The 45,255-nt window shown below is 75.7% G+C and carries 36 protein-coding genes; 20 read left to right on the plus strand and 16 right to left on the minus strand.

The genetic code is table 11. The annotated features are described in order from the left end of the window. Positions 1–118: 118 nt before the first annotated feature. On the minus strand, positions 119–853 hold the full coding sequence (locus tag AB0O40_RS25440; RefSeq protein ID WP_365046063.1) for an SDR family oxidoreductase: 735 nt from the start codon (positions 851–853) through the stop codon (positions 119–121). A 451-nt stretch (positions 854–1,304) separates the two neighbouring features. Between AB0O40_RS25440 and AB0O40_RS25445 the strand changes: the two genes are divergently transcribed. Further along, a complete protein-coding gene (locus AB0O40_RS25445; protein ID WP_365046066.1) occupies positions 1,305–1,919 on the plus strand; it encodes a TetR/AcrR family transcriptional regulator C-terminal ligand-binding domain-containing protein in 615 nt (204 codons plus the stop codon). 43 nt (positions 1,920–1,962) lie between these two features. On the opposite strand, the gene AB0O40_RS25450 is transcribed toward AB0O40_RS25445, so the two are convergent. The 5 genes from AB0O40_RS25450 to AB0O40_RS25470 all read right to left on the minus strand — a co-directional run bounded on the left by AB0O40_RS25450 (position 1,963) and on the right by AB0O40_RS25470 (position 6,712). Beyond that, positions 1,963–3,330, minus strand: a complete 1,368-nt coding sequence (locus AB0O40_RS25450; RefSeq protein WP_365046069.1) for a cytochrome P450 — start codon at positions 3,328–3,330, stop codon at positions 1,963–1,965. 68 nt (positions 3,331–3,398) lie between these two features. Then, the gene (locus tag AB0O40_RS25455; protein WP_365046072.1) at positions 3,399–3,908 is read right to left on the minus strand and encodes an NUDIX domain-containing protein; all 510 of its coding nucleotides are present in this window, start codon (positions 3,906–3,908) and stop codon (positions 3,399–3,401) included. 182 nt (positions 3,909–4,090) lie between these two features. Then, complete coding sequence (locus AB0O40_RS25460; protein WP_365046074.1) at positions 4,091–4,714, minus strand: DJ-1/PfpI family protein; 624 nt, start codon at positions 4,712–4,714, stop codon at positions 4,091–4,093. A gap of 1,052 nt (positions 4,715–5,766) precedes the next feature. Continuing rightward, complete coding sequence (locus tag AB0O40_RS25465) at positions 5,767–6,318, minus strand: hypothetical protein (protein WP_365046077.1); 552 nt, start codon at positions 6,316–6,318, stop codon at positions 5,767–5,769. Between the two features lie 103 nt (positions 6,319–6,421). Continuing rightward, positions 6,422–6,712: a hypothetical protein gene (locus AB0O40_RS25470; protein WP_365046079.1), complete on the minus strand. Its 291-nt coding sequence runs from the start codon at positions 6,710–6,712 to the stop codon at positions 6,422–6,424. A 209-nt stretch (positions 6,713–6,921) separates the two neighbouring features. Between AB0O40_RS25470 and AB0O40_RS25475 the strand changes: the two genes are divergently transcribed. The 3 genes from AB0O40_RS25475 to AB0O40_RS25485 are packed head-to-tail and all read left to right on the plus strand — an operon-like array spanning position 6,922 to position 11,974. Continuing rightward, positions 6,922–10,638: a CHAT domain-containing protein gene (locus tag AB0O40_RS25475; RefSeq protein ID WP_365046082.1), complete on the plus strand. Its 3,717-nt coding sequence runs from the start codon at positions 6,922–6,924 to the stop codon at positions 10,636–10,638. Continuing rightward, on the plus strand, positions 10,635–11,312 hold the full coding sequence (locus tag AB0O40_RS25480) for a hypothetical protein (RefSeq protein ID WP_365046085.1): 678 nt from the start codon (positions 10,635–10,637) through the stop codon (positions 11,310–11,312). Before AB0O40_RS25475 ends, AB0O40_RS25480 begins: the two co-directional genes overlap by 4 nt. Next, positions 11,312–11,974, plus strand: a complete 663-nt coding sequence (locus tag AB0O40_RS25485) for an RES family NAD+ phosphorylase (protein ID WP_365046087.1) — start codon at positions 11,312–11,314, stop codon at positions 11,972–11,974. The genes AB0O40_RS25480 and AB0O40_RS25485 overlap by 1 nt, the downstream gene beginning before the upstream one ends. A gap of 37 nt (positions 11,975–12,011) precedes the next feature. Here AB0O40_RS25485 and AB0O40_RS25490 read toward each other — a convergent pair whose 3' ends face one another. From AB0O40_RS25490 to AB0O40_RS25505, 4 genes are read right to left on the minus strand one after another with little or no spacing between them, the layout of a single operon-like run. Then, a complete protein-coding gene (locus tag AB0O40_RS25490) occupies positions 12,012–12,527 on the minus strand; it encodes an FHA domain-containing protein (protein ID WP_365046090.1) in 516 nt (171 codons plus the stop codon). Next, positions 12,524–14,542, minus strand: coding sequence for an AAA family ATPase (locus AB0O40_RS25495; RefSeq protein ID WP_365046092.1), 2,019 nt, complete (start codon positions 14,540–14,542; stop codon positions 12,524–12,526). Before AB0O40_RS25495 ends, AB0O40_RS25490 begins: the two co-directional genes overlap by 4 nt. Further along, positions 14,539–16,287 (minus strand): hypothetical protein, encoded by a 1,749-nt coding sequence (locus AB0O40_RS25500; protein ID WP_365046095.1) that lies wholly within the window; start codon positions 16,285–16,287, stop codon positions 14,539–14,541. The genes AB0O40_RS25495 and AB0O40_RS25500 overlap by 4 nt, the downstream gene beginning before the upstream one ends. Continuing rightward, a complete protein-coding gene (locus AB0O40_RS25505) occupies positions 16,284–18,674 on the minus strand; it encodes a protein kinase (RefSeq protein WP_365046097.1) in 2,391 nt (796 codons plus the stop codon). Before AB0O40_RS25505 ends, AB0O40_RS25500 begins: the two co-directional genes overlap by 4 nt. Before the next feature lie 197 nt (positions 18,675–18,871). Between AB0O40_RS25505 and AB0O40_RS25510 the strand changes: the two genes are divergently transcribed. After that, positions 18,872–20,098, plus strand: coding sequence for an Appr-1-p processing protein (locus tag AB0O40_RS25510; protein WP_365046100.1), 1,227 nt, complete (start codon positions 18,872–18,874; stop codon positions 20,096–20,098). On the opposite strand, the gene AB0O40_RS25515 is transcribed toward AB0O40_RS25510, so the two are convergent. Further along, complete coding sequence (locus AB0O40_RS25515; protein ID WP_365046103.1) at positions 20,073–20,762, minus strand: 4Fe-4S single cluster domain-containing protein; 690 nt, start codon at positions 20,760–20,762, stop codon at positions 20,073–20,075. The two genes, AB0O40_RS25510 and AB0O40_RS25515, sit on opposite strands and share 26 nt — an antisense overlap. A gap of 228 nt (positions 20,763–20,990) precedes the next feature. On the opposite strand from AB0O40_RS25515, the gene AB0O40_RS25520 reads away from it, so the two are divergent. From AB0O40_RS25520 to AB0O40_RS25530, 3 genes are read left to right on the plus strand one after another with little or no spacing between them, the layout of a single operon-like run. Then, entirely contained in the window at positions 20,991–21,791 is an 801-nt protein-coding gene (locus tag AB0O40_RS25520) for a hypothetical protein (RefSeq protein ID WP_365046106.1), read from the plus strand. Further along, positions 21,788–22,555 carry a hypothetical protein gene (locus AB0O40_RS25525; protein ID WP_365046109.1) on the plus strand — a complete coding sequence of 256 codons (768 nt, stop codon included), beginning with the start codon at positions 21,788–21,790 and terminating at the stop codon, positions 22,553–22,555. Before AB0O40_RS25520 ends, AB0O40_RS25525 begins: the two co-directional genes overlap by 4 nt. After that, complete coding sequence (locus AB0O40_RS25530; RefSeq protein ID WP_365046112.1) at positions 22,530–24,179, plus strand: hypothetical protein; 1,650 nt, start codon at positions 22,530–22,532, stop codon at positions 24,177–24,179. Before AB0O40_RS25525 ends, AB0O40_RS25530 begins: the two co-directional genes overlap by 26 nt. A 50-nt stretch (positions 24,180–24,229) precedes the next feature. On the opposite strand, the gene AB0O40_RS25535 is transcribed toward AB0O40_RS25530, so the two are convergent. Continuing rightward, positions 24,230–24,721 (minus strand): flavin reductase family protein, encoded by a 492-nt coding sequence (locus AB0O40_RS25535; RefSeq protein ID WP_365046115.1) that lies wholly within the window; start codon positions 24,719–24,721, stop codon positions 24,230–24,232. Between the two features lie 169 nt (positions 24,722–24,890). Here AB0O40_RS25535 and AB0O40_RS25540 point away from each other — a divergent pair, with 169 nt between their 5' ends. The 12 genes from AB0O40_RS25540 to AB0O40_RS25595 all read left to right on the plus strand — a co-directional run bounded on the left by AB0O40_RS25540 (position 24,891) and on the right by AB0O40_RS25595 (position 39,383). Beyond that, a complete protein-coding gene (locus AB0O40_RS25540) occupies positions 24,891–28,574 on the plus strand; it encodes a nitrate reductase subunit alpha (RefSeq protein ID WP_365046117.1) in 3,684 nt (1,227 codons plus the stop codon). Further along, the gene (gene narH / locus AB0O40_RS25545; protein ID WP_365046120.1) at positions 28,574–30,247 is read left to right on the plus strand and encodes a nitrate reductase subunit beta; all 1,674 of its coding nucleotides are present in this window, start codon (positions 28,574–28,576) and stop codon (positions 30,245–30,247) included. Before AB0O40_RS25540 ends, narH begins: the two co-directional genes overlap by 1 nt. A gap of 41 nt (positions 30,248–30,288) precedes the next feature. After that, positions 30,289–30,936: a nitrate reductase molybdenum cofactor assembly chaperone gene (gene narJ / locus AB0O40_RS25550; RefSeq protein WP_365046159.1), complete on the plus strand. Its 648-nt coding sequence runs from the start codon at positions 30,289–30,291 to the stop codon at positions 30,934–30,936. Next, positions 30,933–31,637 carry a respiratory nitrate reductase subunit gamma gene (gene narI, locus AB0O40_RS25555; RefSeq protein WP_365046123.1) on the plus strand — a complete coding sequence of 235 codons (705 nt, stop codon included), beginning with the start codon at positions 30,933–30,935 and terminating at the stop codon, positions 31,635–31,637. Before narJ ends, narI begins: the two co-directional genes overlap by 4 nt. 209 nt (positions 31,638–31,846) lie before the next feature. Then, complete coding sequence (locus tag AB0O40_RS25560) at positions 31,847–33,334, plus strand: MFS transporter (RefSeq protein WP_365046126.1); 1,488 nt, start codon at positions 31,847–31,849, stop codon at positions 33,332–33,334. Then, positions 33,331–33,930, plus strand: coding sequence for a TetR family transcriptional regulator (locus AB0O40_RS25565; protein WP_365046129.1), 600 nt, complete (start codon positions 33,331–33,333; stop codon positions 33,928–33,930). Before AB0O40_RS25560 ends, AB0O40_RS25565 begins: the two co-directional genes overlap by 4 nt. A gap of 123 nt (positions 33,931–34,053) precedes the next feature. Beyond that, a complete protein-coding gene (locus AB0O40_RS25570; RefSeq protein ID WP_365046131.1) occupies positions 34,054–34,758 on the plus strand; it encodes a VanZ family protein in 705 nt (234 codons plus the stop codon). A 9-nt stretch (positions 34,759–34,767) separates the two neighbouring features. After that, entirely contained in the window at positions 34,768–35,448 is a 681-nt protein-coding gene (locus tag AB0O40_RS25575; RefSeq protein ID WP_365046134.1) for a response regulator transcription factor, read from the plus strand. After that, on the plus strand, positions 35,445–36,554 hold the full coding sequence (locus AB0O40_RS25580; RefSeq protein WP_365046137.1) for a HAMP domain-containing sensor histidine kinase: 1,110 nt from the start codon (positions 35,445–35,447) through the stop codon (positions 36,552–36,554). The genes AB0O40_RS25575 and AB0O40_RS25580 overlap by 4 nt, the downstream gene beginning before the upstream one ends. 222 nt (positions 36,555–36,776) lie before the next feature. Next, positions 36,777–38,522 (plus strand): hypothetical protein, encoded by a 1,746-nt coding sequence (locus AB0O40_RS25585; RefSeq protein WP_365046139.1) that lies wholly within the window; start codon positions 36,777–36,779, stop codon positions 38,520–38,522. 53 nt (positions 38,523–38,575) lie between these two features. Then, positions 38,576–39,205 (plus strand): hypothetical protein, encoded by a 630-nt coding sequence (locus AB0O40_RS25590; RefSeq protein WP_365046142.1) that lies wholly within the window; start codon positions 38,576–38,578, stop codon positions 39,203–39,205. Position 39,206: 1 nt separating this feature from the next. Continuing rightward, positions 39,207–39,383 carry a hypothetical protein gene (locus AB0O40_RS25595; protein ID WP_365046145.1) on the plus strand — a complete coding sequence of 59 codons (177 nt, stop codon included), beginning with the start codon at positions 39,207–39,209 and terminating at the stop codon, positions 39,381–39,383. A 30-nt stretch (positions 39,384–39,413) separates the two neighbouring features. On the opposite strand, the gene AB0O40_RS25600 is transcribed toward AB0O40_RS25595, so the two are convergent. The 4 genes from AB0O40_RS25600 to AB0O40_RS25615 form a co-directional block, all read right to left on the minus strand. Beyond that, positions 39,414–41,108 (minus strand): ABC transporter family substrate-binding protein, encoded by a 1,695-nt coding sequence (locus tag AB0O40_RS25600; RefSeq protein WP_365046148.1) that lies wholly within the window; start codon positions 41,106–41,108, stop codon positions 39,414–39,416. A 74-nt stretch (positions 41,109–41,182) separates the two neighbouring features. Continuing rightward, on the minus strand, positions 41,183–43,279 hold the full coding sequence (locus AB0O40_RS25605) for an ABC transporter ATP-binding protein (RefSeq protein WP_365046150.1): 2,097 nt from the start codon (positions 43,277–43,279) through the stop codon (positions 41,183–41,185). After that, positions 43,276–44,127, minus strand: coding sequence for an ABC transporter permease (locus AB0O40_RS25610; protein ID WP_365046153.1), 852 nt, complete (start codon positions 44,125–44,127; stop codon positions 43,276–43,278). The genes AB0O40_RS25605 and AB0O40_RS25610 overlap by 4 nt, the downstream gene beginning before the upstream one ends. 1 nt (position 44,128) lies before the next feature. Beyond that, the gene (locus tag AB0O40_RS25615; RefSeq protein WP_365046156.1) at positions 44,129–45,112 is read right to left on the minus strand and encodes an ABC transporter permease; all 984 of its coding nucleotides are present in this window, start codon (positions 45,110–45,112) and stop codon (positions 44,129–44,131) included. Between the last annotated feature and the right edge of the window lie 143 nt (positions 45,113–45,255).

Raw genomic sequence — 45,255 nt, forward strand, 5'->3', positions numbered from 1 at the left:
CGGGGCGCCGTTGAAGATCGCGCCGGAGCGGACGATCAGGTAGACGCCGGCGGTGACCATGGTCGCGGCGTGGATCAGGGCCGAGACCGGGGTCGTCGGGCCCCGGCGCCGGAGTGCGTCAGACCATGCCGCCGTTGGCGAAGACCACCTGGCCGTTGACCCAGCGGCCGGGCCCGGCGAGGAAGGCCACCGCCTCCGCGATGTCCTCGGGGGTGCCCAGCCGTTCCAGCGGCGCCTGCCCGGCCAGGTGGTCGAGGACCGGCTGCGGCTTGCCGGCCAGGAAGGCGGGGGTGGCCGTCGGGCCCGGCGCCACGGCGTTCACCGTGACGTCCCGGCCCTTGAGCTCCCGGGCGAGGATCAGGGTCATCGCCTCGACGGCGCCCTTGCTCGCGGCGTACGCGGCGTTCCCGGCCGGCGCCAGCTTGGTCAGCGTGGTGGACAGGTTCACGATCGCCCCGCCGGCCCGCAGCCGGGTGGCGCCCAGCTGCGAGACCACGAACGTGCCCCGGACGTTGGTGCGCTGGAGCTCGTCGAAGGCGTTCAGGTCGAGCTCGGCGAGCGGGCCGTGCATGCCCACCCCGGCGATGTGCGCGACCACGTCGACCCCGCCGAAGGCCTTCTCGAGCGCGTCGAAGGCCCCCGCCATCGCCACCTCGTCGGCCACGTCGCCGGCGACGGCGATCGCCCGCCCGCCGCTCTCCTCGATCCCGGCCACGACCCCCTCGGCCTCGGACTTGTTGGTCACGTAGTGGACGCCGACGGACATCCCGTCTGCGGCGAGCCGCTGGGCGACGGCGCGGCCGATGCCCCCAGAAGCCCCGGTGACCAGTGCCACTCGCGTGGACACGGACATAGTGCTCTCCCCGTTAAATGAATGGTTCGTTCATTTGAGTATGGCGCGAACAGCACGGCCAAAAAGGGAGGCCGATCTCTCGATTCCCTTGCCTCCGACGGCAGTTGTGACGGAACCCGCGGTTCCCCGGTGACCGGCCCGCCCGCCGCCGGGCGACGGACGAGACGCCTCCGGTGTCCGGCCGCGATGCCCCGGACCCGGGCCCACCACGGGCGCCGCCGCCCGGACCGGCCCCGCGGCCCCGGCCGGCCCGGCCTCCCGACCGGCCCGGATCCGGCCGCCCCGGGACCGGCCCGCCGCCCCGGACCACTCAACAGATCGCCCGGGTGCACGTAGAGTTCACGTCGAGGAAGCCTCCATCGGATGTCATCGTCCGGTCCGGGACGCCACCTCCCGCCGCAGCAATCCCCCGGACCCCCGCACGCGGGGGCGAGGACGTAGAAGGGCATCGATGCCGGTGCTGTCCGAGCGCGAACCCCACCCGAGGGCCCGGCGCGGCCGCGGCCGGCGCCCGGCGGCCGAGGTGCGCGCCGACGTCCTGGCGGCCGCCAACGCCCTGCTGCTCAGCGAGGGCATGGGCGGGTTCACCATCGAGGGGGTCGCCGACGGGGCCGGGGTCAGCAAGACGACGATCTACAAGTGGTGGTCGTCCAAGGGCGCGCTCGCGCTGGACGGCTACCTCTCCGCCGCCCCCTGCACCCCGGCCTTCCCGGACAGCGGCGACATCGCGGCGGACCTGACCGCCCAGCTCGGCGCGTTCGTCCGGCAGGTCACCGGGACGGCCGTCGGCCGGGTGCTGGTCGAGCTGGTCGGCCAGGCGCAGACCGACCCCGCCCTGTGCGAGGCCTTCCTGGAGCGGTACACGGGACCCCGGCGGCGGCTGGCCGCGGAGGCGGTGCGGCGTGCCCAGGGCCGCGGTCAGCTCCGCCTCGACGCCGACCCCGAGGCGATCGTCGACCAGCTCTGGGGTGCCTGCTACTACCGCCTGCTGCTGCCGCACGGCCCCCTCACCGAGGACTTCGCGGCGGCCCTGGTCAAGGACCTGCTGCGGGGCGTACGGGCCTGAGGGCGCGGGACGTACTGACCCCCGGGCCACCGGGGCCGGGGCCCTACGCGGTGAGGACCGCCGGGGCCGGACCGTCCGGGCGTACCGTCAGCCCGTACACCGCACCGGCCGGCACGGACCGCAAGCGCGGGGCGGGCGCCGGCAGCAGCAGCTCCAGCAGCGCCGTGCACTCCCGGAGCGCGAACTGCGACCCCAGACAGGCCCGCGGACCGATCCCGAAGGGCAGGTAGGCGCCGGGATGGGCGGGGCGCCGGCCGGGAGGGGTGAAGCGGCCGGGGTCGAAGCGCTCCGGGTCCGGCCACAGCAGCGGGTCGCGGTGCGCGAGGTAGGGGCAGACCAGGATCTCGGTACCGGCCTCGACCGCGAACCCGGCGAGCAGGTCGTCCTCGGCCGCGACGCGCGGCAGCAGCCAGGCCGACGGGTAGAGCCGCAGCGTCTCGTGGACCAGCGCCGAGGCCGCCGCCCGCCGCTCCGCGGACCCGTCCGGCCCGGCCGCCAGGACCGCCTCCCGGGCTTGCGGGTACCGGTCCAGGAGCAGGTACAGCCAGGTGAGGGTGGTGGCGGCGGTCTCGTGCCCGGCGACCAGCAGGGTGACCAGCTCGTCGCGGATCAGCCGGTCGGTGTACTGGGGCCGGGTGGCGGCCGCGTCGAGCAGGACGTGCAGCAGGCCCGGTCCGTCGGGGCCGGCCGCCCCGCCGCGGGCGGCGGCGGTGGCCCGGGCGGCCACCGCGTCGATCAGCTCCAGCTCGTCGGCGACCGCGTCGGCGGCCGCGGTGCCGTCGGCGGGCAGCCCGGGCAGCGCGGCGACCACGGCGGGCACCGCGGCCAGGTCCCGGGCCGCGTCCTCGTCGAGCGGATGGCCGGTCAGGGAGCGCCAGATGGTGTCGAGGGCGAACCGCCGCATCTCCTCACCGAGGTCGAAGACCTCGCCGGTACGGGCGTACCGGGCCCAGCGGTCGGCGGCGGTGCGGGCGGCCGTGGCGATCCGCTGCTCATAGCGGCGCATGCCACGGCCGGTGAACTGCGCCTGCAACAGCCGGCGTTGGCCCTTCCAGGCCTGGCCGGTGGCGGCCAGCACGCCGTCGCCGATCAGCAGCCGGGCCCGGTGCGAGCGCTTGACGTACCGGTCGGCCCGCCGGGCGAGGACGTGCTGCACGGCCTCGGGGCCGGTGACCACCACGGCCGCCCGCTCCCCCATCCGCACCCCGGCCACCCCGCCCAGCCGCGCCTGCGCCTCGGTGAACAACTCGACCGGCGGCGCGCCCCGCTCCCGCCACGCCGCCACCCGCCCGGCCGCCAGCTCGGGCACCGCACGCCCCACCGGGGCCGGACTCGTCGACTCGCCGGAACGGGCGGGGGTGACCACGGTGTCGCGCTCCTGTACGTCGGCCCTGACCGGATACGGCATCACGCACTGTAGGGGACCCGGCGCGGGGGGCGACACCGCGCCGGGCGCGGACGGGCGGGTTCCGGCCGGGCTCAGTCGGGCGAACCCCCTCCGGGCGGGGCGACCGGGACCCATCCGAGGTCGACGGGCTGCGCGGGGGCGCCGTGCGCCCGGACGCCGGCCAGCAGGGCAGGGAGCTGCGGGGGCCACAACGGCTCGCTGGCGACGGCCAGTTCGGCCGGGGACCACCAGCGCCAGCGCAGGATGGCGTCCGCGGCGTGGGCCGCCGTCAGGTCGCCGACCGGATCACGGCGCGGGCCGTCCGCGAGGTAGACGTGCTCGTGCTGCCGGACCGGCACCCCGGCCCGGGTGAAGTCGTGCTCCCAGAGGCAGAGCAAGGTCCCGTCGATCTCGACGTCGGCCCACCCGGTCTCCTCGCGCAACTCGCGCAGGGCCCCCTGGAGCGGGGTCTCCCCCGGCTCCAGTCCGCCACCGGGCAGCGCCCAGTGGACCCCCACCTCCTCGTTGTCGTATCTGAACATGAACACCGAGCCGGTGGGGTCCGACACCGCCACCCGCGCCGCCCGCCTGGGTATCCGCATGCCTCCAGCCTGCCATCCCCGGGCCGTCTCCCGGGCCGACTCCTGGGCTGCCTCCCGGGCCGTCTCCTGGGCCGCCTCACGGGCCGCCTCCTGGGCTGCCTCCCGGGCCGTCTCCTGGGCCGCCTCCCGGACCGACTCCCGGATCGTGCGCCGCGGGCCCGGCCTGATCCATAGGGCGGGCCCTACCGGGTCCAGACGGTGCCCCGGGCCTCGTACTCGAGCATGGCCTCGATGTCGGTGGCCGGGCCGGGGCCCAGTTCCCGGCGGACCAGCCAGAGGGCGAGTTCCAGGCCCGAGGTGATGCCGCCGGCGGTGACCAGGTCGCCGTCGTCGACGACCCGGGCGCCGGTGAGGAGGCCGCCCTGCCGTTCGAGGTCGGGGCGGGCCTTGTGGTGGGTGGTGCACGGGCGGCCGCGGGTGAGTCCGGCGGCGGACAGCAGCATGACGCCGGTGCACAGGGCGCCGATGGTCAGCCCGGGGCGGGCCGCGGCCGCGAGCGCGGCCGGCAGCACGCCGCGGCGGATCTCGGCCCGGACGCCCGGTTCCTCGGGGCGGGCGTACCCGCCGCCGGGCACCACGATCACCTCGGCCTCCTCCGGCGCCCAGCCGTGCCCGACCCGCACGGCGGTGCCGTAGGCGGCGCGGACGGTGCGGGGGCGGCCGGTGGTGACGTAACGGACGTCCACGGGGCGGTCGGTGAAGAAGCGGGCGGCCGCGAAGACCTCATAGGGGGCCGCGAAGTCCAACTCCTCGACCCCGTCGAACATCACCACCTGCACCCGCCACGGCTTCCCCCCGTCTGCCACCCCGAGCTGCGCCCGGCGCGCCCGGGCATCTGCCGCTGTCCCCCTCGCCCCGGCCACCCCGGCCTCCGCGCGGGCATCCGCCCCGAGCTGTGCCCCGCCCGCCCGGGCATCTGCCCCCGTCCCGTCCGGCCTGGCCGCCGTGCCCGTCCGGTCGTGGGCCCTCGCGTCGGGCCCCGCCGTGCCGAGGCCCGCTGCGGCGGCTCCGAACACGGTCGTGGCCCTGAGCACGTCCCGACGATCCATCCCGATCTCCCCTGCTCCACCCGGCGGCACCCCCGCCTACCACCTCATCAGTCGCCCCCTCACGATCCGGAGTTCCCGCCGCCCGTGACTCCGCCCGCCGGGAACCCGCCACCCCTACCAGCCCCGCCGGCGTTTGAGGCGACCGTCGCGGAGCGGCGGTACGGCTCCGGGCTCCGCCCGGCATACCCAGCCCCGCCGGCGTTTGAGGCGACCGTCGCGCAGCGGCGGTACGGGGGCTCCGGGGGCAGCCGCCCACCGGTTTCGGGAAGGGGCGGGGTGGGGCTGGCTCCGCGCAGCGGCCGGGCCCGGGCCCGGAACCCGCGCCTCAAACGCCGGCGGGGCTGGGACGCCCCCGGTGCGGCGGGACGCAAAGGGTGAGCGGGGCCCAGGTTTCGGGGCGCCGCCCCGGACCCCGCGCCTCAAACGCCGGCGAGGCTGAGATGGCCCCGGCGCGGCCGGACGCAAAGGGCGGGCCCGGCCCAGGATTCGGGCCGCCGCCCCGGACCCCGCGCCTCAAACTCCCCCAGCTACCGCTGGGAGGTGCCCCCAGCGAGGCTGGAATTGCCCGGCAGGGCTGGATTTGGCACTTCACCAGCCGGGCGGGAATGGCAGGTCCCCGCCCAGGCAGAACCCAAGAACGGGCCGCCAGCCCGGCGGGCCCGGGCGCTGTCCGGGCATCGGCGCACGGCCAGGTCAGGGGGCGCCAGCACGTCAGGCCGGGCGGGCCGGCGCGCGGTGGGCGGGAGCCAGGTCAGGGGGCGCCCGCGCGCCACGCCGGGCGGGCCGGCACGGGGTGGGCGGGAGCCAGGTCAGGGGGCGCCCGCGCGCCACGCCGGGCGGGCCGGCACGGGAGGGGCGGTGGGGGCCGGGGGCTCGGCGGGGCGGGCGGGGCCGTACCAGGTGAGGGCCACGGCCGCGGTGAGGAGTCCGGCACAGGCAAGGGTGGCCAGCACCCCCCACGTCAGGGCCCGCGCCGCCCGCAGGGCCTCCACGTGCCCCAGCACCGCCGCCCCCACCGGCACCGTCCCCGGCACATGGTCCGGCACGGCGGACGCCGCCGGCCGCCCGTACGCCGCCCGCAGGAGCAGCACCGCCCCAGCCACCCCGCACACCAACGCACCCAGCAGCAGCACACCGACCACCGCTCCGTACGGCGCCGCCAACTCCCCCACGTCCGTACGCCCCTTGAGCAGTCCGAAGCCGAGCAGCCCGGCCAGCAGGGCCCCCAGGCCACCGCGCCAGGCCACCGCCGCCGCCCGGACCCGCGGCAGCTCGTCGTGCAACAGCAACCGCCCGCGCCGCGCGGCCACCCGGTCCGCAGGCGTCCCCACCGGCCCGGGCCGGGCCCGCCAGCTCACCACCGGCCGAACCCACCGGGCGCCCAGCCGGCCGGCACCCCGCCCGGACCGGGCCGGACCCCCGGGGCCACCAGCCACCGGCTCCGGCCGGGCGCCCGGCGCCGGGTCATCGGCCGGTCCTCTCCAGCAGGACGTTCCAGTAGGCGCCGCAGCCCTCCTCGCCGGGTGGGCGGCCGGTGTGGGGGGTGTCGCAGACGCAGAGGACCGGGACGGTGACGGGGGCGCCGGGGCGGTGCCGGTAGGCGCGGCGGACGTACGTGAAGTCGAAGGGGCAGGCGCACCGCGGGCAGGCGCCGCTCAGGACCGCGCCGTCCGGGGTTCCGGTCAGCCGCAGTCCGGCGGTGTACGCGGCGGCGTAGGCCGCGGCGGTGACTTCCCGGTAGGGCAATTGGGTCACGGTCAGCCGCCTCCCCGTGCAGAACGGACCGGATCCGGGCCGTACGCCGGCCCTCCGTCGATGCTGCCACGCACCGGCCCCCCGTACCCGGCCCGGCCCGGTCGGCCTCCGGTCGTCGGCCGGACGGCTTCCGCGCACCGCCCGCGCCCCCTCCCCGCGCGCGGCCGGGCGGGTGATGATGGTCCGGACCGGCCTTCTGGGGAGGGGTGTTGGGGACACAGGACGAAGCAACGGGACGGGCGGACGGGGAATCCGGCGACCGGCTGGCGGAGTTGGTCCGGCACACGGCGGGGGTCCGGGTGCTGCCCGCCTCGTTGACCGCCTCGCAGGGACCGTCGGGTCCGCCGCTCGCGGAACGCGACGGACTGATCGCGGAGTTACGGCGGCTCCTTGAGGAGCCGGAAGAGCCGGCCGACCCGGACGGACCGGCGCCGCCCGACCGGTCGCCCGCCGCCCCGGCCCTGCACGCCACCGCCCTCGCCCGGCTGGGCGCCCTGCTGGGAGACCGCTGGACCAGGTCCGGCGAGGAGGCCGAACGCACCGAGGCCATGGCCCTGTTGCGCCGGGCGCGCACCGGCGACCTGCTGGCCCCCGAGGACCGCACGGACGCGGCCCGGGACCTGGGCGTACTGCTCGTGGGACGGTACGCCGAGCGCCGCCCGCTGGGCATGGACGCGATCGACGACATGCTGAAGGCCGCGGTGCCCGCGGTCAACGGCGGCCCCGGGTACCTCGAGACCGTCGCCGAGCTGGAGGAGCTGGCGCACGAGGTCGCCGCGACCAAGCGCGGCGGCATGCCGCCGGCCCTGGCGCGCCTGCTCGCCTTCCAGACCGAGTGCCAGGCCGCACTCGTCTCGGGGGACGCCGCCCGCCTGCAGCGCGCGGTGGCCGGATCGGAGGACCTGGACCTGAGCCTGCTGGGGCCGATGGGCCCGGTGTTCGACCAGTTGCGGCGGATGCTGACCGGGCCCGGGGTCCAGCGCCCGGAGTCCATCGAGCCGCCGACCCTGGACGACCAGCTGGAGCTGCGGACGATGATGGGGCTGATGACGGAGACCGCCCAGCCCGGCGCCCTCACCGCGGAGCAGTTGTCCGAGCTGCTGCGGCAGGGGCAGGCCGCCGAGCCGGGGACGGTCCCCCACGTGTCCGACCCCATGCAGGCGATGACCCGGATGATGCTCGGTGGCCGCACCGGCGACCCCGCCCAGTACGAGGAGGCGCTGCGCCTGCTGCGCAAGACCGTCGAGGAGGGCCAACAGGGCGAGGAGTTCCCCTGGTTCGTGCGCGGGGTGCTGCCCGGCATCCTCACCGGTACCGCGATGTCGGGCGGCAACCTGCTGGACCAGGCCGTGGCCGAGCAGTTGGTGGCGCAGTCCCTCGCCCCGGGCGACGGCCCCCTGATCACGCAGCAGCCCACCGGGCGGCCCGGCGCCGTGGCGTTGCTGCGGGCCAACCGCTGCCTGCTGCTGATGTCCCGGCTGACCCAGGCCGCCGACGCGGAGGACGTCCCCGCTCTGGAGGAGGTGATCGAGAGCGCCCTCGACCTCCTGGACGAGATCGAGGAGGCCGACGGAGCGGTCCGGCAGGACGGGACCCCGGGGTCCGGAGCCGCCGAGGGCCCCGGCCCGGACGACGCGGCCTCCCGGTCGATGCTGGCCTACCAGTCCCTGTTCCTGCTGGCCGCCGCGCACTTGGCCATCGCCAAGTGCACTGGCGCAGTGGCTCCGTTGCGCACCGCCCAGCACTATGTCGACCAGGCCTACGAGCGGGCGCCGGAGGTGTCCTTCGAACGGGGGCTGATGGACTCGATGGTGGCTCCGCTGCTCGCCCTCACCTCGCAGCTCGATCCGGATCCCGATCGGCTGGCGGGCGCGCTGGCGCGGGCCCGGGCCACCCTCGACGGCAATCCGGTCTTCACCGACCAGCGGATCCGCACCCGCCTGGGCATCGCCATGGCCCTCAGCCTCCGCCACGACGCCGAGGGCGACCCGGCCCTGCTCGACCAGGCGATCGAGGAACTGGAGCTGACCCGGGCGGAGTTGCCCGCGGGGACCGTGCAGGCGACGTCGTCCGTCCACTGGGAGCTGGCCGACACCCGCGCCAAGCGGGCCGGGCACGACGGCGCCGATCTGGTGCAGGCGGTCGCCGACGCCCGGGAGTCGCTGCGCGCCACCGCGGCCGACGTGCTGCTCCAGGAGGGCGTGCAGCACGGCCTGGAGGTCGCCCGGGGCGGGGCCCGGCGTGGTCTGCGGGCCGCCGGCTGGGCCGTCCGGGCGGGCCGCCCGGAGGAGGCGGTGGCCTGCTTGGAGGCCGGCCGGGCGCTGGTGCTGGGCGCCGCGGCCGTCTCGGCCACCGTGCCCGAACGGCTCGCCGCGCTGGGCGAGGCGGAGCTGGCCCGGCAGTGGCGGGAGGCCCGGCCCGGCGCCGCGGGCGCGCCGCCGGAGGGGCTGCTGACGGCGCTGCTGGACGGTTCCTCGCAGCGTCCCGAGTTGCCCAGTGGGCTGCGCCGCCGGGTGCTGGACCTGCTGGCCGGCCGGGGTGCGGGGCTCGACGGCCGGCTGCCGGAGGCCTCGGAGCTGTCCGACGCGGTGGCCGGGACCGGCTCGGACGCGCTGGTCTACCTGCTGCCCGGGGAGGGGGACGAGGACGGCTGGGCACTGGTGGTGGCCCCGGACCGGTCGCCCTGGGCGCTGCCGCTGCCCGCCTTGTCCGAGCCGGGCCGGGCGCCGGTGGCCGGGTACCTGGAGGCCGGCCGGGTACGGTTCTGCGCCCGGCGCGGCGAGGAGCGCTGGGAGGCCGCGCTGGAGGCGCTGTGCGAGTGGGCCGGCGAGGGCGTCGTGGGGCCGCTGCTGTCCGGACTCGGCCTGTGGGAACGGGGGTTGCTCGGCGCCGGGCTGCTGCCGGGCCGGGCCGGTGAGCCGGGGCCCGCGCCGGTCCGGCTGACCGTCGTGGCCTGCGGGAACCTGGGCGTGGTGCCCTGGCAGGCCGCCCGGCTCCCGGTACCACCGCACTGGACCGCGGCCGGCGCCCCCGCCGCGCTACGGGCCTGCGAGGCGGCCGTGCTGACGTACGCCGCCTCCGGGCGGGAGCTGCTGCGGGCCGCGGGGACCCGGCGGCTGCCGCTGTCCCACGGCCAGGCCCTGGTCTGCGTACCGGCCGATCTCGACATGGCCGAGGACGAGGTGCTCGCGGTGCGGGACGCCTACTACCCGGGGGCGGCGCTGTTCGGCGAGTTCGACACCCTCGACCTCGACCCGGCGCCGCCCGGGGGCACGCCCGAGGAGGTGCTGGGGCTGCTGGGGGCGCGGGCCGCCGGGTCCGGGCCGGCCGCGGTGGTCCACCTGGTCTGCCACGGCACGGCCGGCGCGGATCCGGCCTCCTCGGTGCTGGAGCTGGGCCGGCCGGCCGGCGGGGGGCCGGAGGCCGGACGGCTGTCGGTGACCCGGCTGCTGGACGCCCCGGCCGGGCCCGCCCGGGCCGGCCGCCCGCTGGTGGTGCTGAGCGCCTGCGAGACCGACCTGAGCACCCGCGACCACGACGAGGCCCTGACCGTGACCACGGCCTTCGTCCACGGGCTGGCGGCCGATGCGGTCGGCTCCCGCTGGAAGGTCCGCGACGACGCCTCGGCGGTCCTGATGACCGTCTTCCACCACCACGTGGCCGCCGGGCTGGCACCGCCCGACGCGCTGCGGGCGGCCCAGCGCTGGATGCTGGCGCCCGCCGGGGAGCGCCCCGCGGTGGCCGGGCTGACCCCGCACCTGCGCCGCACCGCCGACCGGCCCGAGCTGACCGGCACGGCCTTCTGGGGGGCCTTCATCCACCAGGGCAACCCCGCGCCGCTGTCCGCGGCAGACCGCGCGGGGAGCCGGTACGACCTGACCCGCGACCACCGGCCCCACCGGACGGAGGGGGAACCCACCGCATGACACCCGACGATCTGATCAGGCTGCTCGACGCACACTGGGCGGCCGTCCTCGACGCCCTCGACCCGGCAGACCGCACGGAGCTGGCGGCCCTGTTGCGCGGTCTGACGGCCGCCGAGGACCCGCCGGCCGTGCAGGGGGCGCTGCGCCGGCTGCGCCGCCTGCTGCGTGCGCTGCCGGACGCGCACCCGGTGGCCGCGGCGCTGCGCTCGGGGGTCCGCTTCGCCGGCGCCCCGGGCGCGGTGCTGGACCGGGCCCCGGTCCTGGCCCTGCTGGCCCGGCTGCCGGAGCCGGCCGCGGCGCCCGGGACGGGGGCTGCGCAGCCGGGGGCCGCCGCGCCGCCCCTGGACCCGGTGCGCGCCCGGCTGCTGGCCGCGCCCTCGCTCGGCGCGGCGGAGCTCGGGGCCGGCGGTGCCGAGCCCGGTCTGATCCGGCTGCGGGACCCGCAGCGCGGTGACCGCTACCCGCTGTTCCAGTTCGCGGCCGGCGGCACCCGCCCGCTGCCGGTGGTGAGCCGGATCAACCGGCTGCTGATGGCCGACCGGGACCCCTGGGGTGCGGCCGACTGGTGGCTGGGCGGCAACCGCTGGCTGCGCGGGGTACCGGCCGAGCTGCTGGGTTCGGTGCCCGACGACGAGCTGACCCGGGCCGTCCTCGAACTGGTGGAGGGTGAGTGATGGCACGTCAGATCCCGCCCACCGGAGCGGCGATGGAGCCGCTGCTGCACGAGCTCCCGGCCGGTACGCTGCTGTGGCGGCTGCACACGCACAAGTACGAGGACGCCACCGCCTTCAACCCCACGCTCGCGCACGAGTTCTTCCGCGGCAGCCGCTTCGACGCGACCGAGAAGGACCGGTACCCGTACCTGTACGCGGCACTGGATCCGGTCACGGCCATCTGTGAAGTCCTGCTCCGCTCGGTGGAGTTCGACGACGCCACCGGCATCCGGCTGGTGCCCTGGGCACAGGCCTCCCGCTACCGGCTCTCGGCCGTGCGCACCATCCGGGACGTCGACCTGGTCGATCTGACCACGGCCGAGGGGCTGGCCGCGGTCTGGCAGGACACCTGGCTGGTGGACTGCGAGGAGGACGAGTACCCCAAGACGCGGTACTGGGCCCGGCTGATCCGGGAGCACTGCCCGGCGGCGGGCGGCCTGCTGTGGCAGTCCAAGCGGTACCGTCCGCGCACCGCGCTGCAGTTGTTCGGGGACCGCTGCGGCCCGGGGCCGCTGGCCGTCGAGCCCGACCGGATGCTGCGGCTGGACGAGGTGGACGGGGTGCGGGAGGTGAACGCCCTGCTGGCGCCGCTGCGCGCCCGGATCTCCGTACCGGAGCACTGAGGAGACCCGGGCGGGGGCCGGAGCGCGCGTCCGTGCGTCAGCCGGGGCGCCCCAGCGTGACCGTGCAACTGATCCGGGCGCCCAGCCAGAGCCGGTCGCCGTCCGCCAGCGGGTAGGCGCGGCCGGCGACCAGGTCGGTGTGGCCCAGCCGGGTGCCGTTGGTGGCGCCCGGCAGCTCCTCGGTGACGGTGGCGGAGCCGTCCGCCGCCACCGTCACACTGGCGTGCCGGGCCGAGACGGTGCGGTGCCGGTCCAGCGCCGCGGCGGTGCAGGGCGCCCAGCCGGGGTCGCGGCCCAGCCGGGTCACGGTGCCGGGGGCCAGGGTGAGGGTCAGGGCGACCTCGAGGAAGCGCAGCCGGGCCGGCGGGACCGGCGCCGTCGGCCCGGCGGGGCCGGGTCCCGCGGCAGCGGTACCTGGGGCGCCCGGGCCGGTCAGGACATCGGTGCGCGGGCCCACCGCGTCGTCCCAGTCGTCGTCCCAGCCGCCGTCGTCCCAGTCGTCCGCCGGGTCCTCGGCCCGGCCGCCCCGGTCCTCGGGCCCGGGCGTGCTCACTCCTCCTCCGGTAGGGTCTCGAGGTCGATGGTCACCTGTCCGTCCGCCGACTCGGTGACGTCCCGGACCCGCACGACCGCCCCGGGGCCGAGCCCGGGCCGGTCGAAGAGCTCGCAGGCCAGCGGGTTGAGCAGGTGGGTCTCCAGGACCATCCCGACGCCGCGGCCGCCGTGCCAGAGGTCCCGGGTGCAGAACTCCGCCAGCCGGCTGCGGGCTTCGGGGGTGACCTCCAGGTGGAGCCGGTGCTCGGCGGCGAGCTGGCGGCGGATGTTGCCGAGTTGGAGGTCGAGGATGCGACCGGCGGTCTCCTCGGTGATGAAGCCGAAGACGACCACGTTGCCGCCGATCCGGTTCATCAGCTCGGGGCGGCCCACCACGGTCTCGAAGTGGTGTTTGACGTTCTGCTTCACCTTGCTGGCCAACTCGCGGTACGGCGTGCCTGGTTGCACGATCCAGTGCCGTTCGTTGGTCTCCGGGTCGGTGCGCTGCACCCCGAGGTTGGAGGTGAAGATCAGCACGCACTCGCTGAAGTGCGTGGTCACGCCCTGGCCGTCGGTCAGCCGGCCGTCCTCCAGGACCTGGAGGAACTTGTCCAGCACGCCCTTGTCCGCCTTGTCGATCTCGTCGAAGAGGATCACCCGGAAGGGGTTGGTGCGGACCGCGGTGGTCAGTTCCCCGCCCGCCTCGAAGCCGACGTACCCCGGCGGCGCGCCCACCAGCCGGTCGGCCGAGTGCTGTGCGGAGAACTCGCTCATGTCGAAGCGCAGGTAGGCCTGGTCGCTGTCGAAGAGCACCGAGGCCACCGCCTTGGCCAGCTCGGTCTTGCCGGTGCCGGTGGGGCCCGCGAAGAAGAGCGTGCCGCGCGGCCGGTGGCCGGGGCTGCTGGCCTGGGCGCCGGAGAGGCCCAGGGCGGCCCTCTTCAGGATGGCGAGGGTCATCGAGACCGCCGCCTCCTGGCCGATGACCCGCTCGGGGATCTGCCGTTCCCCCTGGCTGATCCGCTGCCGGATCTCCTCGCGGCGCCACGGGTTCTTCTCCACCCCGAGCCGGTAGATGCGGACCGCGTCGGGCATGGCGGCGAAGGGCATCCGGCGGGCCAGGGCCAGTTGGACGCTCTCCCGCATCGCCCGCAGGGGCATCCCGGCGGCGGCGCGGGCGAAGGCGTCGACCGGGTCGCCCTGCCCCGGGCGGTGCTCGGGGCGGGGCGGGGCGGGCTCGTCCGGGCCGGTGCGCCGCAGGGCGCCCTCGGCGTGTTCGCGCGCCAGCAAGTCGGCCATCCGGCGGCGTTCGTCGGCGTCCGGCTCGGGCACGGCGATGGTCCGGATCCGCTCGCTGCCGGAGACCAGCCAGTTGGGCAGGTCGCGTTCGCCGTCGGCCAGCCAGATCACCGGGTTGTACAGGTCGGGGGCGGGGCGCTCGGTCACGGCGGCGGCCGGGGCCGGGGGCACGAGCGGGGCGGAGTCGGCCAGTTTGAGGCAGGCGACGAAGAAGTCCCGCTCGGCCTCGGAGAGCCGGGTCGGGTCGGCCGTCAGGCGGGCGGCGTGGTCGATGAGCAGGGCCACCCGCAACGGCGGCGGCTCGTGGCCGCCGTTCGCCGCCGCCTTGCGCCGCTCGCTCCAGCCCGTCACCAGCTCCCGCAACTGATCCATCATGTCCATGAGCTGCGGGGGCCGTCCGCTCCGGCCGCCGCGACCGGCGAGGACCGGTCCGCTCTGCGACAGCAGGTGTTCGACCTGTTCGCGCTCCGGCCCGGCGAAGACCCGGAAGCCGGATATCTGGTCGTAGGCGACCAGCGCCTGGTAGCCCTGGGTGCGCAGGGAGTTCCACAGCACGGTGGTCAGTTCGTAGTGCTGGTCGCGGCCCTGCCGCCGGACCAGGTGCAGGTCGCGGATGTTGCCGTAGAGGACGTACTGGGCGTGCACGCTGAGGGTGCCGGTCAGCTCCTCGATGAAGAGCGGGACCCGGCGCTGTGCCGCGGCCGGCGGGGACTTGGTCAGGCGGTCGGGGGTGCTCATCGGCCGCTCCCGCCGTCGGCCCGGCGCGCCTTGGGCCGTTCGGCCGGGCGGTCCACGGTCCGGTACCCGCCCTCGTGGTCGTGGTCGTGGACGTCCGGGTGCGTCCCGTCCGTGTCGACCGCCTCCAGGACGATCGCGCCCTCGGCGCCCCGGACGCCGGGGACGGCCGTGCCGGTCTCGGTGAAGGTGAGCGGCAGCTCCAGTCCGGAGCGGCGGGCGGCCTCCCGCAGCTGCGTCAGGTGCCCGCGCGCCTCGCGGCAGCGCTGCGCGTCGCGGGCCAGCTCCGCCGGGCCCCGGGGGCCGGAGCCCTCCTCGTACATGGTGACCAGTTCGGTGGTGCCCTCGCGCACGGTGATCCGCAGCCAGTGGCCGGGCCACCAGCCGGCCGGGGTCAGATCGAAGCGGAGCGGTTCGCCCGGTGCGCCACCGGCCGTCTCCCCGCCGCCCGTCGTGGTCGCGGGCGGTGCGGCGGCGGCCGGGTCGGCGAGCCGGGCCACCGCGAGCCCGATCAGCTCCTGGGTGTAGCGGCACTCCAGGTCCGAGACCCGCTCGTCCACCCGCCGGTCCACCGTGCGCTGGTCCTCGGCGCCCAGCGGGCGGCCCTTCTCCAACGCCTCGCGCAGCAGGGTGATCTCCTGGTCCGCTGCCGCCAACGAGGGCTGTCCGGACGGGGCTTGGGTGAGCAGGAAGTCGAGCTGGACGGCCGCCTTCTCCAGTGCGGCGAGCCGGTCCCGGACCGCGCGGTTGGCGTCGGCGACGAACCGCCGGGCCTCCCGCAGGTGGGTCCGGGCCTTGGCGGGCCGGTCCGCCGCGCAGTCGACGGCGTGCCGGACGGCCGTCACGGCCAGTTCGGCGTCCCTGCGGTCGGCGCCCGGTTCGAGGAGGGCGAGCAGGGCCGCGCCGGCCTCCTCGGCCGCCGGCCGGTCGAGCCGGTCGGCGGCCGGGGGCTGGGGCAGCGCGGCCGGTGCGGCCTCCTCGACGGGCTGCCGGGCGCGGGCGGCGGCCTCCCGGCGCGCCAGGACCCGCTGCCGCCAGGCGGCGTCCGCCGGGCCGTCGGCGAGGTGCAGGGCCTGCTCCGTCACCCAGCGCGCCTGGGCCGCCTCGGCCTCGGTCAACGCCGCTTCCAGCCGGGCGAGTTCGCGGCGCAGGACGTCCAGGCGGGTGCCGGTGCAGGTGAGTGCGGGCGGCAGATCGGGCATCGGGGGCGGCGGGGTGTCGGGAACGGTCCCGAAGGCCGCCCGGCGGACCCGGGCCAGCAGCGCGGTGCGGCGCGCGTTGGCCCGTACGGCGGCGAAGGCGGCGGCCTCCCACTGGGCGTTGACGGCCGCGGCCACCTCCTGGCCGCGTTCCAGGCAGCGTTGTTCGTCGGCGGCCCGGACCGCCGCGGCGGCGAGCACCTGGGTGGTGACCAGGGCGGCCCGGCCCACGAAGAGGGCCCCGCTCAGTGCGCCGAGGGCGACCGCGGCGGGTTCGAGGAGCTGGTGCAGGGCGTGGCCGGCGGCGTCGACGGCGTGCCCGGCCGCCGCGTGCACCCCGTCCACCGCGTGCCCGGCGGTCGCGTGCAGGCCGTCGACGGCGTGCCCGGCGGCGGTGTGCATCCCGTCGACCGCCTGCCCGGCGCCGTCGGTGACCGAGCCGACGCCGTGGGCCAGCGCGGCGCCCTGGTTGCCGGCGTCGGCCGCGGGGGCGTAGCCGACCGTGGGGAAGATCTCGGAGATCGAGGGGTAGGCCAGGCCCTGGCTCATCGGTTCCTCCCGGAGGGTGCGGACGCGCGGGGTGCGGGGCGGCGCGGGGCGCCCGCCCGGCCGGGGGCCGGGCGCTCGGCCGGGGGCGGGCCCGGGTTCCGGCGGCCTGCCCGGCGGGCCGCCCGGGTGTGCCGGGCCTCCCGGACGTACCCGCGCCAGGTCCACCAGCGCCGTACGGTCCACCAGGTCAGCGCGGCCACGGTCGCGACCGGCCAGATCCAGGGGGCGTAGGTGACGGCGTCCATGCCGAGGAGCCCGAGGGCGATCAGGACCGCGGCGCCCACCGCCGCGGTGAGCCGGCCGCGGGCGCGGGTGGCCCGGGCGGGCCGTTCGCCGGTCCGGATCAGCAGGCCGGCCAGGGACCGTCCGGGGTGGTAGGCGTGCGGGCCGATGTAGGCCGCGATCCACAGCTCCAGCGCGAACACGGCCGCGGTGCCGGGCAGGGCGAGCAGCCAGGCGGTCACCACCTCGCGCTGGCCGGCCCGGCCGAGCAGGTCGGCCAGCCCGATGACGAAGGTCCAGGGGGCGGTGGCGACGGTGGCGCCGAGCAGCGCCCAGCCCAGGACGGGCTGCCGGTCCAGCCGCCGCAGCACGTGCCAGCTGGCGTCGACCTCGCCGGCGAAGAGGCGTTCCGCCTCCTCGGCGCGCCGCTGCCGGTCGCGCTCCTCGGCCTCCAGCCGGGCCGGCCCGGTGAGCAGCGCGGCGGCGAGCAGCCGCAGCGGGTTGTCCCGGTCGGAGCGCAACTCCCGGTACCAGTAGGGCGGGGCCTGCCCGTAGCGGGTGTCCCAGGCGGTCCGCCGGAGCAGGAGTTCGGTGCCGGCGCGCGGTTCGCGGGCCAGCCGCAGCAGCCGGGCGTCCAGGGCGTCGGAGCGGCGCAGCAGGCGTTCCGCGGCCCGCCGGTCGGCCGGGCCGCCGGTCCGCAGGAGGTCCCCGGTCGCCGCCTGCCAGCCGTCCCGGTACCGCTGCCAGCGGCCCTGGACCTCGGCCAGGTCCTCGCCGCCGGGCCGGGCGGCCAGCAGCGGCAGCAGGGCGTGCCGGGCCAGCTCGGCGACCAGGTCCAGGCTGAAGTCGTCCCCGGCGGCGGTGTTCTGCACCAACTGGGCGATGCCGTAGGCGTCCAGGCGGACCCCGTGCCAGGAGGCGTCCAGCCGGGGGCCCATCCAGTTGAGCAGCCGCAGCACGGCCGGTGGTTCGGGTGCCCGGGTGTGGTCGGTCAGGTCCCGGCGGAGCGCGGTCAGTTCCTCGGCGTCCTCTGGGGTGCGGCCGGGTACGGCGGCGAACTGGCCGAGCCAGGCGGCCAGTCGGTCCCGGCCGGCCCGGCGGGCCAGCAGGTGTTCGGCGGCCCGCCAGTGGTGGTCGAGCTGGTGGGCCAGCTCCTCGGTGCTGGTGAACTCGCGGCCCAGGAAAGCGAAGGGCTCGACGGCCGGGCGCGGCGGCCGGTCCGCGGCGGCGCCGGTGGTGGGCGGCGCGACCGGCGGGCTGCCGCCGGCGAGCCACTGACCCACCTGCTCGGCGCCCCAGCGGTGTTCGGGGGCGCGGGTGAGCAGGCCGCGGCAGAGCAGTGCCACCCGCTCGTCCCCGACGTGGCGCAGGTCGGGGTCGTGGGTGGCGATCTCGGCGAGGACTTCCTCGTCGCCGCGGAAGTCGATGGGGTGCCGTCCGCCGGCCAGTTCGGCGACGACCATGCCCAGGGACCACCAGTCGGCGGCGGGGGTGACGCTCTGGCGGTGGGTGCTCGCCTCGGGTGCGAGGTAGAGGGGCTTGCCCTTCCAGTCCCGGCGGCGCGGCCCGTCCTCGTCCCCGCCGGTGTACTGGGCCGCGCCGAAGTCGACCAGGACCAGGTCGAGCCGGTCGTCGTTCTGGGTGCGCACCACGATGTTGTCGGGGGTGACGTCGCGGTGGACGACGTCCCGGTCGTGGACGGCGCCGAGCGCGGTGTGCAGGTGGGCGACGACGGCTTCGACCAGCGGGGTGGGCAGGGCCCCGGGGTGCCGGTCGTGGTAGGCGGCCAGGGTCGTCTCGCCGTAGGAGGGCAGCAGTTCGTACGGGTGCCCGTCGGCGGTGCCGTGCTCCAGGACGCGGACGACGTGGTCGCCGAGGTCGCCGGTGAGCACCCGGCGGACCTCCGGGTCCGGGGCGAAGGCACGGTGGTACCACTTGAGCACCAGCGGGACGGCGGCGTCGCGGTGCCGGGCCTCGCGGTCCTTGACCCGCAGCACCACGGCCATGGCCGGACCGACGGCCTCCGCGATGACCTCGGTGAGGTCCAGCCGGCCGTCCAGGGCGGCGGGCACCCGGTCGAGGCCGCGGCGGGTTTCCTCCGGTCCGCGGCCGAAATCGGCCGCGAATCCGTCGAGGTCGACTTCGGTGGGCGGTACCGTCGTCATCGATTCCCCCTCCACAGCCGAAGAAGCTTGCATAAATGCACGACAATTCCGGGAGCATTCCCGACATCCATCCCCAAGCGGCCCGACCCGGATATCCCTTTCCCGATACTGGGGCCGAGAACTTGGAAGAGATCATTCCGGACGGTTGTGCTCCCGGCCCGCTCCGGAATGCGACGGCCCGGATTATGGTGTCGGCCATGAGCCCGCAGATTCCCCCGCACCCGCCGGGCCGGCGGTCCCCCGACGGGCCGACCGGCCCCGAACTGCCCTCCCACGCCCTCCTGGCCGAGGAGCTGGGGGCGCTGCGCAGACCCGGACTCGCGGGCCTGCGGCGCCTGCACCCCGAGGCGCTGGGCGCGGCCGCCGCCGCGGCCGGGTTCACCCGCGACCGGGCCGACCGGGCCGCCGCCGTCGAGGCCCTGCTCGAGGCCGCGGTACGGCGGCTGACCGCGGCCCCCGGCGGCGCGACCGAGGCCGACGGCGGCCGCCGGGCCGACCCGCTCGGCCGGGCGGCGGCCCACACCTTCGGGCTGCTGCCGGGCCGCCGCGGCACCTCCGCCCCCGAGCGCCGCAAGGCCGCCGCGGCCGTCTACGGCGTCACCCCCGAGCGGTTCCGGCGCGGCCAGGAACAAGAAGTGATCGCCGAACTCGCCGGTGCGGTCCTGGCGTTGGCCCAGGAGGGCATCGCCCCGGCCGCCCCGCTCCCGGGGCCCTCGGTCGCCCCCGGCCGGTCCGCGGCCACCGGGCCCGGCGCCCGGCCGCTGCCCGATCCGCCCGTCCGCGCGGCCGGACCGGCGCTGCCGCCGGCCGCCCTGCACCGCATCACCGTGCACGTCTCCTCCGTGGAACTCCTGCGGGACATCGACATCCTGGTCTCCTCGGAGAACACCCACCTGGAGATGTCCAAGACCTTCCGCCCGACGGTCTCCGGCGCCCTGCGCCGGGCCGCGGCGGTGCGCGGCCCGGACGGCGGGATCACCGACGACGTCCTGGCCCGCGAACTCGCCTCCTGGACGGCCGCGCACGGCCGCGCCGGGCTGCCGGTGCGGCCCGGGACCGTGGCCCCCACCTCGGCCGGCGCCCTCGGGGAGCGCGGGGTGCGCCGCATCTACCACGCCGCGGTCGTCCGGCCGCTGGACGACGGCGGCCGGTACGACGTGGACCCCCAGACGGTGGCGGACGCCGTCACCGGGGTCTTCGCCCTCGCCCGGGCCGAACGGGACGCGTACGACCCGCCGCTGGCCTCGATCTGCTTCCCGCTGCTCGGCGCCGGCCAGGGCGGCCTGCCGCACCTGACGGCCGCCCGCTGGCTGCGCTGGGCCGTGCACGAGGAACTGCGCCGGCACCCCGGCTGGACGGTGCACTTCGCGGTCCGCCGACCCGAGCTGGCCCGGCTCCTCACGGACGCCAGCTCCGGTCCCTGAGTCGCAGCCCACGCTCCCCCAACCACCTCTCGTAGAAAGCCAGTTCCCCACGCGCCGGCACCCCCAGGAGCCGGGCGGACGGGGCGCCCCCCGACGCCCCGTCCGCCTCCACCACCACCTGGAGGGCCGGCCCCGTCGCCGGCCGGTCCAGGTGGGGCGCGTACCGGGCCCGGCCCAGCGGCGTGCGCGGCAGCAGCCGCTGGTTGGCCGAGCCGCGCCAGACCGGACCGGCCGGCTCGGCGATCTCGAACCGCCCGGCGATCACCGCGTCCGCGTACCGCAGGGCCCGCAGCCGCGGCGGGTCCCATTCGTGCTGGTCGTACCCGGTGTAGACGAGGAAGTCGGGGCGCGGGCCGGCCCCGCGCCCGGCGTCCGCCGCGGTGCGCAGCCGGTCCGCGCCCGCCAGGAACCGGGCCAGCGCCGGGGCCTGTTCGAGCGGTTCCCCACCGCTGACCGTCAGTCCCTCCGCGCCCTGTTCCAGCGCCTCGCGCCAGCGTTCCAGCAGCTCCGCCAGGGTGGCCTCGCGGCCGCCGTCGGCCGCCCAGGTGTGCCGCGACATGCAGCCCGGGCAGGCCAGCGGGCACCCCTGGAACCACACCCCCAGCCGCCGGCCCGGACCGAGCGTCCGCACCGGGAAATGCGTCCCGCCGATTCTGATGCGCACCGCACCCTCCCCCCGTGGACGGGAATCGAGTATCGACGGAATTGGCCGCCGACCGCAAACCCTTCGGGCGGGTAATCCGGTTGTTTCCCGGACCGCCGCCGGTCGGCTTCGGGAAGGTGCCGACCGGGACCTGAAAGACCCCTCGAATTCCGGCACCCCTTTCTGCTTTCCTTCGACTACCCTCCTCCGTCTGGAACGAGGGCTGCGGAGAAGGGGGAATCCGTCACCATGATCGCCACGGACCAGATCAGAGGTCCCGCGCGCCGGGCCCGGCTCGGGCGGCTGACCGCCTACCGGGCCCGGCGGCGCGGGCGGCTCGACGCACCGGGACTGCGGCCGCTGCTGCCCGCCCCGCCGCCCGGGGGCGGCGGGGTGCTGGAACTGCCGGACGTCCACACGCCGTTCGTCATGGAGACCCGGGCCGAGGCCCAGCGGGCGGTCGGGCAGTTACGGGCCCGCCTGCTGCGGGACCGGCGGGCGGCGATCGTGCAGATCCACGCGGAGTCGGTCCGGGTGGTCACGCAGTACGACGTGCGCGCGGAGCCCTCGCCGGCCGCCCTGGCCCGCTACGGCGCGCGGGTGGGCGCCTGGCGTGCGGACGCGGCCCTGTGCCGGGCCCGCGCCACGGCCCTCACCCACGAGGCGAACCAGCGGTTGGCCTGCTACTGGGACGCGGTCTGGCTGACCGTGCAGAGCGCCCGGGCCGAGGAGGCCCGGCGGGCCCTGGAGGCGGCCGAGCGCCGCCGCCGGCCGGCCGCCGTACGCCGGGACCCCACCGCACCGGGCAGCCCCGGCGCGGACCCGCGCCGGCCGCGCCCGGCGCCGCCGCTCGTCCCCCGGCCCGAGCAGTGGCTGCCCGGCCGGGTCTCGCTCGACGCCACCTGGGGCGACCTGGACGCCTGGCTGCTCACCGGGGGCACCCCGGCGACCGCCCCGCGCACCCCGGCCGTCGCCCGGGCCCTGGAGATCCTCGACACGCAACCCGACCGGGCCCGGCCCGCCGCCGCCCCAGGGAGGGGAACCCGATGACCCACCGCCCCGTACGACCGCAGCCGCGCCGGGCCCGCCGGCCGGCGCGCACCCTGGCCGCGCTGCCGCTGGCCGCCCTGCTCGGCACCGCGGCCGGCTGCGCCACCGACGGGCCCGAGACCCTGGACGCCCGCTGCGCGGTGGTCGTGGACGGCTCCGGCTCCGCCGACGCCAAGACCGGCTTCGACGCCCTGGACAAGCTCAACAAGACGATGGTGCCGTTCCTGCGCGAACGGCACTGCGGCTCCGTGACCTTCGCGCCGATCACCAGCGCGTCCAAGGCCTCGCCGTGCCGCGAGAACCGGGTGGACCTCGACCCGCCGACCGACGCCACCGACGACGTGGCGGCGATCCGCGACGAGGCCAAGCTCAAGGCCGTGCTGGCGGCCCGCCGGATGCTCACCTGCGCCCAGCAGACCAACAGCGGCTCGGACGTGCTCGGCGGCATCGCGCGCGGCGCGGAGACCCTGCGCTCCGGCACGGGCAAGGCGGCCCTGCTGGTGGTCAGCGACTTCGAGCAGGCCGACAAGGAGTTCACCCTGACCGCCAAGTCCATCGCCACGCCCGAGGCCCGCAGGACCGCCGTGGACAAGCTGGTCGGACCGCGCGGGGTGCCGCAGCTCTCCGGCATGGACGTGTACCCGGTCGGCTACGGCATGAGCCGGCGGGCCCGGCCCAGCGAATTCCCGCCGTTCGACGCCTTCTGGAAGGACATCGTGGAGGGGAGGGGCAAGGGCCATGTCGACGACGAATACCAGCACTGACCCGGAGGGCACGCCCCGCCGGGCCCGGCTGCCCCGGCCGCTGCGCCGCCTGAACCGCTCCGGCGCGGGCCGCGGCCGCGCCCACCCGGCGCCGGAGGGGGTGCAGCGGCTCCCGCTGGCCGTGCAGACCCGGCAGGAGAACGCCGTCCGCGCGGCCGGCCGGCGGCGCGGCCGGAAGGCGGCCAAGGCCAGGGTCCTGGACCCGTGGATCCTCGGCAGCGGGGACCGGGTGCCGTACTTCGCCGAACTGGCCTCGGTACGCGACCACCTGCACGCCCGGATGGCGGTGGAGCACGCGGACGCGGAGGCCCGTACCCGGGCCCGGGACGCGGTGGCGGCCCGGGCCGGGGAGGACTTCGAGGAGGAGGTCCGGCGGCTGGACGCCCGACTGACCGAGAACGCCGACTGGTTGGAGACCAACCGGGCCCAACTCGACCGGCTGGCGGCCCGGGCCGTGCGCTGGGAGCACTTCCGGGACGGCGTCCGGGAGCAGTTGGAGCGCCGGTGGCTCACCGCCCGCTTCGGTGACCTCGGCCTCGACGAGGACCCGCCCGGCCCCGGGCGGACCGACGGCCGCCCGGACCACCGCGACGAGGCGGGGGACCCGGAGCCGGCGGCCGGGGCCCCGGACACCGGCCCCCCGGGGCCGGGCGAGCCGGACGACGACGGCTGGCAGGTCGTGGACCCGGAGGCGGTCGGCGGGACCACGGCCGACCGGAAGCCGGCGGACGGGGCGGCGGCCGACCCCCTGCGGACGGGGTCGCCGTACGCGCTCGCGCGGGAGCAGCGGGAGCAGGTCGACATCACGCGCTGGGAGGGGCTGCCCGTGCGGCCCGGTCTGCCGCGCTGGATGGTGTGGTGCCTGCTGCTGGTCATCGCGGCGGTGGAGGTGCCGATCTACTGGATCGCCTTCCAGCCCTTCCACGGCACCGGAAACACCAAGTCGGAGAGCCTGTCGGGCACGTTGGCCGTCTCGGCGGCGCTGGTGATGGTGATCGTCCCGCACCTGGCCGGGCGCGCCCTGCGCGGCCGGTCGGGCACCGGCGCGGCCCGGCGCGCGAACCTGCCCGCGCTGGGGCTGCTGGCGGTGTGGGCCTTCTCCACCTGGGCGCTGGGGCACCTGCGGGCCAAGCTGGTCTTCCGGCACCGCGAATCCCCGCTCGCCGACCAGGCCGAGAACATCCCGGGCCTGGAGAACCTGCGGACCCCGTCCCTGATCGACAGCCTGCACCTGTCGACGACCACCGTCACCTGGATGTTCGTGGCGCTGCTCGTGCTGTCCGGGGGCATCGGGCTGCTGCTGGGGCTGCTGCGCGAGCACCCGTACCTCGACGCCTACCGGTCCCACCTCGAACTGCGGGCCCGGCTCGAACGCGACCGGGCGGCCGCCGTCACCGCCGGCGAGCGGGCCCGCGCGCTGCAGGAGACGGCCGAGGACCGGGCCCGGCTGCGGGGCGAGGCGCACCGCTCCCGCACCCGCGCGACCACGGAGCTCTACGAGGCCACCGCGCACGCCTTCCTGATGGGCGTGGTGGAGGGCTCCGCGGACCCCGCGGTCACCGAGGCCGCCATGCGGCTGTCCAACACCTGGCCGCTGCTGCCCTTCCCGGCCGTCCGGGTCTGACCGCCCACCGGTGCCCGGCGGTCGGTCGACCGCCGGGCACCGGTGCCGGCTCAGACGGGGTGGCCGGGGTCGATGTCCTTGACCGCGTCGTAGTGCAGCAGGGCCGGCGCGGGGTCCCGGGGCGGGCCGACCTCGGTGGGCGCGAGCAGGAAGCCGACGTGGTCGCCGCCGTCGACCCGGTCCGTGATCCGGCCGACGAACCAGGCGGGGGCCCCGGCCAGCAGGGGGCTGCCGTCGGCGGCGGGCCGCCAGTCGAGGTCCGCGAACTTGTCCACCCGGTCGCCGGTCCGGCCGCCGAAGCGCTCGGCCAGCTCCCGCTGGCCCTCGCCCAGGACGTGCACCGCGAGGTGGCCGGCCCGGCGGGCCACCCGGTAGGTGTGGTTGAGCCGGGACAGCCAGACCATGAAGCGCGGCGGCCGGATCGAGCACTGCGAGGCGAACCCGACCAGGCACCCGGCCCGCTCCTGCCCCACGGCCACGGTCACCACGTACACGGGCCCGTCCAACGCCTCGGCGAACCCGTCGATCACGGTCTCGGCCACGGCCGTCCTCCTCCGGATCAAGAGCAGACCAAGTTACCTTCTGGATACATTCAACTACGCATGGCGACCGGACCGGCGGCCGGTGGACCCGGGGAGGGTCGGGGGGACCACTGCGGGCGGCGGCCGGGGACGGCGGGCCGGCCGCGTCTCCCAGAAGGGCGGCCACCAGGTGAAACGCGGCAGGACCAGGGCATCGGCGGAGCAGGCGGCGGACGCGGTGGCGGACCGGTTGTTGCAGGCCGGGCGGCTGCTCGGGCGGGCCGAGCGGACCCCCGACGACCGGGCGGTGTTCCGCCCGGACCAGTCGGTCAACGACGCCCCGTACCGGGAGCGCTGGGCCCACGACAAGGTGGTGCGCTCCACCCACGGGGTGAACTGCACCGGGTCCTGCTCCTGGCAGGTGTACGTGAAGGACGGCCTGATCACCTGGGAGACCCAGGCCACCGACTACCCGTCCACCGGCCCGGACCGTCCGGAGTACGAGCCGCGCGGCTGCCCGCGGGGCGCGTCCTTCTCCTGGTACACCTACTCGCCCACCCGGGTGCGCTACCCGCACGCCCGGGGCGTGCTGGTCGAGATGTACCGGGAGGCCAAGCAGCGCCTGGGCGGGGACCCGGTCGCGGCCTGGGCGGAGGTGACCTCCGACCCGGTGCGCAGGCGCCGGTACCAGGCCGCCCGCGGCAAGGGCGGGCTGGTCCGGATCGGCTGGCAGGAGGCCCTGGAGATGGCCGCCGCCGCGCACGTCCACACCCTGTCCGCTTACGGCCCGGACCGGATCGCCGGCTTCTCCCCGATCCCGGCCATGTCGATGGCCTCGCACGCGGTGGGGGCCCGCTTCCACGCGCTGCTCGGCGCGCCGATGCTCTCCTTCTACGACTGGTACGCGGACCTGCCGATCGCCTCGCCGCAGGTCTTCGGGGACCAGACGGACGTGCCGGAGTCCGGGGACTGGTGGGACGCGGCCTATCTGATGCTGTGGGGGTCCAACGTCCCGGTCACCCGCACCCCGGACGCCCACTGGATGACCGAGGCGCGCTACCGCGGGCAGAAGGTCGTGGTGGTCTCCCCCGACTACGCCGACGCCAGCAAGTTCGCCGACGAGTGGCTGCACCCGCACCCCGGCACCGACGGGGCGATGGCCATGGCGATGGGCCACGTGGTCCTCAAGGAGTGCTTCGTCGACCGGCAGGTGCCCTACTTCGCCGACTACGTGCGGAAGTTCACCGACCTGCCGTTCCTGGTGGAGCTCGAGGAGCGGGCGCCCGGCCGGCACGTGCCGGGCGCCTTCGTGACCGCCGCCGACCTGCGGTTGGCCCGGGAGGTGCCGGACGAGGCGGCGCGCCGCTGGATGCCGGTGCTGCTGGACGCCGCCACCGGCGCGCCGGTGGTGCCGAACGGCACGCTGGGCGACCGCTGGTCCAAGTACGGCGAGGGCCGCTGGAACCTGGACCTGGGCGGCATCGAGCCGCTGCTGAGCCTGTACCAGGGCGAGGACGGGCCCACCGCGACGGTGGCGCTGCCCCGCTTCGACACCAGCGGGGCGGACGGCCCGGAACTGCTGCGCTCGGTCCCGGTGCAGCGGCTGGGCGACCGGCTGGTCACCACCGTCTTCGACCTGATGCTCGCCCAGTACGGCGTGGCGCGGCCCGGGCTGGCCGGCGAGTGGCCGGCCGGGTACGAGGACGCCGCCGTGCCCTGCACCCCCGCCTGGCAGGAGGCCATCACCTCGGTGCCCGCCGGCGCGGTGCTGCGCGCGGCCCGGGAGTTCGCCCGGACGGCCGAGCAGACCCGCGGCCGCTGCATGATCGTCATGGGGGCGGGCACCAACCACTGGTTCCACTCCGACACCATCTACCGGTCCTTCCTCTCCCTGCTGCTGCTCACCGGCTGCCAGGGCGTCAACGGCGGCGGCTGGGCGCACTACGTCGGCCAGGAGAAGGTCCGGCCGTACGCCGGCTGGCAGCAGTTGGCCACCGCCGCCGACTGGGTGCGGCCCTCCCGGCAGATGGCCGCCACGCCGTACTGGTACCTGCACACCGACCAGTGGCGGTACGAGGGCCTGGCCGCGGACGCCCTCACCGCGCCCACCGCCCGCGGCACGCTGGCCGGGGCGCACACCGCGGACCTGGTGGCCCGCTCGGTGCGGCAGGGCTGGATGCCCTCCTCCCCCACCTTCGGTACCAACCCGCTGGAGCTGGGCCGGCAGGTCCGGGCCTCCGGGACGGACCCTGCGCAGTGGGTGGAGCAGCAGCGCGCGGCGGGCACGCTCGCCTTCGCCTGCGAGGACCCGGACGACCCGGCCAACTGGCCACGGGTGCTGACCGTCTGGCGGGCCAACCTGATCGGATCCTCCGCCAAGGGCAACGAGTTCTTCCTGCGCCACCTGCTCGGCGCCGAGGACAACGCCTCGGCCGCCGAGGCGCCCGCCGGGCAGCGGCCGACGGAGGTGGCCTGGCGCGAGGAGGCGCCGCGCGGCAAGCTCGACCTGCTGCTGGCGCTGGACTTCCGGATGACCTCCACCACCCTCTTCGCCGACCTGGTCCTGCCGGCCGCCACCTGGTACGAGAAGCACGACCTGTCCAGTACGGACATGCACCCCTACGTGCACGCCTTCTCCCCGGCGATCGACCCGCCCTGGCAGGCCCGCACCGACTTCGAGATCTTCCACGGGCTGGCCGCGAAGGTGGCCGAACTGGCCGCCGGCCGGCTCGGCGAGGCCTGGGACCTGGTGGCCACCCCGCTGGCCCACGACACCCCGGGCGAGGCGCCCCCGGCGGGTCCCACCCGGCCCGATTACACGCTCGTCAGGCGGGACTACGCGGGTCTCGCCGACCGGCTCGGGGCCTTCGGCCCGCTGCCGGACGAGCACGGCGTGCAGGTGCGCGGCACCACGGTGCACACCACCGCGGAATCGCACTGGCTGGCCGAGCGCTGCGGGACCGCCCGCAGCGGCGCGGCCGCCGGCCGGCCGCTGCTGGACACCGACGTCAAGATGTGCGAGGCGATCCTGGCGCTGTCCGGCACCACCAACGGCCGGGTGGCCGCCGAGGGCTTCCGGCGGCTGGCGGTGCGCTGCGGCCCGGGCAGCGGCCTGGAGGAGCTGGCCGCCTCGGTGGCCGAGCGGCGGATCGTGTTCTCCGACACCCAGGCCCGTCCGGTGCAGGTGGGCGCCAGCTTCGAGTGGTCCGGCAAGGAGGGCCCCGAGCGCCGCTACTCGCCCTTCACGATCAACACCGAACACCGCAAGCCCTGGCACACCCTGACCGGTCGTCAGCACTTCTATCTGGACCACGAGTGGATCGCCGAGTACGGCGAACAACTGCCGGTGTACCGGCCGCCGTTGGACCTCCAGGCGCTGGGGGACCCGGTGGGCCGGGAGGCGGCCGGCGGCGGCCGGTCGGTGACGGTGCGCTATCTGACCCCGCACTCGAAGTGGTCCATCCACTCCGAGTACCAGGAGAACCTGCTGATGCAGACCCTGGCCCGGGGCGGTCCGGTGATCTGGCTGGCCCCCGCCGACGCCGAGGCCGTCGGGGCCGCCGACAACGACTGGATCGAGGCGGTCAACGCCAACGGCGTGGTGGTCGCCCGGGCGGTGGTCTCGCACCGCATGCCGGCCGGCACGGTCTTCATGTACCACGTGCAGGAACGCATGGTGAACGTGCCCCGCTCGGAGGCCACCGGGCGGCGCGGCGGCGTCCACAACGCCCTGACCCGCCTGCTGATCAAGCCCACCCACCTGATCGGCGGGCACGCCCAGCTCAGCTTCGGCCCCAACTACTACGGGCCCACCGGAAACCAGCGCGACGCGGTCACCGTCATCCGGCGCCGCTCCCAGGAGGTCAGTTACTGATGCCCCGCAGCGAAGCGCCCATCGGACGCGTGATGGCCCAGATCGCGATGGTGATGAACCTCGACAAGTGCATCGGCTGCCACACGTGTTCGGTCACCTGCAAGCAGACCTGGACCAACCGCACCGGCAGCGAGTACGCCTGGTTCAACAACGTCGAGACCCGTCCCGGACAGGGCTACCCCCGCGGTTACGAGGACCAGGAGAAGTGGCGGGGCGGCTGGGAGCTCAAGCGGGGCCGGCTGGTGCCCCGCAGCGGCGGCCGGGCCCGCCGGCTCGCCACCCTCTTCGCCAATCCCCACCTGCCGTCCCTGGACGACTACTACGAGCCGTGGACCTACGACTACGAGAACCTGATCGAGGCCCCGCTGGGCGACGACGTGCCCACCGCGGCCCCCCGCTCCCTGATCGACGGCCGGCCCACCCAGGTGACCTGGGGCCCCAACTGGGACGACAGCCTGGGCGGCGGGCCCGAACACCTGGCCGGGGACCCGGTGTTGCAGAAGATGAACGAGCAGGTGCGGCTGGAGTACGAGCAGGCGTTCATGTTCCACCTGCCGCGGATCTGCGAGCACTGCCTCAACCCCTCCTGCGTGGCGGTCTGTCCGTCGGGGGCGCTGTACAAGCGGATCGAGGACGGGATCGTCCTGGTCGACCAGGACCGCTGCCGCGGCTGGCGGATGTGCGTGACCGGCTGCCCGTACAAGAAGGTGTACTTCAACCACCGCACCGGCAAGGCCGAGAAGTGCACCTTCTGCTACCCGCGCATCGAGGCCGGGCAGCCCACCGTCTGCTCGGAGACCTGCGTGGGCCGGCTGCGCTACCTCGGGGTGGTGCTCTACGACGCCGACCGGATCGGGGCGGCGGCCGCCGTCCCGGACGAGAAGGACCTGTACGAGGCGCAGCTCGGCTGCTTCCTGGACCCGGCGGACCCGGCGGTGCAGGAGGCGGCGGAGCGGGCCGGCATCCCGCACGACTGGGTCACCGCCGCCCGGCGCTCCCCGGTGCACGCGCTGATCAGCCGGTACCGGGTGGCGCTGCCGCTGCACCCGGAGTACCGGACCATGCCGATGGTCTGGTACGTCCCGCCGCTCTCGCCGGTCGTGGAGTCGCTGACGGCCTCGGGGCACGACGGCGAGGACCCGGCGAAGCTGTTCGCCGCGATCGACGCGATGCGGATCCCGGTCGGCTACCTCGCCGAGCTGTTCACGGCGGGCGACCCGGGGCCCGTGGAGGCGGCGCTGTGCCGGCTGGCCGCGATGCGGACGCACATGCGCCGGGTCAACCTCGGCGAGGAGCGGGACCCGGCCATCGCCCGCGCGGTCGGGATGGACGAGGAGGGCATCGAGGCCATGTACCGGCTGCTCGCGATCGCCAAGTACGAGGACCGCTACGTGATCCCCACCGGGTACACGGCCGGGGCGGGTGGGCACGGCGACCCGGGCGAGGCGTTCGGCTGCAGCCTGGACGGCGACGGCGGACCCGGCATGTATCCGGCGGACCCGGCGGAGGCCTTCCACGCCCCGCCGGCCGTCCCCGCCTCGGCCGGGTCCGGGCCGGCCGGCGGCGGCACCGCGGGCTCGGGCGGCTCGCTGCTGGGCCGGGTCAACCTCCTCAACTGGAACGGCCGGGGCACACCGGCCGGGCTCTTCCCGCCCGCGGAGCCGCGGCCGTGAGCGCCCGGACCGCACGCGCCGGCCGGGCACCGCGGGCCGCGGTGCCGGAGCCGACCCCCGAAGCCCGGCACGCCGCCGTGCACCAGGCCGCCTCGCTGCTGCTGTGCCACCCCGAGGAGGACTGGCCCGGGCGGCTGGCCCTCGTACGGGACGCGGTGGCCGGGCTGCCCGGCACGGAGGCGGCCCTCCTGGCGCGCTTCTGCGCGGCCGTGGCCGGGGTGCCGCCGCTGGAGCTGTCGGCGCGGTACGTCGCCACCTTCGACCGCAGCCGCCGCCGGACCCTGCACCTGACGTACTACACCGACGGCGACACCCGCCGGCGCGGCGGGTCGCTGGTCCGCTGGCGGCAGCTCTACCGCGAGCACGGCTGGCGGCCGCCGGCCGACGAGCTGCCCGACTTCCTGCCGATCGCCCTGGAGTTCGCCGCCCGCTGCCCGGAGCCGGGCCGGGCCGCGCTGCGGGAGCACCGGGCCGCCCTGGAGCTGCTGCGGATGGCCCTGACCGACCACCGCAGCCCGTACGCCGACGTGCTGGCGGCCGTCTGCGGCACCCTGCCCGGCGCCGCCCCGGCCGACCGGGCGGCCGCCCTGGAGCTGGCCCGCAGCGGGCCGCCCACCGAGACGGTGGGCCTGCTGCCCTTCCCCGTCCTGCGCCCGCAGGCGGCCGACGCCGAGGAGAGCCGACGGTGACCCACCTGCACGCGGCGCTGTGGGAGGTGCTGCCCTACCTGGTCGCGGTCGTGCTGGTGGGCGGCACCGCCTGGCGCTACCACTACGACCGGTTCGGCTTCACCACCCGCTCCAGCCAGCTGCACGAGCACCGGCTGCTGCGGATCGGCGGGCCGCTCTTCCACTTCGGCCTGCTCTTCGTGGCCGCGGGCCACGTGATCGGCCTGCTGGTGCCGGAGTCCCTGACCGAGTACCTGCACGTGCAGGAACCCCTCTACCGCGCCAACGCGCTGTTCGTCGGCGGCGCCGCGGGCCTGGCGACCCTCGCCGGTCTCGCGGTGCTCCTGTACCGGCGGCTGACGGTGCCCGCGGTGCGGGGCGCGACCAGCCGCAGCGACCGGGCGGTTTACCCGGTGCTGACGGCCGTGGTGCTGGCCGGCCTCACCGCGACCGCCACGACCCTGGCCCCGCACCCGTACGACTACCGGCTCGGGGTCTCGGTGTGGTTCCGCTCCGTGCTGGCCCTGGACCCGGACGTGCCGGCGATGGCGAACGCGCCGCTGGTCTACCAGGTGCACGCCCTGCTCGCGATGGCGCTGTTCGCCCTGTGGCCGTTCAGCCGCCTGGTGCACGCCTTCACGGCCCCGCTGGGCTACCTGGTCCGCCCGTACGTCGTCTACCGCTCCCGGGGCCACGCCCCGACGCCCGGCCGGGGGGACTGAGGGGCCCCGGACGGGCCGCGGGAGGGGCCGGCCCGGGCCCCGGCCGCCGCTCGCTCCAGCGGGACCCCAGGCTGGGGTGCACAACTGTTCACCAGGGGGGTGCACCATCGTTTACCCTGGAGCCCGGGCCGGGGGTGAACAACCGTGCACCCCCTGGGCCGCCACGCTCCCCCACCCGCCGGGAGCCGCCCCCTCCCGTCTGGAGCAGCATGCCCTCCGCGATACCCGCCGGCCCGGCCGTCCCGCCCTCCCGGTTCGTGGTGCCCGTCCTCGCCTTCTGCGGCATGGTCGTCGCCGTGATGCAGACCCTCGTGGTCCCGCTGCTGCCGCACGTGCCCGAGCTGACCGGCGCGAGTCCCGGCGCCGCCGGCTGGCTGGTCACCATCACCCTGCTGACCGGCGCGGTCTTCACCCCGGTCCTGGGGCGGATCGGCGACATGTACGGCAAGCGGCGCGTGCTGCTGGCCTCGCTCGGCGTGCTGACCCTCGGCTCGGTGCTCTGCGCGGTCAGCTCCGACATCGGGATCCTGATCACCGGCCGGGCCTTCCAGGGCGCGGCCCTCGCGGTGATCCCGCTGGGCATCAGCATCATCCGCGACGAACTGCCCGCCGAGCGGATCCTGCCCTCGATCGCCCTGATGAGCTCTACCCTCGGCATCGGGGCGGCGATCGGCCTGCCGGTGGCCGCGGTGGTGATGGAGAACTTCGACTGGCACACCATGTTCTGGGCCTCGGCCGCCCTCGGCCTGCTGGACCTGGTCCTGGTGCTGCGGATCGTCCCGGAGTCCCCGGTCCGCTCGGCCGGCCGCTTCGACCTGCTGGGCACCCTGGGCCTGACGGTCTGCCTGGTCGGGCTGCTGCTGGCCATCACCCAGGGCGCGGACTGGGGCTGGACCTCCGGCCGGACGCTGGGGCTGTTCGGCGGGTCCCTGGCCGTCGGCCTGCTCTGGGGCCGGTACGAGCTGCGCACCCGCTCCCCCATGGTCGACCTGCGGGTCTCGGCGCGGCCGGCGGTGCTGCTGACCAACGTCGCCGCCCTGCTCATCGGCTTCGCCTTCTACGCCAACTCGCTGGTCACCGGCCAGATGGTGCAGGAGCCCACCAGCACCGAGTACGGGCTCGGCGCCTCCCTCGTGGTGAGCGGCCTGTGCCTGCTGCCCGGCGGCCTGGCCATGGTGGCCCTCTCCCCGGTCTCGGCGCGGATCTCGGCCGCCTACGGCCCCCGCACCGCCCTCGCGCTCGCCGCGGTGGTCATGACCGTCGGGTACGTGATCCGCTTCTTCACCAGCCACAGCCTCTGGATGATCGTGGCCGGCGCCACCGTGGTCGCCTCCGGCACCGCGATCGCGTACTCGGCGCTGCCCGCGCTCGTCATGCGGGCCGTGCCGGTGGGCGAGACGGCCGCGGCCAACGGCCTCAACACCCTGATGCGCTCGGTCGGGCAGGCCTGCTGCAGCGCGGTGGTCGCCGCCGTGCTGGCCCACCTGACCTTCGTGGCCGGCGGCCGCACCGCCCCGACCCTGCACGCGTACCTCCTGATCTTCCTGGTCGCCGCCGGAGCGGCGCTCGCCGCGCTGGTCGCCACGCTCTTCCTGCCCTCGGACCGGCCCGCCCGGACGGCTCCGCGCCGCCGGGCCGGCCGGCGGGGTACGGTCGCGGTGACCGCCACCGCGACCGCCGCCGGGGAGAGCGCATGAGCACCACCGAGGGACCCGCCGACGGGTCCCCCGCCGTCCCCGGCACGGAGCCGGGCACCGGGAACGGCCGGGACGCCATCGTGCGGGCCGCCCGCCGGGCCTTCACCCTCAAGCCGTACGCCGAGGTGACCATGCGGGGCATCGCGGCCGCCGCCGGGGTCAGCCCCTCGCTGATCGTGAAGCGGTTCGGCAGCAAGGAGGCCCTGTTCAACACGGTCGCCGACTTCGGCGCGGCGGCCGACGAGCTGTTCGCCGCCCCGCCCGAACGGCTGGGCCGGCACCTGGTCCTGACGATGGCCGAGCTGCGCGACCGGCACGGCGGGGACCCGCTGCTGCGGGTGGTGTTCTCGCTCGGCATCGAGGACGAGCGGACGCTGCTGCGGGCCCGGTTCCGCGAGCAGGTCACCGGCCGGCTGGCCGGCGCGCTGAGCGGCCCGGACGCCGGGCTGCGGGCCGAGCTGATCGCCGGCCAACTGCTCGGCCTGGGCGCCACGCTGAGCCTGCACCGGCCGGACGGGGCCAGCTCCCGGGCGAGCGCCGAGCGGCTGGCCGACCTGTACGCCCCGGGCCTCCAGCGGCTGGTCGACGGCGGCTGACGGAGCGGCTGAACCGGCCGGCCGGGGCGGACCCGCCGGTGGCCCCGGCCCGCCGGCCGCATATCGCGGGCGTATCGGAATCCGCGTACGCACCCGCAACCGGCCGTGGGCTCTCATGGGCCCATGAGCCATCCCGCACCGGACCGCCCGGCCCGCCGCTTCCTCGCCCCCGGCCTGGTCCTGGGGCTCCTCGCCCTGGCGGGCGCCTCGCCCGCCGTCCGGCGGATGCTGCTGATGCCCGCACCGGCCTGCCTGGCCGGACGGTGGCACGGCTGCCTCGACACCTTCAACGGCGTGGTCCTGATGACGCTGGTGACCCTGCCGGCCGCCGCCGCGGTGGCCTGGGTCCTGGCCCGCCGCCGGCGCGCCGCCGGGGTCCCGCGGGCGGGGCGGACCGCGCTGGCCGAGGTGGCCATGGTGCACGGCACGGTGCCGTTCCTGTGGCTGATCCTGATGCCCGGTGCCGGGGCCGGGGCGGTACCCGGCCGGTTCAGCCTCGTGCCGCTGCGGGACCTGGCGACCATGGGGGCGCTCGGGATCGCCGGGAACCTGCTGGCCTTCGCCGCGCTGGGGGCCTTCGCCCCGGTCCGCTGGGCGGCACTGGCCTCGCCGCTGCGGATCCTGGCGCTCGGTGCGGGCTGCTCGGCGGTGGTCGAGACCGCGCAGTACGTCCTGCGGCTGGACCGGGTCTCCTCGGTGGACGACGTGCTGGTCAACGCCACCGGTGCCGTGCTGGCCGGGCTCCTGACCCGGCGCTGGTGGCACACCGCGGCGGACACGCCGCCCGCCGGACCCCGGCATACGCCGGCGATATCCACGGCTCCGTAGGCTGCCCGCATGCGCGTACTGATCCTGGAGGACGAGCCCTATCTCGCCGAGGCCGTCCGGGACGGTCTGCGGCTGGAGGCGATCGCGGCCGATGTCGCCGGGGACGGCACCAGCGCCCTGGAGCTGCTGCGCCTGCACGCCTACGACCTCGCGGTCCTCGACCGGGACGTGCCCGGCCCGTCGGGGGACGAGGTGGCCCGGCACATCGTCGCCTCCGGCAGCGGCATCCCGATCCTGATGCTCACCGCCGCCGACCGGATCGACGACAAGGCCTCCGGCTTCGAGCTCGGCGCCGACGACTACCTGACCAAGCCCTTCGACCTGCGGGAGCTGGTGCTGCGGCTGCGCGCGCTGGACCGCCGGCGCGGGCACGCCCGGCCGCCGGTCCGGGAGCTGGCGGGCCTGCGGCTCGACCCGTTCCGCCGGGAGGTCTTCCGGGACGGGCGCTACGTCGCGCTGACCCGCAAGCAGTTCGCCGTGCTGGAGGTGCTGGTCGCCGCCGAGGGCGGGGTGGTCAGCGCCGAGGAACTGCTGGCGCGGGCCTGGGACGAGCACGCCGACCCCTTCACCAACGCGGTCCGCATCACCGTCTCGGCCCTGCGCAAGCGGCTCGGCGAGCCCTGGGTCATCGCCACCCTGCCGGGGGTCGGCTACCGCATCGGCACCGCGGCTCCGGAGCAGGGGGCGTGACGAGGCGGCGCGGGCCGAGCGTCCGGCTGCGGCTCGCCCTCAGCTACACCGGCTTCCTGGCCCTCGCCGGGGCGCTGCTGCTGGCCGTGGTGTGGCTGTACCTCCTGCGGTACGTGCCCGACAACTCCCGGGGGCTGCTCGGCATCTCGCCCAACCGCTACCTGCTGGTGCACACCTTCGCCCCGGCGGCCGCCGTCGCGATGGCGTTCCTGCTCCTGTTCGGCCTGGTCGGAGGCTGGTTCCTGGCCGGCCGGATGCTGGCCCCGCTGACCCGGATCACGGCCGCGGCCCGGGCCGCCGGCACCGGTTCGCTCTCCCACCGGATCCGGCTGGCGGGCCGCACCGACGAGTTCCGCGAACTGGCCGACGCCTTCGACGGCATGCTGGCCCGGCTCGAGTCGCAGGTCGCCGAGCAGCAGCGGTTCGCCGCCAACGCCTCGCACGAGCTGCGCACCCCGCTGGCCGTCTCCCGGACCCTGCTGGACGTCGCCCGCCGGGACCCGGGACGGGACCGGGAGGAGGTCCTGGCCCGTCTCCAGGAGGTCAACACCCGCGCCATCGACCTCACGGAGGCGCTGCTGCTGCTCAGCCGCAGCGACGGCGGGACCTTCGACCGCGAGGTGGTGGACCTGTCCCTGGTCGCCGAGGAGGCCGCCGAGACGCTGCTGGCCGCGGCCGAAGGCCGCGGGGCCGTCCTGGAGGTCACGGGCACGGCCGCCCGCACCGCCGGCTCCGCGGAGCTGCTGCTGCGGATGGCGGTCAACCTGCTCCAGAACGCCGTGGTCCACAACCTCCCCGCGGGCGGCACGGTGGCGGTGCGCACCGCCACGGAGGACGGCGCGGCCGTGCTGCGGGTCGAGAACACCGGCCGGCCGGTCCCGCCGGAGCTGCTGCCCACCCTCACCGAGCCCTTCCAGCGCGGCACGGCCCGCACCCGCTCCGAGGAGCACGCCGGCGCCGGCCTCGGCCTGGCCATCGTCCACAGCGTCGTCCGCGCCCACGCCGGCACCCTGGAGCTGAGCCCCCGCCCGGCCGGCGGCCTCCTCGTGACGGTCCGGCTGCCGGAAGCGGAGGAGGGAACAACCCAAACCCATCCGTTCGGGTGACATTCCTTCCGGCCGATTCCCGCGTGCCCCACGTACGGGTGACACACCGTGTCGCCAGGTGGACGCGGCGTCAGGCCCCGCCGCGCCCCCGTGATCCGGCCAGCGGCCCCTGCGCGCGGCACCTGCCGGATCTTGTCCGGCGCCGTGCCGGGCCCCCACGATGCGGGGGCCCCGGCCGGGCCGCCCCGGGCCGGGCCCGGCCCGACCACCCGAAGGAGCTCCGTGGAGACCCTGTACACGCTCGCCTCCGGCAACGGCAGCAACCCGATGCCGCACCTGGGCTACGACGTCAGCAACGGCGACCTGATCCCCGGCGCGCTCATATCCAAGCTCAACATGTACACCCGCGACGAGAGTTCGGCCCGGCAGATCTGGGGCTGGGACGCCAAGTCGGGCACCGACGAGAGCCGCTTCCGCATCGAGCTGATCATCAAGTCCTGGCTGGGCATGGAGGGCCGGATCATCGACGCCATGCGCCGCCTGGACGGCGACGTGGCCGCGATGATCGAGAAGGACCAGGAGGCCGGTCTCGGCGACACCCTCTCCCCCTACGACGACGCGTACTTCGAGCGGATGAACGTCCTGGAGCGGGACGGCGACGAGGAGGGCCTGTTGCGCCTCCAGGCCGAGGGGGGGCGGCCTGCCGGCCGGGTGGGCGAATACCTCCACTCGCTGAACGTCAACGCCGCCCGCCGGATGGTCGACTGGTCCTTCGACGGCCCCACGGGCATGGGCGACGGGCTGCTCCCCTTCTCCGACGGGTTCTGGAACGCCGAGGGCGCCCCGGCGGTCACCGCCGCTGAGCGCACCCGGATCGCCGACCTGATCGCGCTCGTCTGGGAGGCCCAGCAGGGCGGTCCGTCCGCCGCGGGCAGCATCGGGTACGCCCTCGACTTCTACCTGCGGGGCCCCAAGCTCGCCGCGGAGCCCACCGCCGGGCAGCAGGCCGTCGCGGACCACCTCCGGCGGGCCGTGGGCAACGGCGGCTCCCGCTTCCACCGCGCCTACCGGCCGGCCGCCTTCATCGACTTCACCGATCCCGTGGTGGCCCGGCCGATCCCGCCGGGCTCCCTGTCCGGCGGCGGCTACAGCTTCACCACCACCATGTGGCGGCTGATGGACGTGGCGTACGACGCGCAGCGGATCGTCGACCCGGAGCTGCGCGACCTGGTGGACCACTGCCTGGCGGTGCAGGCCGAGTACCAGCTCCAGGCGCTGTTCACGGACCGCGAGATGATGCGGGTCATCGACTCCAGCGGCCAGAACTTCGAATACCTCAAGGCGAAGGCGGCCGCCGAGGCCGCCAAGGAGCAGGGCGGCAGCTTCTGGGGCTTCCTCGGGGACGTCCTCGGCTTCGTCTCGGCCGTCACCGGCGTGCTCGCGATGATCCCGGTGCTCACCCCGATCTGCGGCCCGATCTCGCTGGCCACCGGCGCGGCGTCGTTCGGCGCGCACCTGGTGGACGCGGCGATCAAGGGCGACTGGGACGCGACCACCATCGCCGGGCTGGGGGCCGACGCGCTCAGTCTCATCCCCGGCATCGGCGCCGTCTCCAAGGGCCTCAAGGCCGGGCGCGCCTCCATGAAGGCGGTGGGCTCCGTCAAGGTCGCCTCCCGGGCGGCCGGGCGCACCTTCGTCGCGCAGGTGGCGGGCAAGGGGGCCTCCGACGCCTCGACCGTCTTCAACTACATCGGGACCCGCGGCGCCAAGGTGGTCGGGGCCAGCGCCGACGCCGGGAAGCTGGCGGGCAAGGTGGTCCAGGGCTCGGTGGTGCTGGCCACGCAGGTGCCGTACACCCTCTCGCTGGCCGGGGTGGACACCGGCGCGGTCGCACCCGGGACCGCCGGCGGCAGCCTGGCCGTCTGGTACGGCAACTCGGTCGGCAGCTGGGGCGCGGTCGGCACCGCCGCCCAGAACGGCGGGAAGACCACCCTCGCCGTCCTCGGCAAGATCATCGGCCGCCGCTGAGCCCGCGCCCCGTCCGCCCCTCCCGCCGTCCCACCACCCTGGAGCCGTACGCCATGCCCGACGCCACCGTCGAACTCCCGCTCACCTTCTCCGTCCCGGACGCCTTCCAGGACCTCGACTTCCAGGTGTCCGCCGAGGTCAACACCAACCGGCTGCTCGACAACCTCGAATCGCTGACGCCCCGGCCGGGCCAGGAGCAGATCGCGCACGCCGTCCTGGCCCAGCAGACCATGTACGAGACGCTGGCCGCGGCCGGCGCGGTGTACGCGGGCGTCCTGCTGTCCGGACCGACCAAGGACAACCCGACCAAGCCGCTCAGCTCGGTGCTGCTCTCGGTCACCGCCCGGCCCAGCGAGCTGTCGAACGAGCACACCGTGCGCCGGCTCTCGCGCACCATGGGCGCCCTCTACCCGGAGGCGGAGGTCGGCGTGGTCGTGCTGGGCTGCGGGCCGGCCGTGGTCATCACCCAGGACACCAAGGTGTCGTCCCCGGCGAACCTGCTGGAGAACGACATGAAGCCGACCGTGGTCCGCCAGGCCCACGTCTTCGTCCCGATCCCGGGCCGGCTCGCGATGGCGGACTTCTCGCTGGCCACCGAGAACATCGAGGAGTGGGAGGACTGCCTGGAACTCCTCGGGGCGACCCTCGCCACGATCGCCTTCACCGAGCCCGCGGCGGCCTGAGGTGGCCGGCCCCGCCGGGGACGGCGGGCGCCGTGCCGCCCTCGCGCGGGCCGGCGCCGCCGGCCTGGGCGTGCTCGCCCTGGCGCTGGCGCTCGCGCTGGACCGCTCCTGGCTGTACGCGGTGGGCGCGGTGCTGATGCTGTCCTCGGCGCTCGCCCGCCCGCGCGGCGGTCGCTGACGCGGGCGGGCACCGGGGGCCGCGGGCGGGCTACTTCTGCCAGCCCACGGTCTCCGGCAGCGGGGTGCCGAAGATGGTGGCGCCGACGTTGGCCAGGCCGTCCTTCACGCCGTAGATCGACGGGCCGCTGAAGAGCGGCAGGTAGCCGTACTGGGCCAGGGCCTTGCGCTCGACGGCGTTGGCCCGGGCGGTCTGCTCGTCGAGGTCGGCGACGGCCGCGACCTCCCGGATCTCCTTGTCGAGGGCGGGGCTGCCGATGCCGACGATGTTGGAGCCGCTGTCGGTGCAGTAGAACTCGCACAGGTAGCGGGTGCCGAAGGGGTCCGAGGAGCGGTTGCCGACCAGGAAGATGTCGAAGCTGCGCTCGGTGAGGATCTTGGCGAAGTCCGCGTCGGTGGAGTTCTTGAGCTCCACCTTGATGCCGACCGGCTTGAGCATCTGCACGACGGCGCCGGCGGTGGCCTTCTCCAGCGGGTCGTCGCCGCGCAGCGTGTACGAGACGGTGAGCTCCTTGCCGTCCTTCTCCCGGACGCCGTTCCCGCCGGGCTTCCAACCGGCCGCGTCCAGGGTCTTCTTGGCGCTCTCCGGGTCGTGCTTGATCACGGCGCCGACGTTGTCCGAGTAGCCCTTCTGGAAGCTGAAGAGCAGCAGGGAGCCGGGCAGCGGCTCGCGGTAGTCGTTCAGGCCCTGGAACTGGATCTTGGCGATCTGCTCGCGGTCGATGCTCTCCAGGAGCGCCTTGCGGACCTGGAGGTCCTGGAGGTTGGGCGACTTGGCGTTGACGTAGAAGGAGTAGGCGAAGGGGCTGCCGCCCTGGCGGATCCCGGTGCCCGGGACGCCGGAGAGCCGCTTGAGGCCTTCCGCGTCGCCCGCCGAGGTGTAGTCGATCTGGCCGTTCTTGAAGGCGTTGGCCGCGGCGGCCGACTCCAGGTTGACGTAGACGCGCTTGTCCAGCTTGCCCTTCTTCCCCCACCACTTGGGGTTGCGGACGAAGGTCAGGTCGCCGGCCTTGGCGTCGAACTTCCCGACGGTGTACGGGCCGGCGCCCCACTCGGGGTGCACCTTCTTGACGTAGGCCTCGTTGTAGCCGGCGACGGTGGCCGCCTCGGGGTGCAGGAAGGTGGTGAACAGGCTGGACCACCAGGGGGCGACGCCCTTGAAGTCGATGACGGCCTGCTTGTCGTCGGCGCCGCGGGTGACCGAGGTGATGTGGGAGAAGCCCTCGGTGTCGGCCGCGTTGTACTTCTTGTCGGTGCCGTTGTTCGCCAGCCAGGTGGCCTTGACGGCGGTCCAGTCGATCGGGGTGCCGTCGTTGTAGACGGCCTTGGGGTTGAGGGTGAGCACCACCCGCTGGTTGCCGCCGGTGACGGTCACCTTGACGTCGGTCAGGTAGTCGGGGTTGTACTGCGTCTCGCCGGTGGGGCTGTACGTGATGACGTCGGGGTTGTACCAGAACCACACGCGCTTGGCGGTGAGCGTGGCGTTGGCGTTGAAGGGGTTGCCCTGGTCGTCGATGGTGCCGGCGGTGGTGTAGGTACCGCCGTCCTTGACGGCGTCGTAGGCCCGCGGGTTGTAGTCGGTCTTCGCCGAGGCCGCGGCGGGGGTGGCCGCCCCGGGACCCTCGCCGGACCCGGAGGCGCCGGAGTCGTCGCCGCCGCAGGCCGTGGCGGTCAGCGCCAGGGCCGCGGTGAGGACGGCGGCGGGGAGGGCGGTTCTGGTGCGCATGAGGTGTTCCTTCGACGGGTGGGGCGGCACACGGGATGGGGTGCCGCCGCGGTGGTGGTGCGGTGCGTCCGCGGTCAGCGGGCGTGGCAGGCGTGCTGGTGGCCGGAGCCGGGGGCGGCCGGGGCGAGGGCGGGCCGTTCGGTGCGGCAGCGCTCCCGGACCCCCTCGTCCAGGAGCCGGTACAGCGGGCAGCGGTCGACGAAGACGCAGCCCGGCGGGAGGTCCGAGGCGCTGGGCTGCTCGCCCCGGAGCACGATCCGCTCGCGGGAGCGCTCCCGGGCCGGGTCGGGCACCGGGATCGCCGAGAGCAGCGCCTCGGTGTACGGGTGCCGGGGGTCCGCGAACAGCTCCTCGGTGGTGCCTGTCTCGACGACGTGCCCGAGGTACATGACCGCGATGCGGTCGGCGAAGTGCCGCATCACGGCCAGGTCGTGGGCGACGACCAGGTACGCCAGGCCCAGTTCCCGCCCCAGCCGGGTGAGCAGGTTGACCACGCCCGCCTGCACCGAGACGTCCAGGGCCGAGACCGGCTCGTCCAGGACCACGATCCGGGGGCGGGTGGCCAGCGCGCGGGCGATGCCGACCCGCTGGCGCTGCCCGCCGGAGAGGGTGGCCGGGAAGCGGTCCGCGGTCGCCGGGTCCAGGCCGACCATCTCCAGGAGTTCGGCCACCCGGGACCGGACCTGCGCCCGGTCTGCGCCGACCGCCTGGAGCGGTTCGGCGAGCAGCCGGTGGACCGGGAGCCGCGGGTCGAGGGAGCCCATCGGGTCCTGCATGACGATCTGCACGGCGCCGCGCAGCTCGCGCAGCCGCTCGGCGGAGCGGGGGTCGGCGACGTCGGTGCCGGCCACCTCGATCCGGCCGCGTTCGGGCCGGCGCAGCCGCAGGACCTCGAGCAGGGTGGTGGTCTTGCCGCTGCCGGACTCGCCCACCAGGCCCAGGGTCTCACCGGCCCGCAGCTCGAAGCCGACGTCGCTGACCGCGTGCAGGGTGCCGACCCGGCGCTTGAGGAAGGCGCCCTTGGTGACGGGGAAGGTCTTGCCCAGCCCCGACACCGACAGCACCACCTCGCCCGCGGCCCCCGCGGTGCCGGGCTCCGCCTCGAACGCCTCGGGGGCCGGGAAGAGCCCGCCGGCCGGCAGCCGTCCGTCGGCGATCTCCTCGGCGCGCAGGCAGGCGACGCTGCCGTGCCCGTCGACCGGGACCGGTACGGGTTCCTCGGTGCGGCAGCGGTCCAGGGCGGCCGGGCAGCGGTCCGCGAAGGGGCAGCCGGTCACCGGCCCCACCAGGGACGGTGGTTCCCCGCCGATCGGGACCAGCGGGCTGCCCTTGGGGGCGTCGGGCCGGGGCACCGCGCCCAGCAGGCCGATCGTGTAGGGCATCACGGGCCGCCGGAACAGCTCGTCCACCGCGGCGCGTTCCACGATCCGCCCGGCGTACATCACGGCCACGTCGTCGGCGTACCCGGCGACCACGCCGAGGTCGTGGGTGATCAGCACCAGTCCGGCGCCGGTCTCGGCCTGCGCGGTCCGCAGCACGTCCAGGATCTGCGCCTGCACGGTCACGTCGAGGGCGGTGGTGGGCTCGTCGGCCACGATCACCGACGGGGAGTTGGCGATGGCCAGGGCGATGACCACCCGCTGGCGCATCCCGCCGGAGAACTCGTGCGGGAAGGAGCGGGCCCGGCGCGCCGGTTCGGGGATGCCGACCAGGTCGAGGAGTTCCACCGCGCGCTGCCACGCCGCCCGCTTCGACAGGTCCTGGTGCACCCGGAGCGCGTCGGCCAGCAGCCGGCCGACCGGGAAGATCGGGGTGAGGGCGGAGAGCGGGTCCTGGAAGACCATGCCGAGTTCCTTGCCGCGCACCCGCGACATCCGGCGGTCGTCCAGGCCGACCAGGTCGCGTCCGCCGAGCAGCACCTGCCCCGAGACGCGGGCGGTGGGCGGCAGCAGCCCCATGATGCCCATCGCGGTGGCGGACTTGCCCGATCCGGACTCGCCGACGATGCCCAGCGTCCGGCCGGGCAGCAGGTCGAAGTCCACGCCGCGGACCGCGGCGACGGGTCCGGCCTCGGAGGGGAAGGAGATCTCCAGGTCCCGTACCGACAGGACGGGGGCCGCTCCGGTGGCGGCCGGGGCCGACTCGGGGGCGGGGGTGAGGGTGAACGTCATCGTGCGCCTCCCGAGGCCGCCGATACCGAGGTGGGGTCGAGGGCGTCCCGCAGTCCGTCGCCCACCAGCGTCATCGACACGGTGAGCAGGACCACCAGCCCGGCGGGGAAGGCGAACAGCCAGGGCGCGCTGGTGATGGTGCCGGCGCCGTCGGCGAGCATGGTGCCCAGGGACACGTCGGGGGTGCGCACGCCGAAGCCGAGGAAGGACAGCGCCGTCTCGCTGAGCACGGTGGCGACCACCCCGAGGGTCAGGTCGACCACCAGCAGGGAGCCCAGGTTGGGGATGATGTGCCGCAGCACGATCCGCCAGGGGCGCACCCCCATGAACTCCGCGGCCAGCACGTAGTCGCGTTCGCGCAGCGAGGTGGACAGGGACCAGACCACCCGGGCGGTGGTCATCCAGCCGAAGACGGTCAGGACGAGGATCAGCGCCCGCCAGTCCCCCGCGAGCCGGTGCGAGACCAGCGCGAGGATCAGGAAGGACGGGACCACCAGCAGGAAGTGGATGACCGCCAGGGTCGCCCTCTCCACCCGGCCGCCGAAGTACGCGGCGCCCGCGCCGATCACGGCGGCCAGCACGACCGTCAGGGCGGACACGCTCACGGCGATCACCAGCGAGCGCTGGAGGCCGTGCACCGCCTCGGCGAACACGTCGTTGCCGCCCTGGTTGGTGCCGAAGTGGTGGACGCCGCCCGGTGGTTGCGTGAGGGCGGTGAAGTCCGCGTCGGTGTGCACGAAGTCGGTGAGGGCGCCGCCGAAGAGGGCGAAGAGCACCAGCAGGACGAAGAGCGCCACGCCCAGCAGGGCGCCCCGGTTGCGGGCGAAGCGCCGCAGGTAGAGCGTCATGTCAGCGCACCCGGACCCTCGGGTCGAGCAGGACGACGGCGATGTCGGCGAGGATCGCGCCGATCGCCGTCATGGCCGCGCCGAAGGCCGCCACCGCCACGGTGCCGTGCACGTCGTTCTTGCTGATGGTCTGGACGAAGTACTGGCCCATGCCGTTCCAGCCGAAGACCGTCTCGGTGATGACCGCGCCGGTGAAGACGGCGGGTACGGAGAAGGCCACGGAGGTGGCGGTCGGGATCAGCGAGGCGCGCAGCGCGTGCCGGCGGATGGCCCGGGCCCGGGTCAGTCCGGTGGCGCGGGCGGTGCGCACGTAGTCCGAGCCGATGGCGTCGAGCAGCAGCGTGCGCTGGGTCAGGTGGTAGCCGACGTACCCCAGCAGGGTCAGGCTCAGCGTCGGCAGGGCGAGGTGCTGGAGCCGGTCGACGAAGGTAGGCCAGGCCCCTTCGACGGTCGGGGACTTCTCCCCGGCCACGTACAGGAAGCGCAGTCCCAGGCTCTGGTTGAGGCTGATCCCGGCGAGCACCACGGCCAGGGCGGCCACGGCGGTGGGGACGTTGAAGAGGAGCACCGAGACGAGCTGGGTGAGGCGGTCCCACCAGCCGTACTGGCGGGAGGCGGTGGAGACGCCGAGGGCCACCCCGAGGAGCACCGACAGGAGCGTGGCGAGGGTGACCAGCTGGCCGCTGACCAGGACCCGGAAGCCGATCTCGGAGTTGACCGAGGCGCCGACCGGCGACTTCCCCCAGTCGAAGCGCAGGAGGACGTCGGCGAACCAGTGCCACCACCGGTCGCCGAGCGGCACCCGCGGGTCCAGGTTGTACGGCGCCAGGGCCTGGTCGATCTCGGCGGCGCTGCGGACCGGCCGGGTGTCCTTGTAGTTGGACCGGGGGTCCAGGAACCAGGCGGCGAGCAGGTAGGTGGCGTTGGCGGCGACCACGATCATGGCGAGCCAGCCGACGGTCTTGCGGAGTACGTGGCGGAGCATGGACTTTCCGGAGGTGGGGCGGGAGCGCGGTGGCCGGTCCCGGCGACGCGGCGCTCGTGGGGACGCCCGGCCCCGGTGGGGGCCGGGCCGGGGCGGGGGGGGCGGCGGGCCGCGGGGGGGCCGCGGGCGCCCCCGCCGCCGCA

Source organism: Streptomyces sp. NPDC089919, from assembly GCF_040684615.1.
Lineage (GTDB): Bacteria > Actinomycetota > Actinomycetes > Streptomycetales > Streptomycetaceae > Streptomyces.

Excerpts from the sequence above, each read along its gene's own strand:
- AB0O40_RS25525 (WP_365046109.1), top strand. The coding sequence starts at position 21,788 with ATGACCCACCGCCCCGTACGACCGCAGCCGCGCCGGGCCCGCCGGCCG.
- AB0O40_RS25610 (WP_365046153.1), bottom strand. The coding sequence starts at position 44,127 with ATGACGCTCTACCTGCGGCGCTTCGCCCGCAACCGGGGCGCCCTGCTG.
- narH (WP_365046120.1), top strand. The coding sequence starts at position 28,574 with ATGCCCCGCAGCGAAGCGCCCATCGGACGCGTGATGGCCCAGATCGCG.
- AB0O40_RS25560 (WP_365046126.1), top strand. The coding sequence starts at position 31,847 with ATGCCCTCCGCGATACCCGCCGGCCCGGCCGTCCCGCCCTCCCGGTTC.
- AB0O40_RS25455 (WP_365046072.1), bottom strand. The coding sequence starts at position 3,908 with ATGCGGATACCCAGGCGGGCGGCGCGGGTGGCGGTGTCGGACCCCACC.
- AB0O40_RS25590 (WP_365046142.1), top strand. The coding sequence starts at position 38,576 with ATGCCCGACGCCACCGTCGAACTCCCGCTCACCTTCTCCGTCCCGGAC.
- AB0O40_RS25520 (WP_365046106.1), top strand. The coding sequence starts at position 20,991 with ATGATCGCCACGGACCAGATCAGAGGTCCCGCGCGCCGGGCCCGGCTC.
- AB0O40_RS25575 (WP_365046134.1), top strand. The coding sequence starts at position 34,768 with ATGCGCGTACTGATCCTGGAGGACGAGCCCTATCTCGCCGAGGCCGTC.
- AB0O40_RS25505 (WP_365046097.1), bottom strand. The coding sequence starts at position 18,674 with ATGACGACGGTACCGCCCACCGAAGTCGACCTCGACGGATTCGCGGCC.
- AB0O40_RS25500 (WP_365046095.1), bottom strand. The coding sequence starts at position 16,287 with ATGAGCCAGGGCCTGGCCTACCCCTCGATCTCCGAGATCTTCCCCACG.
- AB0O40_RS25605 (WP_365046150.1), bottom strand. The coding sequence starts at position 43,279 with ATGACGTTCACCCTCACCCCCGCCCCCGAGTCGGCCCCGGCCGCCACC.
- AB0O40_RS25615 (WP_365046156.1), bottom strand. The coding sequence starts at position 45,112 with ATGCTCCGCCACGTACTCCGCAAGACCGTCGGCTGGCTCGCCATGATC.
- AB0O40_RS25480 (WP_365046085.1), top strand. The coding sequence starts at position 10,635 with ATGACACCCGACGATCTGATCAGGCTGCTCGACGCACACTGGGCGGCC.
- AB0O40_RS25510 (WP_365046100.1), top strand. The coding sequence starts at position 18,872 with ATGAGCCCGCAGATTCCCCCGCACCCGCCGGGCCGGCGGTCCCCCGAC.
- AB0O40_RS25485 (WP_365046087.1), top strand. The coding sequence starts at position 11,312 with ATGGCACGTCAGATCCCGCCCACCGGAGCGGCGATGGAGCCGCTGCTG.
- AB0O40_RS25600 (WP_365046148.1), bottom strand. The coding sequence starts at position 41,108 with ATGCGCACCAGAACCGCCCTCCCCGCCGCCGTCCTCACCGCGGCCCTG.
- AB0O40_RS25495 (WP_365046092.1), bottom strand. The coding sequence starts at position 14,542 with ATGAGCACCCCCGACCGCCTGACCAAGTCCCCGCCGGCCGCGGCACAG.
- AB0O40_RS25565 (WP_365046129.1), top strand. The coding sequence starts at position 33,331 with ATGAGCACCACCGAGGGACCCGCCGACGGGTCCCCCGCCGTCCCCGGC.
- AB0O40_RS25570 (WP_365046131.1), top strand. The coding sequence starts at position 34,054 with ATGAGCCATCCCGCACCGGACCGCCCGGCCCGCCGCTTCCTCGCCCCC.
- AB0O40_RS25530 (WP_365046112.1), top strand. The coding sequence starts at position 22,530 with ATGTCGACGACGAATACCAGCACTGACCCGGAGGGCACGCCCCGCCGG.
- AB0O40_RS25440 (WP_365046063.1), bottom strand. The coding sequence starts at position 853 with ATGTCCGTGTCCACGCGAGTGGCACTGGTCACCGGGGCTTCTGGGGGC.
- AB0O40_RS25445 (WP_365046066.1), top strand. The coding sequence starts at position 1,305 with ATGCCGGTGCTGTCCGAGCGCGAACCCCACCCGAGGGCCCGGCGCGGC.